Raw genomic sequence first — 57511 nt, forward strand, 5'->3', positions numbered from 1 at the left:
TCTTCGGAAGTGGAAAAGCTTTGGGGGGCTCCCCCCCCCCGGGGGGTTCCCCCCCTACGTCGTTAAGGGCGGGAGCGCAGCGATCCCGGGCCGGGACCGGTCCCGGCCCGCGGGACAACGCCGGGGCCCTGCCGCACAACCGAGCCAGGCGCCTGGCGCGGAGCTGATCCTGTCCGTGCTGCGTCAGCCGTCGCCCAGCGCGATGACCGTGACGGCCCGTTCGACGGCGTACACGGGATCCCGCGATTCGCCCTTCACCTGGGCGTCGGCTTCGGCGAGGGCGCGGATGCAGCGCGCCAGGGCCTCGGAGCTGAAGCGCTGGGCCTCCTTGCGTGCCTGGTCCACCTGCCACGGCGCCATCCCCAGGTCCTTCGCCAGCTGCATCGAGGATCCGCGGACCCCATGGACCTTCGCGACGGCGCGGACCTTCATGGCGAGCGCGGCGACGATGGGGACGGGGTCCGCCCCCGTGGCAAGAGCATGGCGCAGCATGGACAGTGCCTGCGCGGTCCGCCCTGCCAGGGCGGCATCGGCCACCTTGAAACCGGTCGCCTCGACGCGGCCCCCGTAGTACTTCTCCACCGTCTCCGCCGAGATGTCGCCCGCGGTGTCCGCCATGAGCTGCTGGCAGGCTGCCGCCAGCTCGGGGAGCTGCGAACCGACCGCGGCGACGAGCGCCCGCACGGCATCCGGGTCGATGCGCCGGCGTGCCAGACGGAACTCGGTGGTGACGAACTCCGCCTTCTCGCCGTCCTTCTTCAGGGGCTGGCAGTCGACGATGGTAGCCTTGGCGGCCTTGATCGCATCGAGCAGCTTCTTCCCACGGTTCCCGCCCGAGTGGCGCATCACCAGGACGACATCGGGTGCCGGGTCCTCGAGGTAGGCGAGCGCGTCGACCAGGAAGGCATCGTTCATCTGTGCCAGCCCCGCCACCTCGATGATCTTCCAGTCCCCGAACAACGACGGGCTGGCCTGCATGGTCAGGGTTCCCGCGTCATAGGACCCGGCGTCGAACCGGACCAGTTCCGCTCCGGGCTGTGCCGTGCGCACCTGTGCCCGGATCGATTCCGCAGCCCGGGACGCCAGGTACTCCTCGGGACCGGAGAGCAGGACGACGCCGGCGGGGCGCACCTCGCGCCATGATGCTGGTTGCTGCTGGCCCGCGCCGGTGCTGCGGCCGGCGGGTGATCTCGTTGCCACGCGGGGGTGTTCCTTCCGTCGGAATGCACTCCTACTCTTGCACGGAGCCCTCTCGCCTCAAAGCTGCAGCGGTGGCTCCGGCCGGCACCCCGTCATCGGAGTCGGTGGACCTCGATCCTGCCGTCGGTGACACCCACGGTGAACGATCCGAGTTCGTCGGTCCGGGCGCTGGCGATACCGGAGCGGTCGAGCCGTTCGAGGATGCGGGGATGCGGGTGGCCGTAGTCGTTGTCCTTGCCGACCGAGATGAGGGCGAGAGCGGGTGAGACGGCGTCGATGATCCCTGTTCCCCCGTTCCTCGCTCCGTGGTGGGCGATCTTGAGGATGTCCACTCCCCCGTTCCTCAGGGAGGGGACCGCGGCGAGGAGCTCCGCGGCGGCGTCCTCCTCGAGGTCCCCGGTGAGGAGGAGCGTGAGGGGCCGTTGCGCCGTGGGCACCACGACCTGCAGGACGGCGCTCGCGTTGTTCTCCTCCGGCAGGCGTGTCTCCCCCCGTGGCCAGAGGACGTCCACCCGCACGGGTGGAAGGTCGATGCGGGTCGCACCGGTCAGACGCTCGGCTCCGACGCCGGCGCCTGCCGTCGCGTCGGTCAGCTCACGCGGCAGGCCGTCCTCCCCGGTCGAGTAGTACAGGGCCGATACGGTCCTTCCACGCAATGCACCTTCCACCCCGCCGTAGTGGTCGTCGTGCAGATGCGTGATGACGAGTGCGTCGATCACCTCGATCCCGAGTGCGTCCAGGCACCGGTCCATGGCATCGGGATCGGGCCCGGTGTCGACGACCAGTGCGTGCTCCGCCGACGTCCTGATGACCATGCCGTCGCCCTGTCCGACGTCGCACATCGTGAGAGCCCACCGGGACGAGGACCCCGTGCCCCGCCGGTCGACGAGGGCGATGGTCGCGAGCGCCCCCAGCAGGGCGACGGCGAGGACGATCGCGACGGTCCGGCGCCCAGCCCTGGCCGGCGGCCGCCCTGCTGTTCCAGACCCGGTCGGGACGGACGGGGGCTGCCGAGTGCGGGTGACGGCACGCCGCCAACCGGCGAGGACCGACTCGCGGCGGACCATGGCGAGGAGAAGCAGCACCGACCCGGATGCAGCCACCACCGCTCCCGGCGCGCCCGGGAACCAGGGCACGGTCGCGGCAGGAGCGGCTGCGAGGGCCTCGGCGACGCCTGCCACCCAGCGGGTACCCCGCTGGGCGGTGGCGATCAGGGCCGGCGCGAGTACGGGACCGGCGACGAGTGCCACGACCGCCGCCATGCCCACCAGCGTGATGGCCGGGACGACCGGTGACACCAGGACGTTGGCGGGTAGCGAGTACACCGGCAGGGCGGGCTGGATCAGGACCAGGATCGGAGTGCAGAAGAGCTGCGCGGTCAGCGGGATGGCGAGCAGTTGGGCCGCCGGGCGCGGCATCATCAGGCCGAGGGTGTCGACGACCGTCGGACCGGCCGTGACCAGCCCCAGGGTCGCCGCCACCGACAGCACGAAGGCGAAGGACACCGAGAGCCAGGGATCCACGGCGAGGAGGACGATGACCGACACCATCAGCAGTGTCAGCGAGACCCTGCCGCGGCCCGAGAGGACGGCAGCCACTCCGACCGCCCCCATGACCGCAGCGCGGAGGACGCTCGGCTCGGGCCGGACGAGCAGGACGAACGCCACGAGCGAGACCACGGCACCGACGCCGGCCGGTAGCCGGGGAAGCCGGAGCAACCGCAGCCCGAGGAAGGCGAACGCCACGACGTAGGAGCAGTTCGCTCCGCTCACCGCGGTGAGATGGGTCAGTCCGGTCCGTCGCATGGCCTCCTCGAGGTCCGGGGCGAGCCCGGTCCGGTCACCCAGTGCCATGCCCGGGAGCAGGCCTCCGTCGCGGCTGTCGGCGAGGGCGAGGTCCCGGAACCGCGTGCGCAGGTGATCCGTGTAGCCGAGCCAGCCGCGGGCCTCCTCGATCGCCGGGCTGCTGGCAGGGAGGAAGATCGCGGCCGCCCTCCCCACGCGGTCCGCAGGTTCCGCCGTGCCCAGGACGCGGACGGTGTCGCCGGTCCCCACGCCGGCCCACCCGCCCGGCCCCAGGACCACGACGGGGGTCGCCGCCACGAAGGGAGCACCCCGGAGGACACCACCGAGGACCTCGGCGTCCACGAGGTAGCGCTTCCCGCCCCCGAATGCTCCCGGACCCAACGAGGACGGTTCTCCCGTGATGCGCAGGACCGCGGTGAACGGGACTCCGCCGTCGAGCGCCTCGTCCACCGGTCCCGCCTCGGCACGGGCGAGGCTGCCGCCGGCCGACAGCAGCACCAGGCTCAGCGCGGCCGCGGGGGCCAGCGCCTGGCCGGGCAGCAGCGCCCACGCACGTCGCCGGCCCGGCACGATGACCACGAGACAGGACAGCATGAGTGCACAGGCCCCGGCCAGGAGCCCCGCTGCCGTCGCCCCGACCGCCCCGCCATGGACAGCGACGGCAGCGGCCGTCCACGCAGCCGCAGCGGACGGGACCAGGCGCAGGTCGCCGTGCCACCGGGACGGAGCAGCCTGCGGGCCTCGGTGGGCCGTTCCCGGGACGGATCCTCCCGGCGGATCGGCGGAGGCGGCGCGGCCAGGACCTCCGCCGTCGTGCCTCACCGCACCACGATGAGGGGGAGGATCCCATCGAGCATCGCCGGCCCGATACCAGGCACGGCGTCGATGTCGGCCGCCTGGCCGAACGGCCCGTGCTCCCTGCGCCAGTCGATGATGCGCTGTCCGAGCACCGGACCGACGCGTGGCAGCAGCTCGATCTCCGCGAGCGTCGCGGTATTGATGTCGATTCCGCCCGGGCTCCCGCCAGGTGCACCGCCGCCGCCGGGACCCTCGACCTGCCGTCCCGGGGATTGGGCGGGGGACGAGGTGCCGGGGAGGTCCTGGGTGATCCGCGGTTCCTCGCCGACGGCGAGGACGTGGATGTGCTGCCCGTCGGACGGTGTCGCAGCGAGGTTGATCCCCTCGAGGTCTGCCTCGGGGAGCGCACCACCTGCCCTGCCCATGACGTCGAACAGGCGCGTACCGGACGGGACCGTGACGACCCCGGGTGCTGCGACCGCTCCCGTGACGTAGACGATGATGATCCCCTGCGCCCCGCCTCCGGTACCGCCCGTGACGCCGAGAGGGTCCCCTGACCGGTCGGTCGACTCATGCGTCGGTGCCTCACCGGGACGCCCCGGGCCGACTCCACCCGTACCGTCCTCGCCACCGGAGCCACCCGGACCCTCGCCCGTAGCGGCCCCCACGGCTGCATCCCCCGCGGCTCCGTCACCGGCAGCCGCACCCTGTGCGGCTCCATCGCCGGCAGCCGGCTCGGCAGTATCGTCCGATACGCCGCTGTCGAGCTGCACCGACACCGCGGCAGCGGACGGCTCGGAGCTCCGGACGAGGAAGAGCGCTGCGCCGATCGCCAGTGCCACCCCGGCGAAGACGAGTGCCGCCGAGCGGGCGACGCGCCACTGGACACCGGTCGGGATGGTCTGCCGGCCCTCCTCCTCCCCCCGGGCAGCGCGGACAGCGCGCGCATCCGAACTGTCCGGCACTTCCTCGCGGCCATCCGCCGGGAGGAGAGCGCCCGCCGCGCTGCCATCCGCCGGCCGGGCCGCGGGAGCCCAGGTGCCGGTCTCCCCTGCGTCGCCGGCGGTCGGCCATCGGTGCTTTCCCATCCCGCAACGCTAGGAGCGGGACTCCTCCTCGATCGGGTCCCGGAGCGCTATGTGGATATCGCACCCGCGGCGGTCCGCCGCAGAGGTCCTCGTGGCGACCGGTCAGTCGGGACTGACGGTCACCGCCACGACGCCGAGCCCGGCATGTGCGGCGAGGACGGAGGGGCACGGGGCGGTCGACACCTGCCCGGTTCCTGCCACTGCCTCGAGGCGCCCGGCGAGGGCCGCAGCCTCGTCCTCGTTGCCGAAGTGGTGCACGGTCAGCAGGACGCCGCCGGCGCGCGCGGTGATGTCAGCCTCCACCAGTTCCTGGAGCCGCGCCATGCCGCGCGCCGCCGACCGCATGCGTTCGAGGGGGACGAGTCGCCCGCCCTGGACATGGAGGATCACCCGGACGGACAGCAGGGCGCCCAGCCAGCCTGCCGCCGCCGGGATCCTGCCTCCGCGGCGGAGCTGCTCAACGCTGGGGACGTAGAAGTAGAGGGCGGACGCCCGCGCGGCCATGGCCGCCGCGGCGGCGGCCGCCTGCAGGTCCGCACCTCTCCGCGCCGCTGCCCGGGCTGCGAGGGCCGCCCGGCCCTGCGCCATGCCCGCGGTGCGTGCGTCGATGACCTCGACGGGGATCGTCGCGCGGGATGCCGCCTGGCGGGCCGCATCGACCGTGCCCGACAGCAGGCCGGACAGGTGCACGGACACGATGCCGTCGTACCCCTCCTCGGCGAGGCGGCCGTACACGGCGTCGAACTGGCCGGGAGACGGCCGGGACGTGCGCACGGTCGTCCCTGCGGCGAGGGCGACCATGAGGGGTGCGGTGACGTCGTCGTGCTCACCGGTCAGGATGTCGGCGCCGACCAGCACCGGCATGGCGACCACCGGGATGCCGTCGGCGAGGCCACCGGGCGCGCTCCATTCCGGAGCGAACCCGGCGGCCGAGTCGGTGACGACGGCTATGCGCACGCAGCACGCCCTGCCCGCGTCGGGGCCGTCCACCGACGAGTCATCACGCCGGGACGATGTTGACCAGTTTGGGCGCCCGCACGATGACCGTGCGGATGTCGCGACCGTCCAGCACGCGCTGGATCTGCTCGCTGGCCAGCGCCAGCTCGCGCAGCTCGTCCTCGGCGATGTCCGGGGGCACCGTCAGGCGGTCCCGCACCTTGCCCTGCACCTGGACGACGGCGACGACGCTCTCCTGGGTCAGCAGGCCCGGATCGACCGTGGGCCAGCCCGCCGTGGCGACGGTCGCCTCGTGTCCGAGGCGGCTCCACAGGTCCTCGGCCGTGTAGGGCGCGAAGAGGCTGAGCAGGATCGCGACGGCCTCGGTGGCCTCGCGCACGGCGGGGTCGGCGCCGCCGGCACCGGAGTCGATCGCCTTCCGCGTCGCGTTGACGAGCTCCATGAGCTTCGCGATGACGACGTTGAACTTGTTGGCCTCCATGAGCTCCGCGGACTCCGCCACCGTGCGGTGCGTCACCGAGCGCAGTGACCGGTCGCCGCTCGACGGGTCGGCCCCGACCGCGCTGGTGACGTCGCCACCGAGGCGCCAGGCCCGCGCCAGGAACTTCGCCGAGCCCGACGGCGAGACGTCCGCCCAGTCGACGTCGTCCTCGGGAGGTGACGCGAACACCATGGTGAGGCGCACGGCGTCCACGCCGAAGCGGTCCAGCTGCTCGCCGAGGTCCACGCCGTTGCCGAGGGACTTGCTCATGGCCTTGCCGCCGTTGAGCACCTGGCCCTGGTTCAGCAGCGCGCTGAAGGGCTCGGTGAAGCCGACCATGCCGAGATCGAACAGCACCTTGGTGAAGAACCTGCTGTACAGCAGGTGCAGGATGGCGTGCTCGACGCCGCCGACGTACTGGCCGACGGGCAGCCAGCGGTTCACGGCCTCGGTGTCGAACGGCGCAGTGTCCAGCTGCGGGTCGACGAAGCGCAGGTAGTACCACGACGAGTCGACGAAGGTGTCCATGGTGTCGGTGTCACGCCTCGCCGCGCCACCGCAGTCGGGGCAGGGCACGTTGACCCACTCCTCGACGGCGGCCAGCGGCGACGTGCCCTTGGGCGCCAGCGCCTCGCCGCGCAGCCCCTCGGGCAGGGTGACCGGCAGCTGGTCGTCCGGAACCGGTACTTCACCGCAGGACGGGCAGTGGATGATCGGGATCGGCGTCCCCCAGAAGCGCTGCCGGGAGAGCAGCCAGTCCCGCAGGCGGTAATTGATGGTGTGCTCACCGGTACCCTGCTCCTCGACGATCTCGACGGCCCGGCGGATGGCGGTCGTCTTGTCCAGCCCGGTCAGCTCGCCGGAATTGACGAGCGTTCCCTCGCCCGTCGTGGCGATCCCGGTCTCGGCGGCATCATCGGCCCCGGTGTCGACGACGGTGCGGACGGGCAGGTCGAACGCCCGGGCGAAGTCGAGGTCGCGCTGGTCGTGCGCGGGGACGGCCATGATGGCCCCGGTGCCGTAGTCGGCCAGCACGTAATCGGCAGCCCAGACGGGCAGCTTCTCGCCGTTCAGCGGGTTGACGGCGTAGCGGCCGGTGAAGACCCCGGTCTTCTCGCGCTCCGTGGCCTGCCGTTCGATCTCCGACAGTCCCTTGACCTGTTCGCGGTACTGCTCCAGGGCTGCGCGCCGGTCCGGCGTGACCAGGTCCAGGGCCAGGTCCGCATCGGCGGCGACGACGAAGAACGTCGCCCCGTAGAGGGTGTCGGGCCGGGTGGTGAAGACGGTGACGTCCCGCTCCGGCAGGTCGCCGTCGGCCTCGATCCGGAAATGTACGTGCGCACCTTCGGAGCGGCCGATCCAGTTGCGTTGCATGGCGAGCACCCGCTCGGGCCAGTGGCCCTTGAGCTGCTCCATGTCGTCCAGCAGGCGGTCGGCGTAGTCGGTGATCTTGAAGTACCACTGGTTCAGGTTCTTCTTGGTGACCATCGTCCCGCAGCGGTCGCAGGCCCCGTTGATGACCTGTTCGTTCGCCAGCACTGTCTGGTCCTTCGGGCACCAGTTGACCGGCGAGTTCCGGCGGTACGCCAGGCCCTTCTGGAAGAACCGGACGAAGAGCCACTGCGTCCAGCGGTAGTACTCGGGGTCCGAGGTGTGCAGCCGCCGGCTCCAGTCCGCGCTGATCGCGTACCGCTTGAACGAGTGCGCCTGCGTCTCGATGTTCGCGTAGGTCCATTCGGCCGGGTGCGCGTTGCGCTTGATCGCGGCGTTCTCGGCGGGCAGGCCGAACGAGTCCCAGCCGATGGGGTGCAGGACGTCGAAGCCCTTCTGGCGGTAAAAGCGCGCCGCGACGTCGCCCATGGCGAATGCCTCCGCGTGGCCCATGTGGAGGTCGCCGGAGGGGTACGGGAACATGTCGAGCACGTAGCGCCGCTCGCGCGTGCCGTCGTCGGCGGGCGCGAACGCCTGCAGCCGATCCCAGACCGCCGGCCACTTCGCCTCGATGGCGGAGAAGTCGTAGGTGTTCTCGTCCGGCTGAGCGCCCTCGGGGTTGATGCTCACTGTGTGTTGACCTGTCCTGTCGATGGAACGTCGTCCTGCTCTGGTACTGCTCGTCCGCGGGGACCCGCCCCTGCCTGGGGTGTCCGGCGCCGGACACACAAAAGCCCCTCACGTCCAGGAGGGGCCGCCGCACGGTGGATGCCGTGCGGCTAGGTAAGGAGGAGGGCTCGGGGCATGGGTTCACTTTAGCAGTGCGAGCCGTGCCGACGGATGTGCGGCGGAGAACGGGGCACGCCCGATCCGTCTGCTGCGGACCGGGCGTGCCCCGTTCGGTGGGGAGTCCGTGCTAGCGCACGTCCTCGTCGACCCAGTCGAAGGTCTTCGTGACGGCCTTCTTCCACAGTCGCAGCTGGCGCTCCCGCTCGGCCTCGTCCATGGACGGGTTCCAGCGCTTGTCCTCGGCCCAGTTGGTGGCGAGCTCGTCGGTGTCCTTCCAGAAGCCGACGGCGAGGCCCGCGGCGTAGGCGGCGCCGAGCGCGGTGGTCTCCGTGACCTTCGGTCGGATGACGGGGATGCCGAGGATGTCGGCCTGGAACTGCATCAGGGCGTCGTTCGCGACCATGCCGCCGTCGACCCGGAGGTCCTCCATGTTCACGCCGGAATCGGCGTTCGCCGCGTCCAACACCTCGCGCGTCTGGAAGGCCGTGGCCTCCAGGGCCGCACGGGCGATGTGGCCCTTGTTCACGAACCGGGTCATGCCGACGATGGCACCGCGTGCATCGGCGCGCCAGTACGGCGCGAAGAGTCCCGAGAACGCGGGCACGATGTACACGCCGCCGTTGTCGTCGACCGTGGTGGCGAGCTGCTCCACCTCGGGGGCGCTCTTGATGATGCCGAGGTTGTCGCGGAGCCACTGCACGAGTGAACCGGTGACGGCGATCGAACCCTCGAGCGCGTAGACGGGCTTGGCGTCCCCGAGCCGATAGCAGACCGTCGTGAGCAGGCCGTTCTTGGAGTGGACGATCTCCTCGCCGGTGTTCACGATCATGAAGTTGCCGGTGCCGTAGGTGTTCTTTGCACCTCCCTTGTCGAAGGCGGCCTGGCCGAAGGTCGCCGCCTGCTGGTCGCCGAGGATGCCGGCCACCGGCGTCTCGCGCAGCAGCTGCGAGGTGTGCACCGTGCCGTAGATCTCGGAGGAGGAGCGGATCTCGGGCATCATCGACAGGGGCACACCGAAGTCGGCGAGGATCGACTCGTCCCAGGACAGGGTCTCGAGATCCATGAACAGCGTGCGCGAGGCGTTGGTGACGTCGGTGATGTGCACGCCCCCGTCGGTGCCGCCCGTGAGGTTCCAGGTCACCCAGGAGTCGGTGTTGCCGAACAGGAGATCGCCTGCCTCGGCCTTCTCACGGGCCCCGTCGACGTTGTCGAGGATCCACTTGATCTTCGTGCCGGAGAAGTAGGTGGCCAGCGGCAGGCCCACCTTGGCCTTGTAGCGTTCGACGCCGCCGTCCTGCGCCAGCTCGTCCACGATGTTCTGCGTCCGCGTGTCCTGCCAGACGATCGCGTTGTAGACGGCCTTGCCGGTGGTCCTGTCCCAGACGACCGCGGTCTCGCGCTGGTTGGTGATGCCCACGGCTGCGATGTCGTGGCGCGTGAGGTTGGCCCTGGAGAGGGCGGTGCCGATGACCTCGCGGGTGTTGCCCCAGATCTCGGCGGGATCGTGCTCGACCCAGCCGGCCTTCGGGAAGATCTGCTCGTGTTCCTTCTGGCCGGACGAGACGATATCGCCCTTGTGGTCGAACACGATGGCCCTGCTGGACGTGGTGCCCTGGTCGATGGCGATGACGTACTGCTGCGACATGTCTTACTCCTTCATTGGATGGACGTCTTCGGGGGGCGGCTGCGCACAGCCGCCCCGGGTGGTGCTGGAGCCTAGGCGGCAGGTACGGGGAACGAGATGACCTGGACCAGGATGCCGGCGAGGACGCCACCGACGATCGGGCCGACGATCGGCACCCAGGCGTAACCCCAGTCGCTGCTGCCCTTGCCCTTGATCGGCAGGATGGCGTGGGCGATGCGGGGTCCCAGGTCGCGGTTCGGGTTGATGGCGTAGCCGGTCGGCCCGCCGAGCGAGGCGCCGATGCCGACGACGAGCAGGGCGACCGCGAGGGGGCCGAGGCCCGTCGAGGTGGGGCCGAGGGACAGGATGACGAACACGAGCACGAAGGTTCCGATGATCTCGGTGACGAGGTTCCAGCCGTAGGAGCGGATGGCGGGACCGGTCGAGAAGACACCCAGCTTGTTGGCGGGGTCCGGCTCCTCGTCGAAGTGCTGCTTGTAGGCGAGCCAGCACAGGACGGCACCGAGGATCGAACCGATCATCTGGGCCGCCAGGTAGGCCATCGCGGTGATGAAGTTCTTGTCGACCCCCGGAGCGAATTCGGCGGTGTCGCCGTTGACCCACAGACCGACCGTGACCGCGAAGTTGAGGTGGGCTCCCGACAGGGCCGCGACGTAGACGCCGGCGAAGACGGCGAGGCCCCATCCGAAGTTGACCATGAGGAAGCCGCCGTTATTGCCCTTGGTCCGGGCGAGCGCGACATTCGCGACCACACCCGTACCGAGCAACAGCAGCAGCATCGTGCCGAACATTTCGGCGACAAACACTTCCAGAGACATCTTTGACTCCTCTATCTATTCATTTATTGACGCGTGCCGCCGCCTCGACGGCACGCGTTGACCCCCCCGGCAGCTGCTGCCGTTGGCACTGCACCGCTGTTCCGAACAGCGGTTCGACCCGTTGCGGCGGGAGCCGCTACGCGGTCAGGCTCTTGACCTGCACCCGATGGGCATCGGCGAGGACCTCCTCGGCGAGCTCGATCTCCGCTGCGGATTCCGCTGCGGTCCAGCCCAGCAACGGGGCCAGGGTCTCGGCAAGCTCTGCGAGCAGCTCCTCGGAGACGAGTCCCCGGAAGGCAAGCGATGTACGGCGAATCAGGACGTCGATCAGGTGGCCGATCTGCTCGTGCTCCACCATGTAGGCGAGCTCTCGCGTGCTCAGCTCCTTCGTGGAATTAAACAACCTGTCGGGACCTTCCGCGAGGTATTCGAGGACGTCTTTCGCGCGGGTTCCGTAACGGGTCAGCAGGACCTGCACGCGGGCCTCGTCGAAGCCCGGGCGGACGGCCGCCGTGATCCAGGCGCGCTCGGCGGCCTCGTCCGTCGGGAAGTCCTTCCCGCCGCCGATCGCGACACCCGCCGTCGATGTCCTGCGCTCGGCCCCGAGGGCGGCGAGGGTGTCGTCGGTCAGGTGCTCCGACAGTGCGCGGAACGTGGTCCACTTGCCGCCCACGAGACTCAGGGTGGTGACGGACCGGCCGCCCAGCATCTCCTCGCGCTTCTCGATGCGGTAGTCGCGGGAGACGAAGCCCGGCTGCGTCTCGTCGTGGCGCGGCAGTGGCCGAACCCCGGAGAAGCTGTACACGATGTCGTCCTGCGTCACCTTGATGTCCGGGAAGACGTGCCCGATCAGCTCGAAGAAGTACTCGATCTCCTCGTCCGTGCACACGGCCTGCTCGGTGACGTCGACGTCGATGTCGGTGGTGCCGACGAGGACGCGGTCGCCCATGGGGTAGATCAGCACGATCCGGCCGTCGACGTGCTCGAAGAAGATCTCTGTGCCGTTGCAGGCACGGAGCAGTTCCGGGTGGTCGAGCACGATGTGCGAACCCTTGGTGCCGCCCATGAACCGGGTCTCCGCCCCGAGCACGGCGTTGGTGCCGTCCGTCCAGGCGCCGGTGGCGTTCACGACGACGTCGGCCTGGAAGGGGAAGGTCTCGCCCGTGAGCTCGTCGCGCAGGAGGACTCCGTCCTCGCTGTTCCCGATGGCGCTGACGTAGTTCGCGGCGCGGGCGGCCGGGTTGGCGACGTGGCCGTCGCGCAGCACGTCCAGGGTCAGGCGTTCCGGATTGTGCACAGACGCGTCGAAGTAGGTCGCCGCGTACTTGATGTCCTTGCGGAGGTCGGGCATGGCGGCGAGCGCCTTCTTGCGGCCGACGAAGGAGTGGCGGGGGACGTTGCCGCCGTCGCGCGAGAAGAAGTCGTACATGGTGAGGCCGGCCTTGATGAGGACGGCGCCGCGTTCCACCTGCTTGCCCTGGCGGTGCGTCAGGAAGCGCATGGGCGCCGAGAGGATGCCCGAGAACGTCGTGTAGATCGGGATCGTGGTCTGCAGCGGCTTTACGTAGTGCGGTGCGATCCGCATGAGTGCGTTGCGCTCGATGACCGATTCGCGGACGAGGCGGAACTCGCCGTTCTCCAGGTAGCGGATACCGCCGTGGATCATGTGCGACGACGCACCGGATGCACCCTGGCAGTAGTCGCCGCGCTCCACCAGTGCGACGTCGATGCCCTGCAGTGCGAGGTCGCGGAAGGTCCCGACCCCGTTGATGCCGCCACCGACGATCAGCACGGAGGCCCGGGGGTTGTCCCTGAGCTCCTGCACCGCGGTGCGGGTAGAAGTTGTGGTGCCTTCACCGTCGGTCCGGCCGGCTGGAATGCTCAAGGGACTACTCCGTAACCTCAATGTCTGGAATGGGTACTGCACAGTCCATTCTTCGAGCGCTGGAAATAACAGTCAACCGGATTGCACAAACGTGCAGAAGCGGTCCAGACTGGCGGCATGACGACGACGAGCGGTGGTCCCGCCCGGGATCCCGGCGACCCCGATCAGTACCAGGGCAACAGGTCACGGGACGCGTTGCGGGCCGCGCAGATGTACTACCTGCAGGACCTCACCATGAACGCGATCGCGCGCGAACTGCGGACGTCCCGATCCACCGTCTCCCGTCTGCTGTCCATGGCACGGGAGACCGGGCTGGTGCAGATCCAGGTCAACAACCCGTCCGAGCGGGCCCCTGCGCTCGAGCAGCAGATCCGCCGGAGGTTCGGTGTCGAGGCGCACGTAGTGCCCGTCGCGGACTCGGGGAACGACTCCGAGGTGCTCGACCGCGTGGCCATCCAGGCCGCCCGCACCATCGGGCCACTCGTGGATTCGAACGCGATCATCGGCGTCGCGTGGGGATCCACGCTGAGCGCCGTCAGCCACCACCTGACCCGCAAGCAGACCCACGACAGCGCGATCGTGCAGCTGAACGGGGCCGGCAACACCCAGACCACGGGCATCACCTACGCGAGCGAGATCCTGCGCCGCTTCGGGCAGGCCTACGGCGCACGCGTCGAGCAGTTCCCCGTCCCCGCCTTCTTCGACCACGCGGCCACCAAGACGGCGATGTGGGAGGAGCGCAGCGTGCGCCGCATCCTGGACCTGCAACGCCGCATGACCATGGCGATCTTCGGTGTCGGCTCGATCGGCGCAGGCATCCCGAGCCATGTCTACAGCGGCGGCTACCTGGACCGCGAGGACCTCGAGACCCTCGAGACCGACAGGGTGGTCGGCGACGTGGCCACCATGTTCTTCCGTGCGGACGGCACGCACCGCGACATCCTGCTCAACACGCGCAGCACCGGTCCCAACCTCGACGACCTGCGGGCGGTGCAGCGCCGCATCTGCGTGGTGTCCGGCGAGTCCAAGATCGACGGCCTGCGCGGTGCACTCGCCGCCGGACTCGCGACCGACCTGATCCTGGACGAGGGGTGTGCCCGGCGCCTCGTCCACGCGTGAGGGACGGGAGCCCGTCGGGGGCTACACCGTGAGGACCAGCTTGCCCCGCACGGCACCCGACGCGAGGAGCTCGAGGGCCTCGGCCGCATGCGCCAGCGGGAGGACCCGGTCGATGCTCGGCACGACGGACCCGGCCCCGATCAGGTCCACGAGCCGCCCGAGGCCGTCCGCGCGCACCCTGGTGAACATCATCGCCAGGCGCTGGCGGACGAACGGGGACAGCGCGACGGCGCCGAGCTGGCGGTTCAGCCCACCGGTCAGGTTCCCGCCGCCCTCGCCACCGACGATCACCGCGGTGCCGTCGGCCGCCAGGGCGCGGCGCAGGCGGGCCACCGACGGACTGCCGCCGATGTCGACCACGAGGTCGAACGCCGTCCCGCAGTCGGCGAAGTCGCGCTCGCCGTAGTCGAGGACGGACCCGGCGCCCAGCGAGCGCACATACCCGGCCTTCGCGTCGCTGCAGACCGCCGTGACCTGCGCTCCTGCCGCCCGGGCGAGTTGCACGGCGAAACTGCCGACCCCGCCCGATGCCCCGAGGATCGCCACCTGCTGGCCCTCGCGCACCCGCCCGACGTCGTGCAGCGCCTGCAGCGCCGTGACACCCGAGACGGGCACCGCGGCAGCCTCGGCGAAGGACAGGAGCGCCGGCTTGCGTACGAGGGATCCCTCCGCCGCCGTCGCGAACTCCGCGAACGTCCCGCGTCCCACGCCGAACACCTCGTCGCCGACGGCGAAGCGCGACACCTGCCCGCCCACCGCGACCACCACGCCCGCCACGTCCATGCCGAGGACGGGATTCCTCGGGCCGCTGAGTCCGAAGGCGAGCCTCCCCAGGTACGGCAGGCCGGTCATCATGTGCCAGGCTCCCCGGTCCACCCCTGCGGCCCGGACCCGGACCAGCACCTCCCCCGCCCCGACCGCGGGCACCGGCACGTCCCGCAGTTCGAGCACGTCCGCGCCGCCGTACGCGGAGTGGACGACCGCCCGCATGGTTCCGCTCGTCGTCCTGCCGCCGATCGATTCCCGCATGATCGCCTCCCCGGCGCCCGCCCCGTGCGTCCCGCCTGCGAGCACCGTATCGTACACTGTACGAAAAGACGAGGGGCAGGAGCGCCATGAGTGCACGAACGGAACCGGGGGAACGGACCCCGCTATCGCGCGAGCGGGTGCTGCAGTGCGCGCTCGCCCTGGCGGACCGCGACGGCATCGCCGGCCTGACCATCCGCACGCTCGCACGGGAGCTCGGCAGCAGGCCGATGAGCCTCTACTACTACGTCGCCAACAAGGAGCGGATCCTCGACGGCATCGTGGATCTCGTCTTCGCGGAGGTCCACCTGCCCGTGATCGGCAACCCGTGGCGCGAGGAGATGCTCGCCCGGGCCCGCTCGATGCGGGAGGTACTGCGCCGCCATCCCTGGGCGGTGGGACTGCTCGAGTCGCGGACGAGCCCGGGCCCGGCGACCCTGCGGCACCACGACGCGACCCTGGGCACGCTGCGCACGGGCGGATTCACGCTCCGCGCCACGGCCCACGCCTACGCGCTGCTCGACAGCTACCTCTACGGGTTCGCCCTGCAGGAGGCCGCCCTGCCGCTCAGCGGCGCCGAGTCCGTCCCCGACGTCGCGGCGCCGATCATGGAACACTTCGCGGGCGGGCAGTACCCCTGGATGATGGAGATCGCCACCGGGATCGTGCTGCAGCCCGGCTACGACTTCGGGGACGAGTTCGACCACGGCCTGGGACTGATCCTCGACAGCATCGATCCCGCCGAACGACGCGCAGGACCGGGTGAGGGGGCACCGGCCGCAGGACGATCTCGGTAGAGTTCCCCCATGACCTCCTCCGTCCCCCGCGCCGCCCTCGCCGACGGGACGTCGATCGACGTCGTCGGGTACGGCGTCTACAAGGTCCCGCCCGAGGACACCGCCCGGCTCTGCTCGACGGCGTTGGACGTCGGGTACCGCCTGCTCGACACGGCCGCCCTGTACGGCAACGAGGAGGGTGTGGGAGCAGCCGCCCGCGCGTACCTCGAGACCGGCGCCCGCGACGACCTCTTCCTCACCTCGAAGGTGTGGAACGACGACCACGGATTCGACGCCACCCTGCGCGCCTTCGACGCGACGATGCAGCGGTTGGGCCTCGAGGAGCTCGACCTCTACCTCATCCACTGGCCCTGCCCGTCGAAGGGGCTCTACGTCGAGACGTGGCGCGCCCTCGAACGCCTCCGTGCCGACGGACGCGTGCGGTCCGTCGGCGTCTCCAACTTCCAGCAGCCGCACCTCGAGAGGCTGCTCGACGAGACCGGCGTCGTGCCGGTCCTCAACCAGGTGGAACTCCACCCCTACCTGCAGCAGCGCGACCTGCGCGCCTTCCACGCGCAGCACGGCATCGCCACCCAGGCATGGAGCCCCCTCGGCCGCGGCAACGTCCTGCAGGACGCCGTCGTCGGTCGCATCGCGGCCGACCTCGGGAGGACACCGGCGCAGGTGATCCTGCGATGGCACCTGCAGCAGGGCATCCTCACGATCCCGAAGGCGAGTTCGCGGGAGCGGATCGGCTCCAACCTCGACATCCTCGGGTTCGCGCTCGACGACGGACAGGTCGGGGCCCTCGACGCGCTGGACCGGGACCAGCGATTCGGCTCGCACCCCGACCGGGTCGGCTGATGCGCGATGCCACGGTCCGGACCCTGCGCTGGGAAGGCACCCTGCAGCGCATCTGGGACTATCCCGCCGTTACGGCGCCCGGCGAGGCGCCCCGCGGGACGATCGTCATGGTGCACGGCTTCCGGGGCGACCACCACGGACTGCTGCGCCTCGTCGAGGAGCTGCCCCGGCACCGCGTCATCCTGCCGGACCTGCCCGGTTTCGGGCAGGGCCAGGCGCTGGCCGGCACGCACGACGTAGCCACCTACGCCCGCTTCATCAGCGACTGCACCCGGCTCCTCGCCCCCGACGCGCCCGTCCTGCTCGGCCACTCGTTCGGTTCGATCGTGGCCGCGGAGGCCGCCGCCGGCTCCCCGGGCCTCGCCGGGCGCGTGGTCCTCGTCAATCCCATCAGCGCTCCGGCGCTCGAGGGACCCAGCCGCACCGCCTCCCGGCTCGCCGAGGGATACTACGTGGCCGCCGACCGCCTGCCCGAGGCGGCCGGGCGCGCCCTCCTGGCGAATCCGGTGATCGTCCGCGGCATGAGCATCTTCATGGCCAAGACGAAGGACCGGACCCTGCGACGCTGGATCCACGGGCAGCACGACGCCTACTTCAGTTCCTTCGCCGGCCGTCGGGTGGTCCTCGAGGCCTTCCGGGCATCGATCTCGGGCACCGTGCGGGACCGGGCCGCGGACCTGCGAATGCCCGTCCTGCTCATCGCGGCGGATCGGGACGACATCGGTTCCGTGGCGAGCCAGCGCGACCTCGCAGGGCTCATCCCGGACGCACGGCTCGAGGTCATCGCGGACGTCGGGCACCTGGTGCACTACGAGAAGCCGCGCGAAGCGGCGCTGATCATCGAGGAGTTCCTGGAGGACACAGCCCCATGAGGATCCTGTTCGACGCGCGCTTCACGCGCACGGACCACCACGACGGCATCAGCCGGTACGGCGCGAGCCTGATCGCCGCGCTCGCGGAGACGGACGACGTCGTCATGCTCGTCAGTGATCCCCGGCAGCTGGCCCTGCTGCCCGACGTGCCGTCCGTGCTGGTCAACAGCCCGCTCTCCCCCGCCGAACTGTTCGTCGCCCGGCGCATCAACCGCCTCCGGCCCGACGTCGTCGTGTGCCCCATGCAGACGATGGGCTCGTGGGGCCGCAGATACCCTCTCGTCCTCACGCTGCACGACCTGATCTACTACCAGAACCCCCTGCCGCCGTCCTTCCTCCCCCTCCCGGTGCGCCTGCTCTGGCGGCTGTACCATCTCGCCTACTGGCCGCAGCGCCTGCTGCTCGACCGGGCCGACGTGGTCGCGACGATCTCCGACACCACGGCGGCCCTCATGGCGGAGCACAGGCTCACCCGCAGGCCCGTCCTGCTCGTCGGCAACGCCCCGCAGCCCACGGAACGCCGGCGGGACCCTGACGCGCCGCGCTCGCCGTCGCTGCTCTACATGGGCTCCTTCATGCCGTACAAGAACGTCGAGACCCTCGTCCGCGCCATGGCCCTGCTGCCCGGGCACACGCTCCACCTGCTCAGCCGCATCACGCCCGAACGCCGCGCCGAACTCACGGACCTGGCGGCGGACGAGCAGCGCATCGTCTTCCACGGGGGCGTGACGGATGCGGAGTACGAGGACCTGCTCCACGACTCGACGGCCCTGCTCACGCTGTCCCGGGCGGAAGGCTACGGCCTGCCCATCATCGAGGCGATGGCCACCGGCACGCCCGTCGTCGCGAGCGACATCCCGATCTTCCGTGAGGTCGGGGGCGAGGCAGCCCTGTTCGTCGATCCCGGGGACCCGGAGGACGTGGCCTCGGCGGTGCGGAGCCTCGACGACCCCGCGCGGTGGGCCGCAGCATCCCGCGCCGGGCTCGAGCGTGCAGGGAGCTATTCCTGGGAGGTGTCCGCGGAGCAGCTGCGGGGTGCCTGCCGGCGTGCGGTGTCCGAATACACCCGGCGGCGGCGACGCGGGCGCACCCGGTCGGTCCCGAGGCCGGAGGACGGGGCGAAGGGCTCATGACGCGCCCTTCCCGACGGACCCCGCGACCGCCGGTTCCCCGACCGGGGGTTCCCGGACGGGGAGCGGCGGGGCACCAGCCGCTCCCCCGGGCAGGCTCCTGACATGGATCTCCAGTGCCCGGCGACGGCCGTCCTCGTCGACGACGCGGGCATCCCGCCGTCGTGGCTGGCCCGGCTGCCGATCGCCGGGCGCTTCGGGTGCCGAGGGCACGAGGCCCTCGTGGCGCTCGTGAACGCGACGGCGGACCTGTACCGCGGCGAGACCTTCGTGGTCGCCGCACCGTCGCCGGACATCGAGGAGGCGCTGCGGAGCCAAGGCGTGGCGGCCGTCGTCCCCCTCGTGATCGAGGTCGACTCCGAGGGCTGGCGCCGCGTCCCCCCGCCGTGACGGAGGCCGCCCGGAGCACGTGGCGCAGGCCGCCTAGAGCACGTCCAGCGCATCGAGCCGGATGTGGACGGGCTCGCCCGTCCGCTTCGCCGACAGCGCGGCCCGGCGTGCGCGCAGCTGCCGCGTGATGCCCGCAGCGGCACGGTAGGGGAAGAACAGCAGGACGCGGTGGGAGCCCTGGCCGGCCAGGGCCTCCGTCGCCGCCCGCCCCGGCGAATCCGCACCGCGCCCTGCCGCGGCGGCGGCACGCGCGGCGAGCATCGCCTCCCGGCGCACATCGGGCGGAATCGGGGCCGGGCCGACGACGCGCGCGGCCCCCTCCGTCTCGACGCCGTCGAGGAAGTGGGTGAGGGCCTCCCGGGTCCCCGTCAGCACCGCGTACCGCACGGCCGGAGGCAGCCCGAGCTCCTGCCGCTCGACGAGTTCGCGGGCGGCGGCGCCCGCAGGATCCCAGCGCACGAGGTGCCCCACCGCGACGTCGTCGTCGCCCTTGATCACCACCGTGCCGCCAGCCGTGGACGGACGGGCGAGGATCGCCGCCGAGAACCACCGCCGGAGCGCGTCCTCGCCCGCACGCAGCGACTCGCGGCTCAGCAGGGCGTTGCCGTCGAGGAGGATGACGGCCGCGTAGCCGCCGGGGGCCACGGGTTCCGCGCCGGGCGTCGCGACGACGACGGCGGGGACATCGCGGACGGTGTCGACGATGTGCTCGCCCGCCGAGGAGACGACCGGCACGCCCGGGAACGCCCTCCCCAGTTCCTCCGCGGTCCGGGTGGCACCCGCGACGGTCGCCCGGACCCGCGTGCCACCACATTCGGCGCACGACCAGGAGTTGTCCGGCCGCCCGCACCAGCGGCACACCAGGGGGGCATCCCGTCCGGCCTGGGCCAGTGGCCCGGCGCAGGCGGAGCAGCGGGCCGGGTGGCGGCACCGGTCGCAGGCCAGCGCCGGCGAGAAGCCGGTCCGCGCGACCTGCAGCAGCACGGGGCCGTGCCGGAGCCCAGCCTGCGCCGCGGCCCAGGCGGCGTGCGGGATCCGGGCCTGCGCGGCCAGCGGGTCCCGCTCCATCTGGTAGGCGTCGGCCGCGTGGACGACGCGTGGCGTGGACCGTCGCACCTCGGCGCGGTCCGCCTGGATGGCGCGTGCCCACCCCGTGTCGACGAGGCGCTGGGACTCGGTGGTCCGGGCGAAGGATGAGAGCAACACCGCGGCACCCTCCTGCTCGGCCCGCAGGAGGAGCACGTCGCGGACGTGCTGGTAGGGTGCGCGCTGCTCGATGTGCTGGTCGTCGCCGTCGTCCCACAGGCAGAGCAGCCCGAGGTCGCGCACGGGGGCGTAGGCGGCGGAGCGCGTGCCCACCGCGACGGTCGCCGTGCCCGTGAGGAGGCGCAGGAAGTTGCGGTACCGCGGCGTGGCTCCGTCCTCGCCCGTCAGGCGGGCGACGGCGGCGGCACCGAGCCGGGCGGTGAGGGCGGCCTCGACGCGCGCGAGGTCGCGCTGGTCGGGGACGACGACGACTGACCCCCGCCCCGAGGCCGCCGCGGCCGCCACGGCATCGGCGATCTCCTCCGTCCAGGCCCTGGCGCCGAAACCACCCAGGCTCGTGAGGACGGCCCGGGGCGATTCCCCGGCGGTCAGGTGCTGGAGGAAGGCGGAGCCGCTCGGGTAGCGCCGGAAGCTGCCGGACGACGGGCCTGCCGCGACGGGCGCGGCGCCGTCGGCCGCCTCGGGGGGGAACTCGGCCTCGACACGGGCCATGCGCGGCGGCACGGCGGAGCGCAGGACGTCGCTCACCGTGCCGACGGACCGCGCGGCGACCGCCGTCGCGAGCGCCAGGACCTCGGGCGTCAGCACCCGGTGCGGGGAGACGACCTTGCCCAGCGGCAGGAGCGTCGCCGTGGTGCTGGCCTCGTCGACGCGTTCGGCCAGGAAGCCCGCCTGCTCGCGGCCGGCGAACCGCACCTTGACCCGCACGCCGGGCTGGGCCTCGGCGTCCATGGCGGCGGGCACCGCGTAGTCGAAGAACCGGTCGAGATGCGGGAGCTGGGCGTCGAGGACGACCCGCGCCACGGGCAGGGCGGACGCGCGCTCGGGATCGGTGCGCGGCAGCTTCGCAGCGCCGAAGCCGTGCAGCAGCGACAGCTGGCCGTCCGTGCCGCCCGAATCCCGCTTCGTCTCCGTCATGATGTCGCCGGGACCGGCGTGCGCCGGCCGCCGTCCCCTCCCGCCTCAGGCGTCGAAGTAGCTCCGGAGCTTGTCGACGCGATCGGTACGCTCCCAGGTGAAGCCGTCCTCCTCGCGGCCGAAGTGGCCGTGCGCCGCGGTGCGCTGGTAGACGGGGCGCTTCAGGTCGAGGGCGTTGATGATGCCGAGGGGCCGGAGGTCGAAGATCTCGCGGATCGCCGTGCCGATGGCCAGCGGGTCCACGGTCTCGGTGCCGAACGTCTCGACGTAGATCCCGACGGGCTGGGCCATGCCGATGGCGTAGGCGATCTGGATCTCGGCCCGGCGGGCGAGGCCCGCCGCCACGACGTTCTTCGCCACCCAGCGCATGGCGTACGCGGCCGAGCGGTCCACCTTCGACGGATCCTTGCCGCTGAACGCTCCGCCGCCGTGGCGTGCCATCCCGCCGTAGGTGTCCACGATGATCTTGCGGCCGGTGAGTCCGGCATCACCCACGGGTCCGCCGATCACGAAGGCGCCGCCGGGGTTGAGGATGTGGCGCACCGAGGACGTGTCGAGCTCGGAGTCCGCCAGGACCGGCGCGATGACGTGGTCGGCGAGATCGGCGCGGAGCTGCTCGAGGGACACGTCGGCGGAGTGCTGGGACGAGATGACGACGGAGTCGATGGAGACCGGCCGGTCGCCGTCGTACCCGATGGTCACCTGGGTCTTCCCGTCGGGCCGCAGGTACGGGAGGGTGCCGTCCTTGCGGACCGCGGTGAGGCGCTCCGAGAGGCGGTGCGACAGCCAGATGGGCGTGGGCATCATCACCGCGGTCTCGTCGCTCGCGTAGCCGAACATGATGCCCTGGTCCCCGGCACCCTGGGCGTCGTAGGGGTCGACGCCGGTGCCCTCACGGGTCTCGAGGGAGGTGAACACACCCGAGGCGATCTCCGCGGACTGCTGCCCGATGGACACCGAGACGCCGCAGCGGGCGCCGTCGAAGCCGTTGGCCGAGGAGTCGTAGCCGATGCCGAGGATGGTCCGGCGGACGATGTCGGGGATCTCGACGTACGCCTCCGTGGTGACCTCGCCCGCCACGTGCACGAGGCCCGTGGTGACCAGGGTCTCGACCGCGACGCGGGAGTCGGGGTCCTGCTCGAGGAGCCCGTCGAGGATGGCGTCGCTGATCTGGTCGCAGATCTTGTCCGGATGGCCCTCGGTGACCGATTCCGAGGTGAAAAGGCGCAGGGGGGACTCAGTGCTCGGTGGATTCACGTGCCCACTCTACTTGGTCGGGGGGACGGTCCGGCCCGGCTGCGCCGCGACGGAACGGGCGCGGCGGACCGGAGGGCGCCCGCGCATCAGGGGGCGAGGAGCCGCGCGGCGTGCCTGATGACGGCGTCGGCGACGGCGCGCTTGGAACCCCGCACCGGAGCGGACTCGGTGCCGTCGGCGCCCAGGATCGTGACGGCGTTGGAATCCTCGCCGAAGACGAGGTCAGAACCGACGACGTTGAGGACGAGGAAGTCGCAGCCCTTCCGCGCGAGCTTGGCCCGGGCGTGCGTCAGCGGATCGGCCGTCGCGTCTCCCGTCTCGGCGGCGAATCCGGCGATCACGAGCGGCTCCGAGCGCCCCTCCCGCGCGAGCACGGCCTCGCGGAGGACGTCGGGGTTGCGGACGAGGGTGATCACGGGATCCGAGCCGTCGTCGCGCTTCTTGATCTTGGTGGCGACGACCTCGGCGGGCCGGAAGTCCGCCACGGCAGCGGCCATCACGAGGACGTCCGTTGCGGGCAGGGCCTCGAGGACGGCGTCGCGCAGCTGCAGCGCGGACTCGACCCGTACGACGTCGCACCCGGGCGGCGGGGCGACGTCGGCGTGAGCGAGGACGAGGGTCACGTGTGCACCCTGCGCGAGTGCCGCTTCGGCGAGGGCCATACCCTGCTTGCCGGACGAGCGGTTGCCGAGGAAGCGCACGGGATCGAGGGCCTCCCGGGTACCTCCGGCGGAGATGGTCACCCGCCTGCCCCGCAGCGGACCGGAGCCCCCGCTGCGGGCGACGGCGTCCATCGCCGCCGCGAAGATGTCGGCGGGCTCGGGGAGCCGGCCGGGACCCGAGTCCGCACCGGTGAGTCGACCGGAGGCCGGCTCCATGACGGTGACGCCGCGCGAGCGGAGGGTGGCGACGTTCGCCCGGGTGGCCGCGTGCTGCCACATCTCGGTGTGCATCGCCGGGGCCAGGAAGACGGGCCCGTGCGCCATGAGGAGCGTGCCGGTCAGGAGGTCGTTGGCCAGGCCCGCGGCGGCGCGCGCGAGGACGTCCGCGGTGGCGGGGGCGACGACGATGAGGTCGGCCTCGTGGCCGAGCCGTACGTGGTTGACCTTGTCGACGTCGTCCCAGACGCTGTTGCTCACCGGGTTGCCCGAGAGGGCCTCCCAGGTGGCGGTCCCGACGAAGCGGATGGCGGCGTCGGTCGGGATGACGGTGACGTCATGCCCGGACTCCGTGAAAAGACGGAGGAGGGATGCTGCCTTGTAGGCCGCGATCCCTCCTCCGACACCAAGTACTATGCGCACCGGTCGTCCGTGGCCTGCTTCGGGGGCCGGACTATTCGGACTGTTCCATGGGCGAGGACACGAGCATGCCCTCGTTGATCTCCCGCAGTGCGATGGAGAGGGGCTTCTCGTTCAGCTTCGTGTCGACGAGGGGGCCGACGTACTCGAAGAGCCCCTCGTGGAGCTGGGAGTAGTACGCGTTGATCTGGCGGGCACGCTTGGCGCCGTAGATCACGAGGGCGTACTTCGAGTCCGAGGCCTCCAGCAGAGAGTCGATCGGCGGGTTGATGATGCCTTCGGGCTGAGTTGACACAAAATCTCCAAATATTAGGCGGAACGGCTGCTGCGGGGCTTCTCAGCGCTGCAGCGGACGCAGTCCCATCAGTGATACGAGCTCGTCTGCCGCATGCTCCACGGAGTCGTTGACGACGGTGTGGTTGAATTCCGGCTCGGCGGCAAGTTCCAGTTTAGCGGTTTCCAGCCGTTGCTGCTGTTCCTCGGGCGTTTCGGTGCCGCGGCCCACGAGGCGGCGCACCATCTCGTCCCAGCTCGGCGGGGCGAGAAAGACGAAGTTGGCCTCCGGCATGCTCTCCTTGACCTGCCGCGCGCCCTGCAGGTCGATCTCGAGGAGCACCGTGCGGCCCTCGTCCATCGCGGCCTGGACCGTGCGGCGCAGCGTCCCGTAGCGGTTGCGGCCATGGACCACGGCCCACTCCAGCAGCTGACCGTCGGCGATGAGCGAGTCGAACTCCTCGGGCGAGACGAAGAAGTAGTGCACGCCGTCCACCTCGCCGGGTCGCGGCGGGCGCGTGGTCGCGGAGACGGAGAGCCACACCTCGGGGTAGTTGTCCCGGATGTAGGTCGAGACGGTTCCCTTGCCGACCGCCGTCGGGCCGGCGAGGACAGTCAACCTGGGCTGCAACACAAACGCTTCCTTACTTGCTGGCCGAGCCAGAATGATGGTGTTCGAGGTATGAGACGAGAGCCGTGCGCTGGTGGATGCCGAGGCCTCGCACGCGACGTGTCGCGGCGATCCCGACCTCCGCCATGATCGCCGCCGCCCGGACGTCCCCGACGCCGGGCAGTGCCTTGAGGAGATCCAGGACCCGGAGGCGGCCCACGGCGTCCTCGCCGCCGGAATTCTCGATCACGTCCGCCACTGAGAGCTTACCGGTCTTCAGTCGGGCCTTGATGTCCGCCCGCACCGCCCGTGCCGCCGTCGCCTTCTCGCGTGCCCGCGTTCGCTCGACGTCCGTCAATGGCTTGAGGCTCACGGGTGCTCCCTGCGCTGGACGCCGCCCTGCAGGACGGCGACCGCTCGTCGGATGGATCGCCCGAGGAGGACTCGGGCCGGGACGGAGATCGAACGGGACCGGCACGGGGTCGGTCCGGAACCGAACCTACCGGGCGCACCCGTCCGAAATCAATGCGCGCCCCGGCTCAACGGAGCCCGTCGCGCGTCCGCTCGGCGGCGGAGCGCAGGTTCCCGCCGTCGGGCCCGGCGGCCAGGATGGCGCGGCTCGACGTGGGGAGCACGAACGGCAGGGCCGATCCGAATGCGGCGGCGAGTTCCTCCTGCCCCGCACCCTGGGCGCCCACCCCGGGCGCGAGGATCGGGCCGTTGAGTGAGGCCAGGTCCAGGCCGAGCCGGTGTGCCGCGTCGCCGATCGTCGCCCCGACGACGAGCCCGACGGATCCGGGACCGGGGCCGACGTTCTCGGCTGCGGCGGCGCGGGCGATGGACCGCGCCACGGACTCCTCCCCGCCGGCATGCTGCACGGTGCGGCCCTCCGGGTTCGAGGTCAGCGCGAGGACGAACACGCCGCGGCCCGTGGCCGCCGCGAGATCGAGCGCGGGACGGAGCGACTCGAAGCCCAGGTAGGGGTTGAGCGTGACGGCGTCGGCGGCGAGGGGCCGGCCCTCCCCCAGCCACGCCTCCGCGTACGCCTGCATGGTCGAGCCGATGTCGCCGCGCTTCGCGTCGGCGATGGTCAGGACGTCGGCCTCCGCTGCGCGCACCAGGAGCGTCTCGAGGACGGCGAGTCCGCGTGCCCCGTGGCGCTCGTAGAGGGCCACCTGGGGTTTCACGGCCGCCGCCACGGGCCCGACGGCGTCGAGCACCGCGAGCGAGAATCGTTCGAGGCCGCCCGGCGAGTCCTCGAGCCCCCAGGCACCCAGCAGGGCGGGGTGGGGGTCGATGCCGACGCAGAGGCTGCCCCTGGCGGCGCGGGCCACGGCGAGCCGCTCCCCGAAGGGGGCGCGGCGCGCGGCGGCGCCGGCCTCAGGAGGCATCGCGGGCCTCGGTGGAGGCTCGCAGGTTCGCCGCGTGTTCCTGCAGGCTCGTGACGGACCACTCGTAGGAACGCATGGCCTCGATCGCCTGGACGGCGGCCCCCACCTCGGGGATGGTGGTGATGACCGGCAGCCCGTAGGAGGTCGCGGCCGCCCGGATCTCGTAGCCGTCTCCGCGCGCCTGGCCGCCCGAGGGCGTGTTGATGATCATGTCGATGCCGCCCTCGGTGATGAGGTCGACGACGGTGCCCCGGCCCTCGCCCGCTCCCTCGGCGACCTTGCGGACCGTGGTCGCCTGGATGCCGTTACGGCGGAGGACGTCCGCGGTGCCGCCGGTCGAGACGATCTCGAAGCCGAGGTCCACGAGGCGCTTGACCGGCATGATGATCGAGCGCTTGTCGCGGTTCGCCACCGACACGAAGACCTTGCCGCGGACGGGCAGGGCCGCGTTGGCCGCGGCCTGGCTCTTGGCGAAGGCGGTGTCGAAGTACTTGTCGATCCCCATGACCTCGCCCGTCGAACGCATCTCCGGGCCCAGCAGCGAGTCCACCACGGTGCCCTCCGGCGTGCGGAAGCGGCTGAACGGCAGGACGGCCTCCTTGACGGACACCGGGGCGTCCAGCGGGAGGGATCCGCCGTCGCCCCTCGCGGGCAGCAGGCCCCGCGTGCGGAGCTCGGCGACCGTGACCCCGGTCCCGATGAGCGCGGCGCCCTTGGCGAGCTGCACGCCCGTGGCCTTCGACACGAAGGGCACGGTCCGCGAGGCGCGGGGGTTCGCTTCGAGGACGTAGAGCACGTCCGAGGCGAGGGCGAACTGGATGTTGATGAGTCCGCGGACGCCGACCCCTTCGGCGATGGCGAGCGTCGCCTCGCGGACGCGCTGCAGGACGTCGGCACCGAGGGTGATGGGCGGCAGCACGCACGCCGAGTCGCCGGAGTGGATCCCGGCCTCCTCGATGTGCTCCATGATCCCGCCGAGGTACATCTCCGTGCCGTCGTACAGGGCGTCGACGTCGATCTCGATGGCGTCCTCGAGGAAGCGGTCGATCAGCACGGGGTGCGCCTCGGTGATCTCCGTGGCGTTCGTGATGTAGCGGGAGAGGTTGGCCTCGTCGTAGACGATCTCCATGCCGCGGCCGCCCAGCACATAGGAGGGGCGGACGAGGACGGGGTAGCCGATGTCGTCGGCGATCGTCCTGGCGTCCTCGAAGGACACCGCGGTGCCGTTCTTCGGCGCGATGAGCCCGCCCGCGTCGAGGACGCGGCTGAAGGCCCCGCGGTGCTCGGCGAGGTCGATGGCCTCCGGCGAGGTGCCGAGGATCGGGATGCCGGCGTCGGCCAGTTCCTGGGCGAGCTTGAGCGGTGTCTGGCCGCCGAGCTGCACGAACACGCCGAGCACGCCACCGGTACGCTGCTCCGCGGCGATGACCTCCAGGACGTCCTCGAGGGTCAGCGGCTCGAAGTACAGGCGCGTGGAGATGTCGTAGTCGGTGGAGACCGTCTCGGGGTTGCAGTTGACCATCACGGTCTCGTAGCCGGCCTCGCGCAGCGCCATGGTGGCGTGGACGCACGAGTAGTCGAACTCGATCCCCTGGCCGATCCGGTTGGGTCCGGAGCCGAGGATGATGACCGAAGGCTTCTCGTGCTGCTCCACCTCGTCCTCCTCGTCGTAGGACGAGTAGTGGTACGGCGTGTAGGCCGCGAACTCCGCGGCGCACGTGTCCACCGTCTTGAAGACCGGGCGGATGCCGAGGGCGTGCCGGACACCGCGTACGACGGCGTCGGGGGTGGAGGTCAGCAGCCCGATCTGCTCGTCGGAGAAGCCGTGGCGCTTGGCGTGCCGCAGCACGTCCTCCGTCAGGTTCGGCGCCGAGCGCACCTCCTCGGCCACCTCGTTGAGGAGCACGAGCTGGTCGAGGAACCACGGGTCGATCCCGGTGGCCTCGTACAGCCGCTCCACGCTCGCGCCGCCGAGCAGCGCGCGCTGCACCTGCGAGAGTCGTTCGGTGGTGGGGCGCTTCGCAGCCTCGACGAGGGCGTCGACGTCCTCGACCGCGACCGGGGCGAAGGACAGCTGGGAGCCCTTCTGCTCGAGCGAGCGGAGCGCCTTCTGGAGCGCCTCGGTGAAGTTGCGGCCCATCGCCATCGCCTCGCCGACGGACTTCATGGTGGTGGTGAGCGTGGGGTCGGCGGCCGGGAACTTCTCGAATGCGAACCGCGGGACCTTGACCACCACGTAGTCGAGCGTCGGCTCGAACGAGGCCGGGGTCTTCAGGGTGATGTCGTTCGGGATCTCGTCGAGCGTGTAGCCGAGGGACAGCTTCGTCGCGATCTTGGCGATCGCGAAGCCCGTGGCCTTCGACGCCAGCGCGGAGGACCGCGACACGCGCGGGTTCATCTCGATGACGACGACGCGCCCGGTGTCCGGCTCGACGGCGAACTGGATGTTGCAGCCGCCCGTGTCGACGCCGACCTCACGGATGACGGCGATGGAGATGTCGCGGAGGCGCTGGTACTCGCGGTCGGTGAGGGTCAGGGCCGGCGCCACGGTGATGGAGTCGCCGGTGTGCACGCCGACGGGATCGAAGTTCTCGATGGAGCAGACGACCACGACGTTGTCGTTCTTGTCGCGCATCATCTCGAGCTCGTACTCCTTCCAGCCGAGGATGCTCTCCTCGAGCAGGACCTCGCTCGTGGGGCTGTACTGCAGGCCCTGGCCGACGATCCGGCGCAGGTCCTGCTCCGTGTACGCGAGTCCGGACCCGAGGCCGCCCATCGTGAACGAGGGACGGACGACCATCGGGTAGCCCAGGTCCTCCGCCGCCACGAGGGCCTCGTCGATCGAGTGGATGATGGCGGAGCGGGCGGACTCGGCACCGCAGCGCTCGACGACGCCCTTGAACTTCTCGCGGTCCTCGCCGAGCTCGATGGCGGCGATGTTCGCCCCGATCAGCTCGACGCCGAACTTCTCCAGGACGCCGTTCTTGTCGAGGGCGATGGCCGTGTTCAGCGCCGTCTGCCCGCCGAGGGTCGGCAGCAGGGCGTCCGGCCGCTCCTTCTCGATGATCTTCGCGACGACGTCTGGCGTGATCGGCTCCACGTAGGTGGCGTCCGCGAACTCGGGGTCGGTCATGATCGTGGCGGGGTTCGAGTTCACGAGGATGACGCGCAGGCCCTCCTCGCGCAGGACGCGCAGCGCCTGGGTTCCCGAGTAGTCGAATTCGGCGGCCTGGCCGATGACGATCGGCCCTGAGCCGATGACCAGGACGCTCTTGAGGTCGGTTCTGCGGGGCATCAGTTCTCTTCCTGCGTGGTGCTGCTCTGTTCTGCGGGGCTGTGCCGGGGCTGCGTGCCCGTCACCTTGGATCCGTGCGTGCCGAGTTCTGCGGCGGCCGCACGCTCGAGCGCCTCCGACTCGGAGGGGGCATCGAGGGCCGAGGCCGCGCGGGCGTCGCCCGAGCCCGCTCGTTCCTTCTCGGTCTGGATGAGGTCGATGAAGCGGTCGAAGAGGTAGGCGGAGTCGTGGGGACCCGCCGCCGCCTCGGGGTGGTACTGGACGGAGAACGCGGGCAGGTCCAGGCACGCGAGGCCCTCGACGACGTCGTCGTTCAGGCTGACGTGGCTGACCTCGACGCGGCCGTAGCGTCCGGCGGGCGCCTCGACGGGGCCGTCGAGGGGCGCGTCGACCGCGAAGCCGTGGTTCTGCGACGTGATCTCCACCTTGCCGGTGCGGCGGTCCAGGACCGGCTGGTTGATGCCGCGGTGGCCGTAGCGGAGCTTGTACGTCCCGAAGCCGAGGGCGCGTCCGAGGATCTGGTTGCCGAAGCAGATGCCGAAGAACGGCATCCGCTCGTCGAGCACGCGCCGGAGGAGGTCCACCTGCGCGTCCGCGGTGGCCGGGTCACCCGGGCCGTTGGACATGAACACGCCGTCGGGCCGGGCGGCCGCGATGTCGTCGAAGGTCGCGCCGGCCGGCAGGACGACAGTGCGTACGCCGCGCTGCGCGAAGTGCTTGGGCGTCATGGCCTTGATGCCGAGATCCAGAGCCGCGATCGTCGCCACCGTCTCGCCTGTCCAGCCGTGGTCGGCCGGCTCGACGACGTACGCGGCGTCGATGCTGACCTCGTCGGCCAGGCGCGCGCCCGCCATGGACGGCTGGGCGACGACCTGCTCGAGCAGCCGGCCCTCCGACTGCGAGGCGTCCTCGCCGGAGAAGATCCCGGCACGCATGGCGCCGCGCTCGCGCAGGTGGCGGGTGATGGCGCGCGTGTCGACGCCCTCGATCCCGACGACGCCCTGCTCGCGCAGCTGGTCGTCGAGGCTCTGCTCGGAGCGCCAGTTCGACGGGCGCCGTGCGGCGTCGCGGATGATGTACCCGGCCACCCAAATCCGCCGGGACTCGGCGTCGTCGGCGTTGACCCCGGTGTTGCCGATGTGGGGCGCCGTCTGGACCACCAGCTGGCGCGCGTAGGAGGGGTCGGTGATGGTCTCCTGGTAGCCGGTCATGCCGGTGGCGAAGACGGCCTCGCCGAGGGCGGTGCCCTCGGCGCCGTAGGCGCGGCCGCGGAAGGTCCGCCCGTCCTCGAGGACGAGCACCGCGGGTGCCTTCCGATGGACCGGTGCCTTGGATTGGACGGTGCTCACAGCTGTTCCCTGCCTTCGGGGGTCGGTGGAGTTCGGTGGTGGGTCGTAGCGGGGGGTGGGGCCGGCACGAGCGCCGCGACGGCGGCGACGAGCTGGGCCTTGGAGGCGGCATGGCGGGTCCGGAAGCCCGTATCGACCCGCTCGGTGCCGAGGAGCCAGGTGATCACGACCAGGCCCTCCTTCTCGACGAACTTGCCGGTCATGCCGCTGGCGAGGTGGACCGACGTGAGGTCGGTGCGCGGGATGTACACGGAGCGTGCACCCGTGCGCGTGATCAGGACACCGGCGGCGTACACGGTGGCGACGGCGTTGCCCCGCAGGCCCAGCCCGTGCACCGCGATGCGGTCGAGCCAGTCCCCCGCCGTCGTCGTCGCGACGTACTGGCCCTCGGCCTCGTAGAGTACGGGGCCGGGATCGGCGGGGGCTTCCGGGGGTTCGGCGACGTCCGCCTGGCGGCGGAGCCGGTTGCGCCAGCCGAGGGCCATCAGGGCGACGACGACGACGATGATGCCGACGGCGAGGGCCACCCAGCCTAGATACTCCATGCCGGCGCCTCCTGGGCGGTCGCAGGTCCCGCGGCCGGCCGGGGCGTGGCCAGGCGTCCGTCGAGCACCGTGGGGTGGCCGCCGTAGAACGTGGCCCGCACGCTGCCGGGCAGCTCGAGGCCGCGGAAGGGGCTGTTGCGGCCCTTCGTGGCCATGGTCGCGGGATCGACCGTCCACCGCGCTGCGGGATCGACGAGGATCAGGTTCGCGGGCTCGCCGGCCGCCAGGGGACGGCCCTGGTGGGCGAGGCGGCCGATCCGGGCAGGGGCGACCGACGTGACCCGGGCGAAGCCCTCCCAGTCGAGCAGGCCGGTCTCCACCATCGTGTGCTGCACCACCGACAGGGCGGTCTCGAGGCCGGTCATGCCCATCGCGGCCTGGGCCCACTCGCACTCCTTGTGCTCGCTCGGGTGCGGGGCGTGGTCCGTGCCGACGACATCGATGGTGCCGTCGGCGAGGGCGGCCCGCAGGGCGTGGACGTCGTCGGAGGTGCGCAGCGGCGGATTGACCTTGTAGACCGGGTCGTAGCTGCGGACGAGTTCATCCGTGAGGAGCAGGTGGTGCGGCGTGACCTCGGCGGTGACGTCGATGCCGCGTGCCTTGGCCCAGCGGATGATCTCCACCGACCCCGCGGTGGACACGTGGCAGACGTGCAGCCTCGACCCGACGTGCTGGGCGAGCAGGACGTCGCGGGCGATGATGCTCTCCTCCGCGACGGCGGGCCAGCCGGTGAGCCCGAGGACCGCCGAGACGTCGCCCTCGTTCATCTGGGCACCCTCGGTGAGCCGCGGCTCCTGGGCGTGCTGTGCGATGACGCCGTCGAAGGCCTTGACGTACTCGAGCGCCCGGCGCATGAGCACCGGATCGGAGACGCAGACGCCGTCGTCGGAGAAGACCCGGACCGACGCGCGGGACTCCGCCATCGCCCCGAGTTCCGCGAGCCGTTCCCCGCCGAGACCCACGGTCACGGCGCCCACCGGGCGGACCTCGACCCAGCCCGAGGCGAGGCCGAGGCGGTACACCTGCTCCACGACACCCGCGGTGTCGGCCACGGGCGAGCTGTTGGCCATGGCGTGGACCGCCGTGAAGCCACCCAGTGCGGCAGCGCGCGATCCGGTCTCGACGGTCTCGGCGTCCTCCCGGCCCGGCTCGCGCAGATGCGTGTGGAGGTCCACCATGCCGGGCAGGGCCACGAGGCCCCCGGCGTCGATGGTGATCGCGGCCGCCGAGGCGTCAGCCGCCGCGGACGGCCCGACGGCGGCGAGAACGCCGTCGCGGACCAGCAGGTCCTGCGGGGCGCCGCCTGCGATCGAGGCGCCCACGATGAGGTATTCGGGCAGAGTGCTGGTGTTCGACGTCACTTGATGCGGCCTTCCGGAGTCGTGGCGGGCAGTTCGTCGTGCATCTCGCCGTCCTGCTCGTCGTGGTGGTCGCCCGAGAGCAGCAGGTAGAGCGCCGCCATGCGCACGGACACCCCGTTGCGGACCTGGGCGAGCACCGTGGAGCGGGGCGAGTCGGCCGCGGCGGAGGAGATCTCGAGCCCGCGGTTCATGGGTCCGGGGTGCATGATGACCGTGTCGTGCAGGCCCATCGTGTCGAGCAGCGCGAGGCGTCCGTCGTCGAAGCCCCAGCGCCGCGAGTACTCGCGTGTCGACGGGAAGAACGCGGCGTTCATGCGCTCCGCCTGCAGGCGGAGCATCATGACGGCGTCGGGGCGCTGCGCGAGGGCGTCGTCGAGGTTGTAGTACACCGTGCAGGGCCAGGAACCGACGCCGACGGGCAGCAGCGTGGGCGGGCCCGCGAGCAGGACCTCCGCACCCAGGGTCGTCAGGAGCCACACGTTGGAGCGGGCCACCCGGGAGTGGAGGACGTCACCGACGATCAGGACCTTCATCCCGGCGAGCGTGGTGCCGGCCGAGGGGCCGCCGCCGATCCGGGCCCAGTGGCGGCGCAGCGTGAACGCGTCGAGCAGTGCCTGGGTGGGGTGTTCGTGGGTCCCGTCGCCGGCGTTGACCACGGCCGCGTCGATCCAGCCCGACGCGGCGAGGCGGGCCGGTGCCCCGGACGCCGGGTGGCGGATGACGACGGCGTCCGCGCTCATCGCCTCGAGAGTCTGGGCCGTGTCCTTCAGGGATTCCCCCTTCGACACGGAGGAGCCCTTCGCCGCGAAGTTGATGACGTCCGCGGACAGGCGCTTGGCCGCGGCCTCGAAGGAGATGCGCGTCCGCGTGGAGTCCTCGAAGAAGAGGTTCACCACGGTGCGTCCGCGCAGGGCCGGGAGCTTCTTGATCTCCCGCTCCCCCACGGCGGACATCTCCTCGGCGACATCCAGCAGGCGCAGGGCGTTCCTCGCGGAGAGGTCCTGGGTGCTGAGCAGGTGCTTCACGCGCGGTCCTCGATGACGACCTCGTTCACCGCGGAACCCCCGATCAGGTCGATCTCCGCGAGGTGGACCCGCACGCGCTCGCGGGACGACGTCGGGAGGTTCTTGCCGACGTGGTCGGCACGGATGGGCAGCTCCCGGTGCCCGCGGTCCACGAGGACCGCGAGGCGCACGATGCGCGGGCGTCCGAGGTCCGCGAGGGCGTCGAGGGCCGCACGGATGGTGCGTCCCGAGTACAGGACGTCGTCGACCAGCACCACGACCTTGTCGTCGATGCCCGACGGCGGGAGCTGGGTGGCGAGCGGCGAGCGGGTGGGATTGCGCTGGAGGTCGTCGCGGTACAGGGTGACGTCGAGCTGTCCCGTGATGAGGTCCGCGTCGACGGACGGGTCGACGGCCGCGATCTTCTGGGCGAGCCGCTGCGCCAGGGGGAAACCCCTGCGCGGGATGCCGAGGAGGACGAGATCACGCGGCCCCTTGTTCGCCTCGAGGATCTCATGGGCGATGCGCGTGAGAGCGCGGTCGATGTCTGCTTCTGCGAGAACGACGCGCTTGTGGATGCCGGTTTCCGAGGCAGGCACGTTCATAACACGCTTCCTCCTTCCCCGCCTCACTGGACGGAATTTAAAGGCTGGTTGCACCGTCAAAACTATCACAGCGCCGCTTGCCCCTAGGGTTGCACCATGGCGAGAAACGATTCCGGAGCAGGCGCGGGCGGCCCGCGGTGGAACGGTCCCGGGGGCGTGGACCACCACCCCGACGGCCACCATCGACCGCGGCAGCAGCCGCAGCAGCAGGGCTGGTGGGGCGAGACCACGGTACGGCACCACCGCCCGGCGCCCGCCCGCACCGCAGGGCACCCCTTCCAGCCCGTCTGGAACCAGCCTCCCCCGCGCCGCCACCGCGTGCTCAACGTGCTCCTCGTGATCGTCGCGGCCCTCGTCGTGGCAGGCGTCCTGCTCCTGCTCTCCCTGTCGCTGGGTCCGTCCGCGTTCCTGCTCTGCGGCATCCTCGCCCTCGTGCCGCTGGGCATCTGCCTGCTCGGCCTGCGCTGGATCGACCGGTGGGATCCCGAACCGCGCGGCGCCCTGCTCTTCGCGTTCCTCTGGGGTGCCGGCACCTCCGTCGTCGTGACGCTGCTGCTCGGCACCTATGTCGTGGAACTGCTGGTCAGCGCGCTCGGCACCACCTCACCGGAGGTGATCGGGCCGGTGCTGCAGGCGCCACTGGTCGAGGAGTTCGCCAAGGGGCTCGGCGTGCTGATCCTCGTCTACACGCGTCGTAGCCATCTCGACGGCCCCGTGGACGGCATCGTCTACGCGGGGACGGTGGCGGCGGGCTTCGCGTTCACGGAGAACATCCTGTACTTCGGTTCCGCGGTGGCGGAGTCGGGGAACGCCGGCGCGCTGGTGGGCGTCTTCATCCTGCGCGGCCTGTTCTCGCCCTTCGCCCACGTCATGTTCACCTCGCTGCTCGGCTTCGTCCTCGGGTTCGCGCTGAGCCGTGGCGGCGGGAACACCCGGATCCTCGGGGCCTTCGTCCTCGGACTCCTCCCGGCGATCGCGGGGCACATGCTGTGGAACGGCGGCACCCTCGTGCTGTTCAACGATTTCTTCCTGTTCTACCTCGTGGTCCAGGTGCCGCTGTTCGTCGCCGCGGTGATCTCCGTCGTCCTCCTGCGCCGCTCCGAGCGCCGCCTGACCGAGGCACGGCTCGGCGACTACGCCCGGGCCGGCTGGTTCACGCCCGAGGAGGTGCGGATGCTGGCGACGCGCCCGGGCCGGTCGCAGGCGCTCGCCTGGGCGCAGTCCGTGGGCGCCGAGCGGGACATGCGCGCGTTCATCCGCACCGGATCGCGGATCGCCTACACGCGGCAGCGCATGCTGGGCGGACGGCGCGACGCCGACTACGCCGCCGAGGAACGCAGGCTCCTGGACGACGCCACGCAGCGGCGCGCGCGGATCTTCCAGCTGGCATCGGCCGCCCGCTGACGCGCACCCGCACGCTCCCGGCCGGGGACGCGGGAAGCTCCCGTCGACGGCCCGGAGGGCGATCAGCGGGAGCTTCCGGTGGCGGAGGATCCGTCGGCGGAGCTACGCGAGCAGGGTCGGCTTGAGCTGCTGCAGCCGGCCGAGGAGGCCGTTGACGAACTTCGGCGACTCGTCGGTGGAGAGGACCTTGGCGAGCTCCACGGCCTCGCTCACCGCGACGCCGTCGGGGACGTCGTCGTTGTACAGCAGTTCCCAGCTGCCGATCCGCAGGATCATGAGGTCCACCGCGGGCATGCGGTCGAGCGTCCAGCCCTGGGAGTAGGTGCTGAGGAACTCGTCGATCTGCTCCTGGTGCTCGAGGACGCCCTCGACGATGTCCACCGTGTAGTCGGCGATGACCATGTCCGTCTTCTCGCGGCGTGCGCGGATGACCTCGAGGGCAGGCATTTCGCGCTGCGTCGATTCGAAGAGGATGTCGAGGGCCCGGCGTCGGGCCTTACTGCGGGCGCTCACTCGTTGACGCGTCCCAGGTACTCGCCGGTCCGGGTGTCGACCTTGACCTTGGTGCCGTTGCCCAGGAACAGCGGGACCTGGATCTCGTGGCCGGTCTCGACCGTCGCGGGCTTGGTGCCGCCGGTCGAGCGGTCGCCCTGCAGGCCCGGCTCGGTGTAGGTGATCTCCAGCGTGACGGACGCGGGGAGCTCGACGTAGAGCGGTGAGCCCTCGTGCATGGCGATGGTGGCCATCTGGCTCTCGAGCATGAAGTTCGCGGCGTTGCCGACCACCTTGCCGGGCACGGTGATCTGGTCGTAGTCCGTGGTGTCCATGAAGACGAAGTCCTCGCCGTCCTTGTACAGGTACTGGTAGTCGCGGCGGTCCACGGTGGCCGTCTCGATCTTGAGGCCTGCGTTGAAGGTCTTGTCGACCACCTTGCCGGAGAGGATGTTGCGGAGCTTGGTGCGGACGAATGCTCCACCCTTGCCGGGCTTGACGTGCTGGAATTCGAGGACGTTCCAGAGGTTGCCCTCGAGTTTCAGCACAGTGCCGTTCTTGATGTCGTTCGTGGTCGCCACAGATTCACTTTCGTCGGTTTCGCGGATGGATGGGCCGGCCGAGGCACAGCGGGCGCGCGGAGTCGCGCCAAAAGTCCAGAAGCCAGTCTACCCCGCGCGGCGCGGCGGGCTCCCGTGGCCGTGCGGAGGACCGTCGCCGCCGCTCAGGAGGCGATCTCCTGATAGGCGGCGAAGAGCAGGGAGGTGTCGGGGACCTCGAGCATGCCGGGCCGGCCGATGCCGTCGAGCACGACGAAGCGGAGGAGGTCGCCACGGGACTTCTTGTCGCGGCGCATCCCGTCGAGGAGGGACGCCCAGCGGTCCCGGCGGTAGGTCACGGGGAGCCCGAGGGATTCGAGGATGGCCCTGTGGCGGTCGGCGTCCGCGTCGCTGAGCCGCCCCACCATCCGGGAGAGTTCGGCCGCGAAGACCAGGCCCACCGACACCGCGGCGCCGTGGCGCCAGGAGTACCGCTCGGCGAGCTCGATGGCGTGCCCGAGGGTGTGGCCGTAGTTGAGGTACTCACGGCGGCCCGTGTCGCGCAGGTCCTCCGAGACGACGTCGGCCTTCACCCGGATGGCGCGTTCCACGAGCTCGCGCAGCACCGGCGATGCCGCGTCCGTGGCGGCCGCGGTGTCCTGCTCGATCAGGTCGAGGATGACGGGGTCCGCGATGAAGCCGCACTTGACCACTTCCGCGAGCCCGGTCACGAGCTCGTTCTGCGGCAGCGTGCCCAGGGCGTCCAGGTCGGCGAGGACCGCCGCCGGCGGGTGGAAGGCGCCCACGAGGTTTTTCCCCTCGGCCGTGTTGATGCCCGTCTTGCCGCCGACGGCGGCGTCCACCATCCCGAGGAGGCTCGTGGGAAGGTGCACCACCCGCACGCCGCGCAGCCAGGTGGCTGCGACGAACCCGCCGAGGTCCGTCACCGCTCCGCCACCCACCGTGACGACGGCGTCGGAGCGGGTGAAGTCGTTCTGGCCGAGCACCTGCCAGCAGAAGGCGGCCACCTGGATGTGCTTGCCCTCCTCGGCGTCCGGGATCTCGGCCGTCACGGCCGTGAAGCCGGCATCGGCGAGTTCGGCACGCACGGTGTCTCCCGTGGCGCGCAGGGCACGCGGGTGGATGACCAGCACGCGGCGCACCCGCTCCCCGAGGATCGCCGGCAGGCGGCCCAGCAGTCCCCGTCCCACGACGACGTCGTAGGTGTTCTCGGGAGTGCTGCCGGTCACCGGGATGATGGTCGCGTCGTCAGTCGACATGGGGTTGCGTCCCGCTTTCGTCGTTCGGGTGGATGATCTGTGCCGGGACGACGTCACGGTCGGCCCGGTGGTCTCGGGGCAGTTCCTGCAGCACTGCGTCGGCGACGGCGCGCACCGAGCGGCCGCGCGTGTCGATGGTGATCGACGCGAGGGAGGCGTAGGTGGGACGGCGCTGCGCGTAGAGCTCCTGCCAGCGCTCGGCCGGACTCCCCGCGAGGAGGGGACGGGCGGTGTCCGCGCTGATGCGGGGCAGGACGGTGTCGATGTCGGTGTCGAGGAACACCACGGTGGCATCGGCGAGCAGCGCACGGGTCCGCGGATGGAGCACGGCTCCGCCACCGAGGGAGACGACGGCGTCGTCGGTCCTCAGGGCCTCGCCCACCACGTCGGCCTCGATGCTCCGGAAGAACTGCTCACCCTCGCGGGCGAAGAGGGAGCCGATACTGCCGTGCCGTTCGACGATCACGCGGTCCGAGTCGATGAAGGGGACGTGCAGGCGCTGCGCGAGTGCGCGCCCCACCGCCGACTTGCCCGATGCCATGGGCCCGATGAGCACCAGGCGTGAACGGGCCTCCATCACACGCCGGCGGAGTCCAGGAACTCCGGGATGTTCTCGAGGTAGCTCTGCAGGTTGCGGGCGGTCTCCGCGAGGGAGTCGCCGCCGAACTTCTCGGTGACCGCCTCGGCCAGCACCAGCGCGGTCATGGCCTCGGCGACCACTCCCGCCGCCGGCACGGCGCACACGTCGGAGCGCTGGTGGTGGGCCCGGGCGGCGGCACCCGTGCTCACGTCCACCGTGCGCAGTGCGCGCGGAACCGTGGCGATGGGCTTCATCGCGGCGCGGACGCGGAGTGCGTCGCCGATGCTCATGCCGCCCTCGATGCCGCCCGCGCGGTTGCTGACGCGGACGATCTTGCCGTCCTCGTTCCGGACGATCTCGTCGTGTGCGGCGGTTCCGCGGCGCGCGGCGGTCTCGAACCCGTCGCCCACCTCGACACCCTTGATGGCCTGGATCCCCATGAGGGCGGCAGCGAGGCGCGAGTCGAGCCGGCGGTCCCAGTGGACGTAGCTCCCGAGTCCCGGCGGCAGGCCGTAGGCGACCACCTCGACGACTCCCCCGAGGGTCTCGCCCTCCTTGTGCGCGGCGTCGACCTCGGCCACCATCGCGTCCGAGGTGTCCCGGTGGAAGCACCGCAGCGGGTCGGTGTCGAGCGCGATGACGTCGTTCGGACCGGGCAGGGGCGCGTCCTCGGGGACGGACACGGAGGCGATGGACACCGTGTGGCTGACCAGCCGGATGCCGAGGCCCTCGAGGAACTTCGCGGCCACCGTGCCGAGGGCCACGCGCGTGGCGGTCTCGCGGGCACTCGCGCGCTCGAGGACAGGGCGAGCCTCGTCGAAACCGTACTTCTGCATGCCCGTGAAGTCCGCGTGCCCCGGCCGGGGCCGGGTGAGGGGTGCGTTGCGTGCCGAGGCGGCGAGTTCGGCGGCGTCCTCCTCGCCGAGCGGATCCGCGGACATGATCTTCTCCCACTTGGGCCACTCGGTGTTGGCCACCTCGATGGCCACGGGTCCGCCCTGCGTGAGGCCGTGGCGCACGCCGCCGAGGATGCGGACGGAGTCCTGCTCGAACTTCATGCGGGCTCCGCGCCCGTAGCCGAGGCGGCGGCGGGCCAGTGCTTCCTGGATGTCGGTACTCGTGATGCCCACTCCCGCGGGCATGCCCTCGATGATCCCGACCACGGCGGGGCCGTGCGATTCTCCTGCCGTCAACCAACGCAACATGGTTTCCATATTGCCATGCAGCACTGCAGGCTTCAGTGCCGGGGGGCGCCCACTGCGTCACACATCACGTTTAAGACCGTCGCGCTGTCCTGCCCGAGGTCCGGGAAGAACAGGCGGACCTGTTCGACCGCCTGGTGGAGCAGCATGTCGAGGCCGGGCACGATCGTGCCGCCGGCGCGCTGCCAGTCCGCTGCGAGGGCGCTGGGCCATGGGTCGTAGGCGACGTCGAGCAGCGTCCCGTCCGTGCGGAAACCGTCCCGGAGGGGGCAGAGCGCGTCCGCTGCCCGGGGCGGGAGCGTGGAGATGACGACGTCCGACTCCGCCAGCGCCCGTCCTGCCCCGCCCCAGGGCTCGACCGTGACGCCGATGCCGAGCGCGGTCCCGATCGTCGCCAGCCCGGTGGCCGCCTCCGGCCGGCGCACGAGCACCGTGACCTCGGTCGCACCGAGCCGGGCGAGCCCCGCGACGGCCGCGGCAGCGGTGCCACCTCCCCCGAGCACGGCGGCCCGCTCGGGCCGCCGGACGCCGGCGGCGGCCAGGGCGTTCGCCACTCCCGCGACGTCGGTGTTGTGTCCGGTGAGGACCCGGTCCGCGCCGTGCCCTTCGACGACGACGGTGTTGACCACCCCGAGCACCGACGCCGGGTCCGTGGTGTGGTCGACGAGCCGGGCCATGCCGCCCTTCAGCGGCATGGTGACGGACAGTCCGCGCCAGCCGTCGGAGCGTCGCACTCCGGCGACGAAGTCGGTGAGGTCCGCTTCAGCGACCTCGACGGCGGTGTAGGAGCAGTCGATCCCCAGGGCCCGGTACGCCGCCGCGTGGAGCAGCGGTGACTTGGAGTGGCCGATGGGGGAACCGACGACGGCGGCTCGGAGACGCGGAGGCACCCCCGGTGCCGTCCAGGGCACCTACTCGCACCGTCCGGCGTTGTCGGCGCACCAGGCGTCGTACTCGGCGACGTAGCGCAGGTGCTCCGCGTAGGTCTCGGAGAACTTGGTCTCGGCCGTGTCGAGGTTCACCGTCACCCAGAAGTAGAACGGCACGTCCGCCGGATTGACCGTCGCGTCGATGGCCTCGTCGCTCGGGGAGCCGATGGGACCCTTCGGCAGGCCGGGGTTCGCGAAGGTGTTGTACGGGTTGGACGTGTCCGCCTTCTCCTCGGGCGTCAGCTGGTAGGTCCGCTTGCCCAGCCCGTAGGCCACGGTGGCGTCGGACTGCAGGAGGCCGTTGGTCTCGGTGTTGCCGGGCGTGAGGCGGTTGTTGATCGAGCCGGCCACGGTCGCGTAGTCGCCCTCGCCGGCCTCGGCCTGCACGATGCTCGCGATGGTGAGGATCTCGTACTGCTTGTTCGGATCGGTGACGCCGTCCTGCGCCAGGCGGTCCGTCGTGGCCTTGACCATCTCGGCGATGATGTCGGTGGCGCCGGCCTCGACGTCGAAGCGGTACTCCCCCGGGTGCAGGTAGCCCTCGAGCGAGAGTGCCTGCGGCGGGAGGCCGAACTGCGTCGGTGCGGCCGCGAGTGCCTCGAACTCGGCGCGCGGGATACCCGTCGATTCGGTGAGGATGTCGAAGACCTCGTTCTGCCGGAGGTCCCGCGCGACGGCGGCGTAGGACACGAGGGACGGGTCGGCGCCCAGCAGCGCCTCCGCGGCATCCGAGGAGGACATCTGCAGGCGCATCTCGTATTCGCCCGGCTGGACCTCGCGGCCCTCCGCGATCGCCGAGAGCGCCGTGACGAAGGTCGCCGAGTCGGCGACGATGTCGGCGGTCTCGAGGCCCTCGCCGATCGCGAGGGCACCGGCCCCCGAGGGGACCGTGAACACGGTCTCCTCGCCGCCGGGCCCTGCGTAGTCGGTGACGTCGTCGAGTCCGAGGAAGTCGCGCAGCATCATCGCGGCGCCGTAGACCGTGCCCGCGAACAGCATGAGGACGACGAGCATGACGACGGTGCGGCGCAGGCGCCGTCGCTGCCGCATCTTGGACGACTGCGGCCGGCGGTCGGGCCGCGGGTCGTCCTGCGCGGCGAAGAACTCCTCGACGGGCTCGGGGTGGGCGTACCCCTCGTCCCCGGCGTGGGTCCCGGGGCCGTGTCGGCCGTCGGAGTCGCGGGAGGCGGGAGACTGGCCGGTACGGTTACTCATGACTCCGGTTCCCTCGTGCTCGACGAACTGTCCTTGATAACTGGCTCCTCAGTAGGGGTCGGCGGGAGGCCCTGAGCGACCTCTGCCTCACGCACAGGAACCGGATCCCCCACGTCCCGTCCACGTGAACGTTGCATGTCGATGGCGTGCTGGAGAATTTCGACAGCAGCCACCTGATCCACCACTTTACGATGCTCGCGGCTGCTCAGACCAGCCGCGTGGAGCGAACGGTGGGCCGATACCGTGCTCAGCCGTTCATCGACCAAGCGTACCGGCACCGGGTGGGACTGGCGGATCAATTCCTCTGCCACCAGGCCGGCATAGGTCCGGGCCATGTCGGCGGACGCGCCCTCCCGGCCGCTGAGGTTCTTCGGAAGTCCCACGACGATCTGGACGACGTCGCGTTCCACGGCTTCCCGGACGAGGATCCGGACGTCGCTGTTCTTGCGCGCGTCGCGCTTCAGCGTCCGGATGGGGGTGGCCAGCAGGCCGTCCCGGTCGCAGCCGGCGAGCCCCACGCGGACCTGCCCGACATCCACTCCGAGCTTCGGACCGCGGGGATAGGGAGCGGCGTCCGGGTTCCCGGTCGCCGCTCCCGCGCCGTCGTCCGTCATGGGAGGCGTCAGCGTTCCGCTACAGCCGTGCGGATGGCGGAGAGTGCGTCGGGGATGCGCGAGGCGTCCGAACCGCCGCCCTGCGCGACGTCGTCCTTGCCGCCGCCGCCGCCGCCGAGGATCTTCGCGGCCGTGCGGACCAGTGCTCCGGCCTTCACGCCGGCGGTCCGCGCCGCCTCGTTGGTCGCGACGAGCACGAGCGGTCGGTCCTGCGAGACGCCGGTCGCGGCGACCACGGCCGGCTCGGATCCCAGGCGTCCGCGCAGGTCGAGCACGAGCGTCCGCAGTTCGTCCGCGCCGCCGATCTCGCCGGCGTCGTGCGCGACGAGGCGCACGCCGTCGACGTCGACGGCCGTGTCGACGAGCGAGCCCGCGGCCGCGGCGAGCTGTTCCTTGCGGAGCCGGTCGAGTTCCTTCTCCGCGGCCTTGAGCTTGTTCAGGGTGGCGGAGAGGCGCTCGGGCAGCTGGGCGGACGGCACCTTCAGCATGTCGGAGAGCTCGGAGACGAGGGCCCGCTCGGCGGCGAGGTGCCGGAACGCGTCGAGCCCGACGAGGGCCTCCACGCGCCGGTTACCCGATCCGACGGACTGCTCGCCGAGGAGCGTCAGGCTGCCGATGAGCGACGTGGACGCCACGTGCGTGCCGCCGCACAGCTCGCGGGAGAACTCGGCGTTCATCTCGACCACGCGGACGGTGTCGCCGTACGCCTCACCGAACAGGGCCGTCGCGCCGAGGGCCTTGGCGTCCGCGAGGGACATGATCTTCGTCTCGACCTCGTAGTTGTTGCGGATCGCGATGTTGGAGACCTCCTCGATCTCCGAGCGGGCCGCGGCGCTGATGCCCTCGCCCCAGGAGAAGTCGAAGCGCAGGTATCCGGCCTTGTTGAAGGACCCGCGCTGGAGCGCCTCGGGACCGAGGATCTCGTGCAGGGCGGCGTGGACGATGTGCGTCCCCGAGTGGGCCTGCTCCCCTGCGTGGCGGCGCTGGCGGTCGACGGCAGCCGTCACCGTTGCACCCTGGGCGACCTCGCCCTCCCGCACGACGGCGCGGTGCACGCTGAGGCCCTTGACGGGCCGCTGAACGTCGAGGACCTCGACGACGAAGCCGTCCCCAGTGATCAGGCCGACATCTGCCGCTTGGCCGCCCGCCTCCGCGTAGAACGGGGTCTGGTCGAGGACGAGCTCGATCTCGTCGCCCTGGAGCGCGCTCGGGACCGACGCGCCCTTGTCGAGCACGCCGATGATGGTCGCCTCGGACGTCAGCTCGTCGTAGCCGGTGAAGATCGTCTGGCCGCGTCCGAGGAGTTCGTTGAAGACCGAGAGGTCGGCGTGGCCGGCCTTCTTCCCGCGGGCATCCGCCTGGGCGCGCCGGCGCTGCTCGAGCATGAGCGAGCGGAAGCCGTCGGCGTCCACGGCCAGTCCCGCCTCCTCTGCCATCTCGAGGGTCAGGTCGATCGGGAAACCGTAGGTGTCGTGCAGCGTGAAGGCGTCCTGGCCGGACAGGGGACGTTCCTCGGCGAGCGACTCCCGGACGGCTTCCTCGAGCCGGGCCGTACCCGAGGCGATGGTGCGCAGGAATGCCTTCTCCTCCGCGTACGCGATCCGGCTGATGCGTTCGAAGTCCTTCTCGACCTCCGGGTAGACGCCCTTCATCGCGTCCCGGGACGCCGGCAGGAGTTCGGGCAGGCACGCCTTCTCGACGCCGAGGAGGCGCATGGCCCGGACGGCGCGGCGGATCAGGCGGCGCAGCACGTAGCCGCGGCCCTCGTTGGAGGGGGTGACGCCGTCGGCGATGAGCATGAGGGAGGACCGGATGTGGTCGGCGACCACGCGCATGCGGACGTCGTCGGTGTGGTGCGGGTCCTCGGGCGACTCGGCGCTCGTGTAGGCCTTGCCGCTGAGAGCCGCGGCCCGGTCGAGGACGGGCCGGACCTGGTCCGTCTCGTACATGTTCTCGACGCCCTGCAGGATCATGGCGAGGCGCTCGAGGCCGAGGCCCGTGTCGATGTTCTTCTTCGGGAGCTCGCCGAGGATCTCGAAGTCGTCCTTGCCGGTGCCCTCGCCGCGCTGGTACTGCATGAACACGAGGTTCCAGATCTCCACGTACCGGGCGTCGTCGGCTTCAGGGCCGCCGTCCACTCCGTACGCGGGTCCGCGGTCGTAGAAGATCTCGGAGCAGGGACCGGCCGGGCCGGGCTGCCCGGTGGACCAGTAGTTGTCCTTCTTGCCCATCTTCTGGATGCGCTCGACCGGGACGCCGATGCCGTCACGCCAGATCTCCAGGGCTTCCTCGTCCTCGTGGTAGACCGTGATCCAGAGCCTGGACGCCGGCAGGCCGAAGCCGCCGTCGGCCACGTCGCTGGTCAGGAGCTGCCAGGCGAGGCGGATGGCGTCGGCCTTGAAGTAGTCGCCGAAGGAGAAGTTGCCGCACATCTGGAAGAACGTGCCGTGGCGGGCGGTCTTGCCGACCTCCTCGATGTCACCCGTGCGGATGCACTTCTGCACGCTGGTGGCCCGGCTGTACGGCGCCACTTCGCGGGCCGTCAGGTACGGGATGAAGGGCACCATCCCGGCGACCGTGAAGAGCAGCGACGGATCGGAGGAGATCAGTGACGCCGAGGGCACGACCGTGTGCCCGTTCTTCTCGAAGTAGCTCAGCCAGCGACTGGCGATCTCGTGGGACTTCATGGGGCAATCCTTCAGTGGTTGGTCGGGACGCGGTGGACCGGTCGGGGCGCCGGGGCGACCGGACGCGGCGCGGCATGGCGTGCCACCGGTGCGACGCCCGGGCGCGGGACGCGTTCCCCGCGGGGCCGTCGGTCGGGCTATGGGGCTGCGCGGTGCTAGCCGAGGGCGCGGCGCGGCGCGGGGAGCGTCCCGCCGGACACCTCGGCGCCGGGAGCGGCCGGCTGCTGGACGCCGAGTGCGGCGCGCAGGTCGGTCTCGCGCTCCGACATGGCCGAACGCAGGGCGTCGGCGAAGTCGGCGATGCTGTCGCTGATCTGCCCGACGGCGCGGTTCAGCCCCTCGGGGCCGAGGGTGGACTTCGCCTGCGACACCTTGCGCACGGCGACGACGCCGATCGTGATGCCGGCTGCCAGCCAGAAGGCTCTTCGAATCATCGTTCTCTCCGGTTCTTTGGTGGGCTAGCGGCTGCGACGGCGTCGTGCAGGCGCCTTGCGGCCCGCGAGGGCCGAGCGGACACCGTAGGAGAACGCCGACACCTTGATGAGCGGGGAGCCGATGGTGGCGGCGACCAGCGACGACAGGGCGGAGATGTTGGCCGACGCGTCGGAGACGTTGGAGGTGATGCCGTCGACGGTCTTGAGCTGCTGGTGGGTGGTGCTCACGGTGCTCGTGACCTCCTCGATCAGCGGCGTCGTCTCGTCGGTGACGGTACGGATCGCCTTGCGCAGTTCGTCGAACACCCGCCCGAGCTTCCAGATCGGCACGGCCAGCAGCAGCACCAGGACGGCGAACACGCCTGCAGCTATCAGGCCCGCAATATCTCCACCTGACATGGGCGGTCTCCTTCTACACAGGGGTGCACCGCCTCCGGGGCGGGCGTGGGAATTCTTGCTCTTAGTACCTTACAGAACGAAGAGCCCGCGGCGTGTGCCGCGGGCTCTTGGTCCACACTTCGTCCCGCGCCGGCGGAGACGACCGTCAGCGGAGGGGATCAGCGTGCGTAGTACTCGACGACGAGCTGCTCTTCGCAGGTCACGGGGACCTCGGAGCGCTTGGGGCGACGCACGAGGCGTGCCTGGAGCTTGTCGAGCTGGACGTCCAGGTAGCCGGGGACGGCGGGGAGGACGTCGCGGTGCGCACCAGCGGCAGCAACCTGGAGCGGGACCATGGTCTCGCTGCGGCTGTGGACGTGGATGAGCTGGCCTTCGGCCACGCGGAACGACGGGCGGTCCACGCGGGCGCCGTCGACCATGATGTGGCGGTGCACGATGAGCTGGCGGGCCTGTGCGCTGGTCCGGGCGAAACCGGCACGCAGCACGAGGGCGTCGAGACGCATCTCGAGCAGCTCGATCAGGTTCTCACCGGTCAGGCCTGCGGTGCGGCGGGCTTCCTCGAAGATGCGGGCCATCTGCGCTTCGCGGATGTTGTACTGGGCGCGCAGGCGCTGCTTCTCACGCAGACGTACGGCGTAGTCGCTGTCCTGCTTGCGACGCGCACGGCCGTGCTGGCCCGGCGCGTACGGCCGACGCTCGAGGTACTTCTCTGCCTTGGGGGTCAGGGCGATGCCGAGGGCCCGCGAGATGCGGACCTTCCGGCGGGCACGTGTGTTGTTAGCCACGTCTACCTTTCGATTTTTTGCGGCGAAGAAACGGACCGGCGCCACGGGGGCGTCCGCACTTCCTGGTGTCGCTGGCCTCCACTTGCGGAGAGCCGGGATTGGCCGCTTCCCGGTACTACAGTCCGCCGCGACCCTGGCCGCCACCCCGCGCGGCGCAGCAGGAGACCTGCTGGTGAGCATGGGAGAGGAGGCTGGTACACGACGACTTGCCAGTCAGCGTCCCATCCTACCAGCGAGGCAGGGCGGGGCCGAATCAGGCGGACCGGGACCGACTCCTACCCCCTCGATCTCCCTGCAGGGAGGAGGACCTCGTCCTCCTCCCTCTCCGACGCGACACGCAGCATGGACGAGGAGCTCCGCCGCGACGGCGACCGGCCGACGGGCACGGGGATCTGAAGGATGACCACGGTCGTCCGTGCGCCCTATCTCCCCCGGATGATGCGGCGCAGTCTGGACAGCCTCGAGGCGATGTCCCGCTCGGCCCCGCGATCGGTCGGCTGGTAGTAGTCCCGCCCCACGAGATCGTCCGGCGCGTACTGCTGCAGGGCGATGCCGTGCGGCTCGTCGTGCGAGTAGACGTAGCCCTTGCCGTGGCCGAGCTGGCTCGCGCCCGGATAGTGTGCGTCCCGCAGATGAGCGGGAATGCCCTGCCCGCGGCCCGCCCTGACGTCCGCGATGGCGGCATTGATCCCGTTGTAGGCCGCATTGGATTTCGGGGCCGTGGCAATGTGCACCACCGCCTCGGCCAGGATGATCCGGGCCTCCGGCATGCCCACGAGCTGGACCGCCTGCGCTGCCGCGACGGCAGTCTGCAATGCCGTCGGATCGGCCATCCCGACGTCCTCGGACGCCGAGATCATGAGGCGCCGGGCGATGAACCGCGGGTCCTCCCCCGCTTCGAGCATCTTCGCGACGTAGTGGAGGGCAGCATCGACGTCGGAGCCCCGGAGCGACTTGATGAACGCGCTCGCCACGTCGTAGTGCTGGTCCCCCGCGCGGTCGTAGCGGAGCGCAGCGACGTCCACGGCTTTCTCGGCGTGGGCGAGCGTCACGAGGACCGGGAGTGGCTCCTCCCCGTCCTCGCTGTCGTCCTGGTCCGCACGGGACGTCGACGCGGGTGCATGGCCTGCGGGCGCCGTCCCGTCGCCGGTGCCGGACAGTGCGACGCCGGCAGCCGCCTCGAGCGCCGTCAGTCCCCGCCGCGCGTCGCCGGCCGCGAGACGGACGAGGTGCTCGAGCGCCTCCTCGGACACCTCGACGGTGCCGGCCAGACCGCGCTCGTCGTCGACGGCGCGCTGCAGGAGGCCGCGGATGTCCGACTCGTCGAGCGGCCTCAGGGTCTGCAGCAGCGAGCGGGACAGCAGCGGCGACACCACCGAGAAGGACGGGTTCTCGGTGGTCGCGGCGATCAGCACCACCCACCCGTTCTCGACGCCGGGCAGGAGGGCATCCTGCTGGGCCTTGTTGAACCGGTGGATCTCGTCGAGGAACAACACGGTGGTCTGCCGGTACAGGTCCCGGGAGGTCAGGGCGTCGTCCATGACCCGCCGTACGTCCTTGACGCCGGCCGTGATGGCCGAGAGTTCGACGAACGTGCGGCCCTGGCCCCGCGCGATGACGTGGGCGAGCGTCGTCTTCCCGGTACCGGGCGGGCCCCACAGGATCACCGACGACGGCGCTGCGTGCGCTCCCGGATCGTGCTCGCCGGCGAGCGTGCGCAGCGGCGAGCCGGAGCCGAGCAGGTGCTGCTGCCCGACCACCTCGTCCAGCGAGCGCGGACGCATCCGGACGGCGAGGGGGCTCCGCGGGCGCACCGTGCCCGGCGCGCGCGGTCCGTCGGACGGCGCGTCGTCCGCCTCGTCATCCGCAGCCGCGCTGAATAGATCATTCACAGCGTCAACGTTACTGTGGGCCACTGACGCAGGCGGCACGAGAGGCGGAGCATGTCCACCACCCGATCGGTCCTCGTCGAGCCCCATCGGCTCGCGGGCTGGCTGTTCCGCTTCGAGGCACGCAACGGTCCCTACACCGCCCTCCGGGCCCCGGCGTCCCCGAGCGCCGGTGGCACGGTCGCCGGCGTCAGGATCGTCGCGCGCAACGGCTGCTCGGCCGTGCTCGCCCCGCCGCTTCCCGGTGGCCCTGCCCCGGCAACCGCGCCAGGAGCCACGCCGGCCGGCGCCGGCCGGTCCGCCGCGGAGGTCCTGCCGGATCTGCTCTCGGACCTCGTGCACGGTGTCGCCCCCGACCTCACGGTCGGGCTCCTCCTGATCAGGCGCGGCGGGTACTCCGTCGGCGTCGCCAGGTCGGGCCAGGTGCTGTCGTCCAAGACCGGCACGCGGTACGTCCAGGGCAGGACGGCGGCGGGCGGCTGGTCCCAGCAGCGCTTCGCGAGACGCCGGGCGAACCAGGCGGACGCCCTGGTGGAGGAGACCGCCGCACGCGCGGCAGCACTGTACAGGGCCGATCCGCCGTCGTGCCTCCAGCTCGGCGGCGACAGGGCGCTGGCGGAATCGACCCTCGGCGAGCCCGTGCTGGCTGCCTTCGCCGGGCTCCCGCAGGTCCCCTTCGTCACGGTCCCGGATCCCCGGTTCGCGGTGCTGAAGGACGCCGCGAGGACCGCGCTGGCCGTGCGGATCACGGTGACCGATCCGCCGGACCCGAAGGCCTGACGGAGCGGACCGGACCGCGGGACCCGGCTGCACCGGGGTTGTGTGCCACCGTCGTCCCCGCTGTCCTCGGACAGGGGTCTAGCTCTCCTGACCGGCGGCCGAACGCAGGGCGGCGATCGCGGTCGAAGCGTCGTCCGCCCCGTAGACGGACGAGCCGGCGACGAACACGGTGGCCCCGGCATCGGCTGCGCGGAGGATGGTCTCCTCGGTGATGCCGCCGTCCACCTGGATGACCAGGGGCAGGCCCGCACCCCGGACGGCGTCCGCGGCACGGCGGATCTTGGGCAGCGTGAGATCGAGGAAGGACTGTCCCCCGAATCCCGGCTCCACCGTCATGACGAGCAGCATGTCGAGCTCGGCGAGCATGTCGAGGTAGGGCTCCACCGGCGTCGCGGGCCGGAGTGCCATGCCCGCCTTCGATCCTGCGCCGCGGAGTTCGCGCGCGAGCTTGACCGGGGCGGCTGCCGCCTCCGCATGGAAGGTCACCGACGCGGCTCCGGCCTCCGCGTACTGCGGGGCCCAGCGGTCGGCATCCTCGATCATCAGGTGGACGTCCAGCGGCAGCGGACTGACCTCCTGGATGCGCCGCACGATCGGGAGTCCGAGCGTCAGGTTGGGGACGAAGTGGTTGTCCATGACGTCCACGTGCACCGCATCGGCCGAGGCGATGCGCTGCAGCTCCGCCTCGAGGTTGACGAAGTCCGCGGCCAGGATGCTCGGGTTGATCCGGAGGGAGGTCACAGCGGTTCCTTTCGTTGCCCTGCTCGGGTTTCGGACGGTCGACGGCGTCCGCGGGGGACTCCGTCCATCCTCACAGAGTCCTGCGGATGAGCGCGAGGTACATCGCATCGGTGCCGTGCACGTGCGGCCACAGCTGCGCACTCGAGCCGTGTCCGGCGTCGAGGGCTCCGCCGACGCTGACGGCATCCAGGGCGGCTCCCGCATCGAGGCGCTCGAAGCCGGTCCGTCTCCTCAGGGAGTCGTCGACGACGGCCTCGGTCTCCGCGTGGTGCGGTGAGCAGGTCACGTACGCCACCACTCCCCCGGGCGCGACGGCGTCGAGGGCCGAGGCCAGCAGCTCGCGCTGGAGCGGCGCGAGTGACACCAGATCCGACGGCTGCCGGCGCCACCGGGACTCGGGGCGGCGCCGGAGCGCGCCGAGTCCCGTGCAGGGGGCGTCGACGAGCACGCGGTCGTAGCTCTCCGGCTGTTCCCGCCCGACGTCGCGCCCGTCCCCCACGCGGACCGTCCACGAGTCCGCGGGCAGGGGCCGCAGCGCCTGCCGGACGAGCTGGGCGCGGTGCGGCACCGGCTCGTTCGCGGTGAGGTGGACACCGCGGTCCTGCCCGATCGCCGAGAGCAGTGCCGTCTTGCCGCCGGGGCCGGCGCAGAGGTCCAGCCATTGCTCGGGACCGTCCGACCGGCGGTCGCCGAGGTCGACGGCGGCCAGCGCCCGGGCCACGAGTTGCGAACCGGAATCCTGCACGCGGATGGTGCCCGTGGACACCCCGGGGAGGCGGCTGACGTCGCCGCCCGAATAGTAGGCCGACCCGGGAGCGAGGCGTCCGGGTTCCGCGCCCTCCGCGAGGGCGTCGTCGAGCGTGGCGAGGCCCGGCAATGCCACGAGGTGCACCACCGGCGCTGCATTGTCGGCCGCCAGGAGTGCGTCGATCTCGGCGACGTCGCGGCCGTGGGCCACGAGCGCCTGGCGCAGGGCCCGGACGATCCACTCGGGGTGGCTGTGGCGCAGCGCCGCGATCGCGGTCGCGTCCGTCATGCCGTCGACGAGCTCGCCGATCCAGCCCTCGAGGTCGTGTGCGGTCACCTTGCGCAGCACCGCGTTGACCAGCGACGAGGGCCCGGCACCGATCACGGCGCGCACCAGTCCGACGGTCTGGTCCAGCGCGGCGTGCGCCGGGACGCGCATCGCCAGAAGCTGGTGGACCCCGATGCGCAGCGCGTCGAGCACGGCGGGATCGAGTTGACCGAGCGGCCGGTCGACGCAGCGGGCCAGGACGGCGTCGTACGTCCCCTGGCCCCGCAGCGCGCCGTAGGTCAGCTCGGTGGCGAACCCGGCGTCCCGGCGGTCCAGTGCGTGCTTGCGGATGCTCGCCGGCAGGACGAGGTTCGCGTAGGCGTCCTCGGCGGCCACGGCGCGGAGGACCTCGAACGCCACGAGTCGAGCGGGATCGGCGCGGCGGGTGCGCTGCGAGGGCGCGGCCGAGGAGAACTGGCGGTCCCCGCCGCGGTTGCGCTCCCGGCCCTGCTCGTTGCGGCGGAGCGCGCCGCCCTGCCCCCGGCCGGCCTGGTTGCCCGATCCGCCGGTGCCGCCGGATCGCCGGGACGGGCCGTTCCCTCCGGATCCGCTGTTCGTTCCTCCGGTACCGCTCACTCGAACACCAGCTCTCCGCGCGCCGCGCCTCGTGCCCAGTCGAGGGCCTTCATCATCTTCTTCCCCGCCGGCTGGACGCTGCCGAGGACCACCGGTTCCGTGCCTGTCCCTACCCGGACCTCCCGGCCCACGACCTGCAGCGCGCCGGGCGCGGGTGGGCCCCCGGCTTCCGGCTGCGCGGTCTCCCCGCCGGGGTCTCCCGGGGCGGGGTCCCCCGCGACGGGCGAGACGGGACCGAGTTTCACGCGCTGCCCCTCGAGCGTCGTCCACGCGCCGGGCTCTGGGGTGACGGCATTGATGCGGCGCCGGACGGCGACGGCGGGTTCCGACCAGTCGATGCGGGCGTCGTCGATCCCCAATTTCGGAGCGAAGCTCGGTTCGCCCGACTGCGGCGCCGCCTCGACCCGTCCGGATGCGATGCCGGAGAGGGTCTGCACGAGCAGCACGGCACCGCTGTGCGAGAGGCGCTCGAGGACCTCACCGCTCGTGGCCTGCGGTTCGAGCGTCTCGGTCATCACGCCGAAGACGGGACCGGTGTCGAGTCCCTCCTCGAGGCGGAACGTCGTGGCACCGGCGACGTCGTCCCCCGCGAGGACTGCGTGCTGGACGGGTGCGGCACCCCGCCATGCCGGCAGGACCGAGAAATGCAGGTTGATCCAGCCGTGCTTCGGCACGGCGAGTCCGGCCGGCGGGACGATGCCGCCGTAGGCGACGATCGCCGCGGCGTCGAGGTCGAGCGAGGAGAGCTGCTCGAGCAGCTCCGGAGTGAACCGGTTCCCCTTGAGGACCGGCAGCCCGAGCTCACCCGCGGCAGCTGCGACGGGGCTGGGGGTCAGGACCTTCTTGCGGCCCAGCGGCGCGTCGATGCGTGTGAGCACGGCGGCGACGTCGAACCCCGCGTCGACGAGCGCCCGCAGGGAGGGGACGGCGACCTCGGGCGTTCCTGCGAAGAGGATCCTCATCGGGTGGTCCGGCCGAAGGTCCCTGCGCGGCCCGGGGTCGATGCCGCGCCGGGGGTGAAGCTCGAACCGAGCGACCGGGACCGCTCGGCGGCCGTGCGGGACGTGACGCTGTTGTAGTCGGCGCTGCGGATCGCCCGAAGGGCATTCCGTCGGTCCTCGCCCTCGAGCCGGTCGATGTAGAGGGTCCCGCGCAGGTGGTCCGTCTCGTGCTGCAACGCCCGGGCCAGCATGCCGGTCCCCTCCACGGTGATCTCCTTGCCGGTCAGGTCCTGTCCGGTGACGCGGGCCCGGTCCGTCCTGTCCACGAAGCTTCCGAGCCCCGGGACGGACAGGCAGCCTTCGACGTCGGACTCCCCCTGGGAGGGTCCCGTGAGCTCGAGGACCGGATTCACCACGTGGCCCTCCGCGCCGTCGACGCGGTAGGTGAACACCTGCAGCCCGATCCCCACCTGCGGCGCGGCGAGCCCTGCCCCCTGCACGTCGATCATCGTCTCGGTCATGTCCTCGATCAGCCGGGCGAGGTCGGGACCGAAGTCGGTGACCTCTGCTGCCGGTGTGCGGAGGATCGGATCGCCGATCATGCGGATACTCAGGACGGCCATCGGTGTTCGGTTCCTCGCTTCGCGGAGTGCGCGCAGGGCGCGGGATCATCGGCACCGCGGCACTCGTGCTCGCCGCGGCTCCCGTCAATCCTAGTGCCGGGGCGCTCGGGCGCGCGGACTTCGGCCCGGTCGGCCCCTCAGGCGGGAAGCGCGGGCTCGGCGGGGGCCGTCTTCGTGGGGGGCGGTCCGATCGGGAGCAGGGCGCGCCCGGCCTCCTCGGCCTCGAGCCCTGCCGCCCAGGCCCGGCGCAGGGCGCAGAACCGCAGCCAGTGGTTCCGCAGCACGGCGGGGTTGGCCCGCATCGCCCGCACCTCGGTCTGGCCCACGGCCACGCCGAGCAGCAGCGGCTGGTCGTCGTGGACCCACGGCCGCCATTCGCCCTTCTGCGGATCGACGAGGGATTCCTGCGCCTTCATGCCGGCGACCAGCTGCATGACGACCTTGTCGTCCAGGGCCTTCACGAAGCCGTTCCGGTCGGTGTTCTTGGTCTTGTAGTCGATGAGGCAGGTCCTGCCGCCGATCGTGGCGATGAGGTCGAGGGTGCCCGCGTAGCCCAGCTCCGTGTTCCACACCGTCAGTTCCGGCTCGACGGGACGCACGTCGTACAGGTCCCACCACTCGTCGAACCGCTGCGCGAAACCGCCCTCACCGTTCTCCTCCAGGGCCAGTCGGGCAGCCTCGAGCTCGTCGGGGCGGCCGAGGGCGCGCAGGGCAACCTGCTCGCAGTAGTGATGGACCCGGGTGCCGCGCAGTGCCGCGTCGTCACGGTAGCGCTCGGCGGCCGACGCCGCGTCCCGGACCGCCGTCCTGAGCTCGGCCGGATCGCCCAGCGCTCCGGGCAGCCGCGGATCCCGCGACAGGGCACTGGCCGCCATGTGACCGAACCAGCCACCGAGGGAACTGGGCAGTTGCGAGATGACGGTGGTGATGGACGGCACGGACGGCTGCTCGGTCGTGGAGCGGGCGTACATGCGGCCGTGCGGCGTTGCGTGTGCAAGGAGCGGGGCGGTCATGGCTCCAGTCTCTCAGGCTCCTCTGACAGCGGGATGCAGGCGAAGGGGCGTCCCGGGGCCCCGCCGAGGCAGCGCGTCCGCCCGCCGATTGGACGAACTCCCGAACGTCCGATAGAGTTTTTTCTCGTTGGAAAACGAAGAAACACCGCGAAATGCTCAGCAGGTAGCGGGAATTCCGGGTTCTTCCTTCTTCTGCGGACGTAGCTCAGCTGGCTAGAGCACCACCTTGCCAAGGTGGATGTCGCGGGTTCGAATCCCGTCGTCCGCTCGCAAGTCACTGTATGGCCGGATCAGTCCGGTGGCCGGAGCGATCCGGTCACGGTGGGGTGGCCGAGAGGCGAGGCAGCGGCCTGCAAAGCCGTATACGCGGGTTCGAATCCCGTCCCCACCTCACTACGGTACGAGCACCATGAAAATGGGCGATTGGCGCAGCGGTAGCGCGCTTCCCTGACACGGAAGAGGTCACTGGTTCGATCCCAGTATCGCCCACGAAGGCGCCCCCTCGGGGGCGCTTTTTTGCGGACGTAGCTCAGCTGGCTAGAGCACCACCTTGCCAAGGTGGATGTCGCGGGTTCGAATCCCGTCGTCCGCTCTTTCCGGCCGATTGCGGCCGTTGCCCGGTCCTGGCGAGGACCGGGCATTTTTTGTGCTCAGCCCCGAGCGAACTCCTCCGTTCTCCCGCCGGACCCCGGGGATCCTCCTCTATGCTTGGAGCAGCGGAAACGGTCCTGCGTTTCCACGACCGAAAGGAGGTGTCCGTGGGTTTATTGGACGGGCTCAAGGGCAAGGCCGGCACCCTCGCGGGTAAGGCGACCGAACTCATTGGCGATAATTCCGACAAGGTGAAGAACGGCATCGGGAAGGCTGGCGACTTCGTCGACAGCAGGACCCATGGCAAGTACTCGCACCACATCAACGGAGTGCAGACGAAGGCTTCGGGGATGGTGGACAGGATCGACAAGAAGGACGGCAAGGGCGACACCAGCCCTACCCCTCCGCCGGCCGTGTAATTCCCAGCCTGGCAATAAGGAAGCGCCGGTCCCGCCGAGAGGCGGCACCGGCGCTTCTTGCGTTCCCGCCGGAGGCGGCGGGAGGACCGCGATGGGCCTAGTGGACGACGTCGCTCCCCTGCCGCGCGAGGGCGGTGAGGCGGGAGACCGCCCGGTAGTACTTCTTCATGTAGCCGCCGCCCATCATCTCCTCGGTGAAGAGGTGGTCGAACGTCGTGCCGCTCGCCATGATCGGCACGTCCCGGTCGTAGAGCCGGTCGGCCAGGACCACGAACCGCAGGGCGACGGACTGCTCGGTGATCGTGTCCACGTCGTGCCAGGCGACGGCGTCGATCCCGTCGAGGAGCTGCCGGTAACGGCTCGGGTGGACGTCGGCGAGATGCCGGACCAGGTCCCCGAAGTCGTCCTCCGCCAGGACGCCGCCGGAGTAGGCGTCGATGCGCTCGCGCAGCGCGGCGTCGTCGAGCGCTGCCGGGGCCTGGGGCAGCCCCCGGTGGCGGTAGTCCTCGCCGTCGATCCTGGCCACCTCGAACTGGTCCGCGAGGACCTGGATCTCGCGCTGGAAGTCCTCGGCTGCGAAGCGCCCGTCCCCGAGCGACCCGGGAAGGGTGTTCGACGTCGCCGCGAGCTTGACGCCGGCGTCGGCCAGTTCGCGCATCAGCCGGGACATCAGCACCGTGTCCCCGGGGTCGTCCAGTTCGAACTCGTCGATGCACACGAGGCTGTAGCCGCTGAGCGCGTCGACGGTCTTGCGGAAGCTCAGCGCTCCGACCAGGTTCGTGTACTCGACGAAGGTGCCGAACGCCTTGCGGCCCGTGGATGCGTGCCAGAGCGATGCGAGCAGGTGCGTCTTGCCGACGCCGAATCCGCCGTCGAGGTAGATCCCCGCCCGCGTGGTGGTCTTCCTGCCCCCGCCGAACAGTCTGCGGAATCCCGAGGGCTCGGGCTCGTCGACGGAGGAGGCGAACTCGCGCAGCTTGGTCACGGCGGCAGACTGCGACGGCTGCTGGGGGTCCGGACGATACGTGTCGAAGGACACCTCGCCGAAGCGGGGCGACGGGTAGAAACCGCCCAGCAACTCATCGACGGAGACCTTCGGGGTGCGCGCTGTGAGGTGTTCGGTGGCTGGCACGGATCTGGACCGCTTTCTCTTTCCGGCTGGGTGTCGCGAGGCCCCCGCGGGAGGCCGCTTCGCTAGGCAAGACTACGGCAAGGCGGTCCGTGCGCCGGTGGTCCGTGCCGCTCCCGCAGGTCCTTGACCGGACGCGGATCGGACGCGGATAGCACGCGGGGTACCCGGCGCCGGTCCCCCCTGCACCGGCGCCGGCACCGGGAATCGCGGCCCCGGCCGCACGCTGGGGAGCCGGAAGCAATCGGGCGGGCGCGTGGTTACGCTAGGGAGGAAGAGACGCTCCTTCGAGCAGACAGCTATGCGAAAGGCCGCAATGACACTGGCTCCAGATACGCAGGACAAGTTCGCCGAGTACGCCCATCCCGAGCGGCTCGTCTCCACCGACTGGCTCGCCGCCAACCTGGGCGCCGAGGGTCTGGTGGTCGTCGAGTCCGACGAGGACGTCCTGCTGTACGAGACGGGGCATGTGCCCGGCGCCGTCAAGATCGACTGGCACACCGAGCTGAACGACGAGGTGACGCGCGACTACCTCGACGGCGCCGCGTTCGCACGCCTCATGGCCACCAAGGGCATCTCCCGCGACTCCACCGTGGTGATCTACGGCGACAAGAGCAACTGGTGGGCCGCCTACGCCCTCTGGGTCTTCACGCTCTTCGGCCACGAGGACGTCCGGCTGCTCGACGGCGGCCGCGACAAGTGGGTGGCCGAGGGCCGGGAGCTCACGACGGACAAGCCGGACACCGCACCGAGCGACTACCCGGTCGTCGAGCGCGACGACGCACCCGTGCGCGCCTTCCTCGGCGATGTCCTCGACCACCTCGGGAAGCCCCTGATCGACGTCCGCTCGGGCGACGAGTACACCGGGGCCCGCACCACCATGCCCGCCTACCCGGAGGAGGGCGCGATGCGCGGAGGGCACATCCCC

At 71.2% G+C, this 57511-nt stretch carries 51 protein-coding genes and 4 tRNA genes (1 of these 55 cut by a window edge); 14 read left to right on the forward strand and 41 right to left on the reverse strand.

Translation table 11 applies throughout. The annotated features are described in order from the left end of the window. Window positions 1-183: 183 nt before the first annotated feature. From holA to ACX80L_RS12040, 8 genes are all read right to left on the reverse strand, one after another. Entirely contained in the window at window positions 184-1200 is a 1017-nt protein-coding gene (holA, locus tag ACX80L_RS12005) for a DNA polymerase III subunit delta (protein WP_459289915.1), read from the reverse strand. A gap of 92 nt (window positions 1201-1292) precedes the next feature. Then, window positions 1293-3827: a ComEC/Rec2 family competence protein gene (locus tag ACX80L_RS12010; protein ID WP_459289917.1), complete on the reverse strand. Its 2535-nt coding sequence runs from the start codon at window positions 3825-3827 to the stop codon at window positions 1293-1295. Next, window positions 3824-4891 carry a helix-hairpin-helix domain-containing protein gene (locus ACX80L_RS12015; RefSeq protein WP_459289919.1) on the reverse strand — a complete coding sequence of 356 codons (1068 nt, stop codon included), beginning with the start codon at window positions 4889-4891 and terminating at the stop codon, window positions 3824-3826. The genes ACX80L_RS12010 and ACX80L_RS12015 overlap by 4 nt, the downstream gene beginning before the upstream one ends. 102 nt (window positions 4892-4993) lie before the next feature. Continuing rightward, the gene (locus tag ACX80L_RS12020; RefSeq protein WP_459289921.1) at window positions 4994-5848 is read right to left on the reverse strand and encodes a DegV family protein; all 855 of its coding nucleotides are present in this window, start codon (window positions 5846-5848) and stop codon (window positions 4994-4996) included. Between the two features lie 43 nt (window positions 5849-5891). After that, the gene (leuS, locus tag ACX80L_RS12025) at window positions 5892-8414 is read right to left on the reverse strand and encodes a leucine--tRNA ligase (RefSeq protein ID WP_459290160.1); all 2523 of its coding nucleotides are present in this window, start codon (window positions 8412-8414) and stop codon (window positions 5892-5894) included. 262 nt (window positions 8415-8676) lie between these two features. Then, window positions 8677-10194, reverse strand: coding sequence for a glycerol kinase GlpK (gene glpK, locus ACX80L_RS12030; protein WP_459289923.1), 1518 nt, complete (start codon window positions 10192-10194; stop codon window positions 8677-8679). 71 nt (window positions 10195-10265) lie between these two features. Then, on the reverse strand, window positions 10266-11012 hold the full coding sequence (locus tag ACX80L_RS12035) for an MIP/aquaporin family protein (RefSeq protein WP_208741196.1): 747 nt from the start codon (window positions 11010-11012) through the stop codon (window positions 10266-10268). Window positions 11013-11148: 136 nt separating this feature from the next. Beyond that, the gene (locus ACX80L_RS12040; protein WP_459290162.1) at window positions 11149-12891 is read right to left on the reverse strand and encodes a glycerol-3-phosphate dehydrogenase/oxidase; all 1743 of its coding nucleotides are present in this window, start codon (window positions 12889-12891) and stop codon (window positions 11149-11151) included. Between the two features lie 216 nt (window positions 12892-13107). Between ACX80L_RS12040 and ACX80L_RS12045 the strand changes: the two genes are divergently transcribed. Next, window positions 13108-14016, forward strand: coding sequence for a sugar-binding transcriptional regulator (locus tag ACX80L_RS12045; RefSeq protein ID WP_459290164.1), 909 nt, complete (start codon window positions 13108-13110; stop codon window positions 14014-14016). Between the two features lie 21 nt (window positions 14017-14037). Here ACX80L_RS12045 and ACX80L_RS12050 read toward each other — a convergent pair whose 3' ends face one another. Continuing rightward, a complete protein-coding gene (locus ACX80L_RS12050; RefSeq protein ID WP_459289925.1) occupies window positions 14038-15102 on the reverse strand; it encodes an NAD(P)-dependent alcohol dehydrogenase in 1065 nt (354 codons plus the stop codon). 29 nt (window positions 15103-15131) lie between these two features. Between ACX80L_RS12050 and ACX80L_RS12055 the strand changes: the two genes are divergently transcribed. From ACX80L_RS12055 to ACX80L_RS12075, 5 genes are all read left to right on the forward strand, one after another. Continuing rightward, window positions 15132-15839 carry a TetR/AcrR family transcriptional regulator C-terminal domain-containing protein gene (locus ACX80L_RS12055; protein ID WP_459289927.1) on the forward strand — a complete coding sequence of 236 codons (708 nt, stop codon included), beginning with the start codon at window positions 15132-15134 and terminating at the stop codon, window positions 15837-15839. 9 nt (window positions 15840-15848) lie between these two features. Then, the gene (locus tag ACX80L_RS12060) at window positions 15849-16682 is read left to right on the forward strand and encodes an aldo/keto reductase (protein ID WP_459289929.1); all 834 of its coding nucleotides are present in this window, start codon (window positions 15849-15851) and stop codon (window positions 16680-16682) included. Then, window positions 16682-17554, forward strand: coding sequence for an alpha/beta fold hydrolase (locus ACX80L_RS12065; RefSeq protein WP_459289931.1), 873 nt, complete (start codon window positions 16682-16684; stop codon window positions 17552-17554). The genes ACX80L_RS12060 and ACX80L_RS12065 overlap by 1 nt, the downstream gene beginning before the upstream one ends. Then, window positions 17551-18687: a glycosyltransferase family 4 protein gene (locus ACX80L_RS12070; RefSeq protein ID WP_459289933.1), complete on the forward strand. Its 1137-nt coding sequence runs from the start codon at window positions 17551-17553 to the stop codon at window positions 18685-18687. Before ACX80L_RS12065 ends, ACX80L_RS12070 begins: the two co-directional genes overlap by 4 nt. Window positions 18688-18789: 102 nt before the next feature. After that, window positions 18790-19074 carry a hypothetical protein gene (locus tag ACX80L_RS12075; protein ID WP_459289935.1) on the forward strand — a complete coding sequence of 95 codons (285 nt, stop codon included), beginning with the start codon at window positions 18790-18792 and terminating at the stop codon, window positions 19072-19074. A 33-nt stretch (window positions 19075-19107) separates the two neighbouring features. Here the strand turns inward: ACX80L_RS12075 and ACX80L_RS12080 are convergent, their stop codons facing one another. From ACX80L_RS12080 to pyrR, 13 genes are all read right to left on the reverse strand, one after another. Continuing rightward, window positions 19108-21258, reverse strand: a complete 2151-nt coding sequence (locus ACX80L_RS12080) for a primosomal protein N' (protein ID WP_459289937.1) — start codon at window positions 21256-21258, stop codon at window positions 19108-19110. A gap of 45 nt (window positions 21259-21303) precedes the next feature. Further along, entirely contained in the window at window positions 21304-22515 is a 1212-nt protein-coding gene (metK, locus tag ACX80L_RS12085; protein ID WP_133080577.1) for a methionine adenosyltransferase, read from the reverse strand. 86 nt (window positions 22516-22601) lie between these two features. After that, window positions 22602-23816, reverse strand: coding sequence for a bifunctional phosphopantothenoylcysteine decarboxylase/phosphopantothenate--cysteine ligase CoaBC (gene coaBC, locus ACX80L_RS12090; protein ID WP_459289939.1), 1215 nt, complete (start codon window positions 23814-23816; stop codon window positions 22602-22604). A 31-nt stretch (window positions 23817-23847) separates the two neighbouring features. Then, complete coding sequence (gene rpoZ / locus ACX80L_RS12095) at window positions 23848-24108, reverse strand: DNA-directed RNA polymerase subunit omega (RefSeq protein ID WP_055771293.1); 261 nt, start codon at window positions 24106-24108, stop codon at window positions 23848-23850. Between the two features lie 42 nt (window positions 24109-24150). Next, the gene (gene gmk, locus ACX80L_RS12100) at window positions 24151-24720 is read right to left on the reverse strand and encodes a guanylate kinase (RefSeq protein ID WP_133080579.1); all 570 of its coding nucleotides are present in this window, start codon (window positions 24718-24720) and stop codon (window positions 24151-24153) included. A gap of 10 nt (window positions 24721-24730) precedes the next feature. Continuing rightward, window positions 24731-25069, reverse strand: coding sequence for an integration host factor, actinobacterial type (gene mihF, locus ACX80L_RS12105; protein WP_133080580.1), 339 nt, complete (start codon window positions 25067-25069; stop codon window positions 24731-24733). A gap of 166 nt (window positions 25070-25235) precedes the next feature. Then, the gene (gene pyrF, locus ACX80L_RS12110; protein ID WP_459289942.1) at window positions 25236-26087 is read right to left on the reverse strand and encodes an orotidine-5'-phosphate decarboxylase; all 852 of its coding nucleotides are present in this window, start codon (window positions 26085-26087) and stop codon (window positions 25236-25238) included. Continuing rightward, window positions 26077-29382, reverse strand: coding sequence for a carbamoyl-phosphate synthase large subunit (gene carB / locus ACX80L_RS12115; protein ID WP_459289944.1), 3306 nt, complete (start codon window positions 29380-29382; stop codon window positions 26077-26079). The genes pyrF and carB overlap by 11 nt, the downstream gene beginning before the upstream one ends. Then, window positions 29382-30731: a glutamine-hydrolyzing carbamoyl-phosphate synthase small subunit gene (gene carA, locus ACX80L_RS12120; protein WP_459289946.1), complete on the reverse strand. Its 1350-nt coding sequence runs from the start codon at window positions 30729-30731 to the stop codon at window positions 29382-29384. The genes carB and carA overlap by 1 nt, the downstream gene beginning before the upstream one ends. Next, window positions 30728-31276 carry a PH-like domain-containing protein gene (locus ACX80L_RS12125; RefSeq protein ID WP_133080584.1) on the reverse strand — a complete coding sequence of 183 codons (549 nt, stop codon included), beginning with the start codon at window positions 31274-31276 and terminating at the stop codon, window positions 30728-30730. The genes carA and ACX80L_RS12125 overlap by 4 nt, the downstream gene beginning before the upstream one ends. Next, a complete protein-coding gene (locus tag ACX80L_RS12130; protein ID WP_459289948.1) occupies window positions 31264-32637 on the reverse strand; it encodes a dihydroorotase in 1374 nt (457 codons plus the stop codon). The genes ACX80L_RS12125 and ACX80L_RS12130 overlap by 13 nt, the downstream gene beginning before the upstream one ends. Then, window positions 32634-33662: an aspartate carbamoyltransferase catalytic subunit gene (locus tag ACX80L_RS12135; protein WP_459268186.1), complete on the reverse strand. Its 1029-nt coding sequence runs from the start codon at window positions 33660-33662 to the stop codon at window positions 32634-32636. Before ACX80L_RS12135 ends, ACX80L_RS12130 begins: the two co-directional genes overlap by 4 nt. Further along, the gene (gene pyrR / locus ACX80L_RS12140; RefSeq protein ID WP_133080587.1) at window positions 33659-34246 is read right to left on the reverse strand and encodes a bifunctional pyr operon transcriptional regulator/uracil phosphoribosyltransferase PyrR; all 588 of its coding nucleotides are present in this window, start codon (window positions 34244-34246) and stop codon (window positions 33659-33661) included. Before pyrR ends, ACX80L_RS12135 begins: the two co-directional genes overlap by 4 nt. Window positions 34247-34342: 96 nt before the next feature. Here pyrR and ACX80L_RS12145 point away from each other — a divergent pair, with 96 nt between their 5' ends. Further along, on the forward strand, window positions 34343-35650 hold the full coding sequence (locus tag ACX80L_RS12145; protein ID WP_459289950.1) for a PrsW family intramembrane metalloprotease: 1308 nt from the start codon (window positions 34343-34345) through the stop codon (window positions 35648-35650). Between the two features lie 102 nt (window positions 35651-35752). Here ACX80L_RS12145 and nusB read toward each other — a convergent pair whose 3' ends face one another. The 13 genes from nusB to ACX80L_RS12210 form a co-directional block, all read right to left on the reverse strand. Next, window positions 35753-36163: a transcription antitermination factor NusB gene (gene nusB / locus ACX80L_RS12150; protein ID WP_208741214.1), complete on the reverse strand. Its 411-nt coding sequence runs from the start codon at window positions 36161-36163 to the stop codon at window positions 35753-35755. Continuing rightward, window positions 36160-36723, reverse strand: coding sequence for an elongation factor P (gene efp / locus ACX80L_RS12155; protein ID WP_133080590.1), 564 nt, complete (start codon window positions 36721-36723; stop codon window positions 36160-36162). The genes nusB and efp overlap by 4 nt, the downstream gene beginning before the upstream one ends. Before the next feature lie 143 nt (window positions 36724-36866). Continuing rightward, the gene (aroB, locus tag ACX80L_RS12160) at window positions 36867-37961 is read right to left on the reverse strand and encodes a 3-dehydroquinate synthase (RefSeq protein WP_459289953.1); all 1095 of its coding nucleotides are present in this window, start codon (window positions 37959-37961) and stop codon (window positions 36867-36869) included. Then, complete coding sequence (locus tag ACX80L_RS12165) at window positions 37951-38538, reverse strand: shikimate kinase (RefSeq protein WP_459289955.1); 588 nt, start codon at window positions 38536-38538, stop codon at window positions 37951-37953. Before ACX80L_RS12165 ends, aroB begins: the two co-directional genes overlap by 11 nt. Further along, window positions 38538-39746 (reverse strand): chorismate synthase, encoded by a 1209-nt coding sequence (gene aroC, locus ACX80L_RS12170; RefSeq protein WP_133080593.1) that lies wholly within the window; start codon window positions 39744-39746, stop codon window positions 38538-38540. The genes ACX80L_RS12165 and aroC overlap by 1 nt, the downstream gene beginning before the upstream one ends. Window positions 39747-39778: 32 nt before the next feature. Next, window positions 39779-40633, reverse strand: a complete 855-nt coding sequence (locus ACX80L_RS12175) for a shikimate dehydrogenase (protein ID WP_459289957.1) — start codon at window positions 40631-40633, stop codon at window positions 39779-39781. A 21-nt stretch (window positions 40634-40654) separates the two neighbouring features. Next, entirely contained in the window at window positions 40655-41887 is a 1233-nt protein-coding gene (gene mltG / locus ACX80L_RS12180; protein WP_133080595.1) for an endolytic transglycosylase MltG, read from the reverse strand. Continuing rightward, window positions 41884-42501, reverse strand: coding sequence for a Holliday junction resolvase RuvX (gene ruvX, locus ACX80L_RS12185; protein WP_208741218.1), 618 nt, complete (start codon window positions 42499-42501; stop codon window positions 41884-41886). Before ruvX ends, mltG begins: the two co-directional genes overlap by 4 nt. Window positions 42502-42509: 8 nt before the next feature. Beyond that, window positions 42510-45188, reverse strand: coding sequence for an alanine--tRNA ligase (gene alaS, locus ACX80L_RS12190; RefSeq protein ID WP_459289959.1), 2679 nt, complete (start codon window positions 45186-45188; stop codon window positions 42510-42512). Window positions 45189-45343: 155 nt separating this feature from the next. Next, window positions 45344-45622 carry a DUF6167 family protein gene (locus ACX80L_RS12195; protein ID WP_459289961.1) on the reverse strand — a complete coding sequence of 93 codons (279 nt, stop codon included), beginning with the start codon at window positions 45620-45622 and terminating at the stop codon, window positions 45344-45346. A 24-nt stretch (window positions 45623-45646) separates the two neighbouring features. Continuing rightward, window positions 45647-46021, reverse strand: coding sequence for a DUF948 domain-containing protein (locus ACX80L_RS12200; RefSeq protein WP_208741222.1), 375 nt, complete (start codon window positions 46019-46021; stop codon window positions 45647-45649). A gap of 158 nt (window positions 46022-46179) precedes the next feature. Continuing rightward, entirely contained in the window at window positions 46180-46806 is a 627-nt protein-coding gene (gene rpsD / locus ACX80L_RS12205; RefSeq protein ID WP_055771608.1) for a 30S ribosomal protein S4, read from the reverse strand. A gap of 422 nt (window positions 46807-47228) precedes the next feature. Then, complete coding sequence (locus ACX80L_RS12210; protein WP_133080600.1) at window positions 47229-48698, reverse strand: replication-associated recombination protein A; 1470 nt, start codon at window positions 48696-48698, stop codon at window positions 47229-47231. A gap of 51 nt (window positions 48699-48749) precedes the next feature. On the opposite strand from ACX80L_RS12210, the gene ACX80L_RS12215 reads away from it, so the two are divergent. Continuing rightward, window positions 48750-49475, forward strand: a complete 726-nt coding sequence (locus ACX80L_RS12215; protein ID WP_459289963.1) for an acVLRF1 family peptidyl-tRNA hydrolase — start codon at window positions 48750-48752, stop codon at window positions 49473-49475. Between the two features lie 78 nt (window positions 49476-49553). Here ACX80L_RS12215 and rpe read toward each other — a convergent pair whose 3' ends face one another. The 5 genes from rpe to ACX80L_RS12240 form a co-directional block, all read right to left on the reverse strand. Continuing rightward, window positions 49554-50216, reverse strand: a complete 663-nt coding sequence (gene rpe / locus ACX80L_RS12220; RefSeq protein ID WP_133080602.1) for a ribulose-phosphate 3-epimerase — start codon at window positions 50214-50216, stop codon at window positions 49554-49556. Between the two features lie 70 nt (window positions 50217-50286). Continuing rightward, a complete protein-coding gene (locus ACX80L_RS12225) occupies window positions 50287-51867 on the reverse strand; it encodes an RsmB/NOP family class I SAM-dependent RNA methyltransferase (protein WP_459289966.1) in 1581 nt (526 codons plus the stop codon). Next, complete coding sequence (locus tag ACX80L_RS12230) at window positions 51864-52829, reverse strand: methionyl-tRNA formyltransferase (protein WP_459289968.1); 966 nt, start codon at window positions 52827-52829, stop codon at window positions 51864-51866. The genes ACX80L_RS12225 and ACX80L_RS12230 overlap by 4 nt, the downstream gene beginning before the upstream one ends. Continuing rightward, window positions 52826-53431 (reverse strand): peptide deformylase, encoded by a 606-nt coding sequence (gene def, locus ACX80L_RS12235; RefSeq protein WP_133080605.1) that lies wholly within the window; start codon window positions 53429-53431, stop codon window positions 52826-52828. Before def ends, ACX80L_RS12230 begins: the two co-directional genes overlap by 4 nt. A gap of 137 nt (window positions 53432-53568) precedes the next feature. After that, entirely contained in the window at window positions 53569-54444 is an 876-nt protein-coding gene (locus ACX80L_RS12240) for a cytochrome (protein WP_459289970.1), read from the reverse strand. 194 nt (window positions 54445-54638) lie between these two features. Here ACX80L_RS12240 and ACX80L_RS12245 point away from each other — a divergent pair. The 5 genes from ACX80L_RS12245 (at window position 54639) to ACX80L_RS12265 (ending at window position 55454) form a co-directional block, all read left to right on the forward strand. Continuing rightward, a tRNA-Gly gene (locus ACX80L_RS12245) sits at window positions 54639-54712 on the forward strand. 52 nt (window positions 54713-54764) lie between these two features. Then, window positions 54765-54835 (forward strand) — tRNA-Cys (locus ACX80L_RS12250). Between the two features lie 26 nt (window positions 54836-54861). After that, window positions 54862-54933 (forward strand) — tRNA-Val (locus ACX80L_RS12255). A gap of 29 nt (window positions 54934-54962) precedes the next feature. Then, a tRNA-Gly gene (locus ACX80L_RS12260) sits at window positions 54963-55036 on the forward strand. Window positions 55037-55202: 166 nt separating this feature from the next. Then, complete coding sequence (locus ACX80L_RS12265; protein ID WP_208741005.1) at window positions 55203-55454, forward strand: antitoxin; 252 nt, start codon at window positions 55203-55205, stop codon at window positions 55452-55454. A 97-nt stretch (window positions 55455-55551) separates the two neighbouring features. On the opposite strand, the gene zapE is transcribed toward ACX80L_RS12265, so the two are convergent. Beyond that, window positions 55552-56586 carry a cell division protein ZapE gene (gene zapE / locus ACX80L_RS12270; RefSeq protein WP_459289972.1) on the reverse strand — a complete coding sequence of 345 codons (1035 nt, stop codon included), beginning with the start codon at window positions 56584-56586 and terminating at the stop codon, window positions 55552-55554. A gap of 313 nt (window positions 56587-56899) precedes the next feature. On the opposite strand from zapE, the gene ACX80L_RS12275 reads away from it, so the two are divergent. Then, a protein-coding gene (locus ACX80L_RS12275; protein ID WP_459289974.1) for a sulfurtransferase crosses the window boundary here: on the forward strand, window positions 56900-57511 show its 5' portion. 306 nt of this gene lie beyond the right edge of the window; the window shows 612 of its 918 coding nt (coding positions 1-612); it begins with the start codon at window positions 56900-56902; its stop codon lies beyond the right edge, outside the window.

The organism is Arthrobacter sp. MDT1-48-3 (assembly GCF_054511015.1).

Excerpts from the sequence above, each read along its gene's own strand:
- ACX80L_RS12240 (WP_459289970.1), bottom strand. The coding sequence starts at position 54,444 with ATGACCGCCCCGCTCCTTGCACACGCAACGCCGCACGGCCGCATGTAC.
- pyrF (WP_459289942.1), bottom strand. The coding sequence starts at position 26,087 with ATGCCTCCTGAGGCCGGCGCCGCCGCGCGCCGCGCCCCCTTCGGGGAG.
- ACX80L_RS12070 (WP_459289933.1), top strand. The coding sequence starts at position 17,551 with ATGAGGATCCTGTTCGACGCGCGCTTCACGCGCACGGACCACCACGAC.
- ACX80L_RS12080 (WP_459289937.1), bottom strand. The coding sequence starts at position 21,258 with ATGACGGAGACGAAGCGGGATTCGGGCGGCACGGACGGCCAGCTGTCG.
- ACX80L_RS12215 (WP_459289963.1), top strand. The coding sequence starts at position 48,750 with ATGTCCACCACCCGATCGGTCCTCGTCGAGCCCCATCGGCTCGCGGGC.
- ACX80L_RS12055 (WP_459289927.1), top strand. The coding sequence starts at position 15,132 with ATGAGTGCACGAACGGAACCGGGGGAACGGACCCCGCTATCGCGCGAG.
- def (WP_133080605.1), bottom strand. The coding sequence starts at position 53,431 with ATGGCCGTCCTGAGTATCCGCATGATCGGCGATCCGATCCTCCGCACA.
- ACX80L_RS12230 (WP_459289968.1), bottom strand. The coding sequence starts at position 52,829 with ATGAGGATCCTCTTCGCAGGAACGCCCGAGGTCGCCGTCCCCTCCCTG.
- aroC (WP_133080593.1), bottom strand. The coding sequence starts at position 39,746 with ATGTTGCGTTGGTTGACGGCAGGAGAATCGCACGGCCCCGCCGTGGTC.
- ACX80L_RS12015 (WP_459289919.1), bottom strand. The coding sequence starts at position 4,891 with ATGGGAAAGCACCGATGGCCGACCGCCGGCGACGCAGGGGAGACCGGC.
- alaS (WP_459289959.1), bottom strand. The coding sequence starts at position 45,188 with ATGAAGTCCCACGAGATCGCCAGTCGCTGGCTGAGCTACTTCGAGAAG.
- ACX80L_RS12200 (WP_208741222.1), bottom strand. The coding sequence starts at position 46,021 with ATGTCAGGTGGAGATATTGCGGGCCTGATAGCTGCAGGCGTGTTCGCC.
- aroB (WP_459289953.1), bottom strand. The coding sequence starts at position 37,961 with ATGTCGACTGACGACGCGACCATCATCCCGGTGACCGGCAGCACTCCC.
- ACX80L_RS12045 (WP_459290164.1), top strand. The coding sequence starts at position 13,108 with ATGTACTACCTGCAGGACCTCACCATGAACGCGATCGCGCGCGAACTG.
- carB (WP_459289944.1), bottom strand. The coding sequence starts at position 29,382 with ATGCCCCGCAGAACCGACCTCAAGAGCGTCCTGGTCATCGGCTCAGGG.
- ACX80L_RS12195 (WP_459289961.1), bottom strand. The coding sequence starts at position 45,622 with ATGATTCGAAGAGCCTTCTGGCTGGCAGCCGGCATCACGATCGGCGTC.
- pyrR (WP_133080587.1), bottom strand. The coding sequence starts at position 34,246 with ATGAACGTGCCTGCCTCGGAAACCGGCATCCACAAGCGCGTCGTTCTC.
- ACX80L_RS12035 (WP_208741196.1), bottom strand. The coding sequence starts at position 11,012 with ATGTCTCTGGAAGTGTTTGTCGCCGAAATGTTCGGCACGATGCTGCTG.
- ruvX (WP_208741218.1), bottom strand. The coding sequence starts at position 42,501 with ATGACGGACGACGGCGCGGGAGCGGCGACCGGGAACCCGGACGCCGCT.
- mltG (WP_133080595.1), bottom strand. The coding sequence starts at position 41,887 with ATGAGTAACCGTACCGGCCAGTCTCCCGCCTCCCGCGACTCCGACGGC.
- ACX80L_RS12060 (WP_459289929.1), top strand. The coding sequence starts at position 15,849 with ATGACCTCCTCCGTCCCCCGCGCCGCCCTCGCCGACGGGACGTCGATC.
- ACX80L_RS12075 (WP_459289935.1), top strand. The coding sequence starts at position 18,790 with ATGGATCTCCAGTGCCCGGCGACGGCCGTCCTCGTCGACGACGCGGGC.
- ACX80L_RS12125 (WP_133080584.1), bottom strand. The coding sequence starts at position 31,276 with ATGGAGTATCTAGGCTGGGTGGCCCTCGCCGTCGGCATCATCGTCGTC.
- ACX80L_RS12165 (WP_459289955.1), bottom strand. The coding sequence starts at position 38,538 with ATGGAGGCCCGTTCACGCCTGGTGCTCATCGGGCCCATGGCATCGGGC.
- ACX80L_RS12065 (WP_459289931.1), top strand. The coding sequence starts at position 16,682 with ATGCGCGATGCCACGGTCCGGACCCTGCGCTGGGAAGGCACCCTGCAG.
- glpK (WP_459289923.1), bottom strand. The coding sequence starts at position 10,194 with ATGTCGCAGCAGTACGTCATCGCCATCGACCAGGGCACCACGTCCAGC.
- ACX80L_RS12145 (WP_459289950.1), top strand. The coding sequence starts at position 34,343 with ATGGCGAGAAACGATTCCGGAGCAGGCGCGGGCGGCCCGCGGTGGAAC.